Source organism: Pantoea sp. SoEX, from assembly GCF_009829945.1.
GTDB lineage: Bacteria > Pseudomonadota > Gammaproteobacteria > Enterobacterales > Enterobacteriaceae > Pantoea_C.
Map to the genome: position 1 here is coordinate 1 of NZ_SZZT01000006.1, position 47,188 is coordinate 47,188.

At 26.2% G+C, this 47,188-nt stretch carries 37 protein-coding genes, 3 tRNA genes and 2 pseudogenes; 7 read left to right on the forward strand and 35 right to left on the reverse strand.

Translation table 11 applies throughout. The annotated features are described in order from the left end of the window. Positions 1–51: 51 nt before the first annotated feature. The 9 genes and pseudogenes from hemG to FD726_RS03290 form a co-directional block, all read right to left on the reverse strand. Positions 52–582 (reverse strand): menaquinone-dependent protoporphyrinogen IX dehydrogenase, encoded by a 531-nt coding sequence (gene hemG / locus FD726_RS03250; RefSeq protein WP_159990164.1) that lies wholly within the window; start codon positions 580–582, stop codon positions 52–54. A 243-nt stretch (positions 583–825) separates the two neighbouring features. Further along, entirely contained in the window at positions 826–1,557 is a 732-nt protein-coding gene (tatC, locus tag FD726_RS03255) for a twin-arginine translocase subunit TatC (RefSeq protein ID WP_159990165.1), read from the reverse strand. Next, positions 1,547–2,062 carry a hypothetical protein gene (locus tag FD726_RS03260; RefSeq protein ID WP_159990166.1) on the reverse strand — a complete coding sequence of 172 codons (516 nt, stop codon included), beginning with the start codon at positions 2,060–2,062 and terminating at the stop codon, positions 1,547–1,549. Before FD726_RS03260 ends, tatC begins: the two co-directional genes overlap by 11 nt. A 99-nt stretch (positions 2,063–2,161) precedes the next feature. Further along, positions 2,162–2,299 (reverse strand): annotated as a pseudogene (gene tatA, locus FD726_RS03265) (twin-arginine translocase TatA/TatE family subunit); the annotation flags it as partial. 1,505 nt (positions 2,300–3,804) lie between these two features. Then, positions 3,805–6,078, reverse strand: a complete 2,274-nt coding sequence (gene metE, locus FD726_RS03270) for a 5-methyltetrahydropteroyltriglutamate--homocysteine S-methyltransferase (RefSeq protein WP_159990168.1) — start codon at positions 6,076–6,078, stop codon at positions 3,805–3,807. Between the two features lie 324 nt (positions 6,079–6,402). After that, positions 6,403–7,356, reverse strand: a complete 954-nt coding sequence (corA, locus tag FD726_RS03275; protein WP_159990169.1) for a magnesium/cobalt transporter CorA — start codon at positions 7,354–7,356, stop codon at positions 6,403–6,405. A 346-nt stretch (positions 7,357–7,702) separates the two neighbouring features. Continuing rightward, a pseudogene (gene uvrD, locus FD726_RS03280) lies at positions 7,703–9,628 on the reverse strand (DNA helicase II); the annotation flags it as partial. A 114-nt stretch (positions 9,629–9,742) separates the two neighbouring features. Further along, positions 9,743–10,567 carry a diaminopimelate epimerase gene (gene dapF / locus FD726_RS03285; RefSeq protein WP_204162677.1) on the reverse strand — a complete coding sequence of 275 codons (825 nt, stop codon included), beginning with the start codon at positions 10,565–10,567 and terminating at the stop codon, positions 9,743–9,745. A gap of 101 nt (positions 10,568–10,668) precedes the next feature. After that, the gene (locus tag FD726_RS03290; RefSeq protein ID WP_159990172.1) at positions 10,669–11,904 is read right to left on the reverse strand and encodes a class I adenylate cyclase; all 1,236 of its coding nucleotides are present in this window, start codon (positions 11,902–11,904) and stop codon (positions 10,669–10,671) included. Between the two features lie 259 nt (positions 11,905–12,163). On the opposite strand from FD726_RS03290, the gene hemC reads away from it, so the two are divergent. Both hemC and FD726_RS03300 read left to right on the forward strand, forming a co-directional pair. Then, positions 12,164–13,099 carry a hydroxymethylbilane synthase gene (gene hemC, locus FD726_RS03295; protein ID WP_159990173.1) on the forward strand — a complete coding sequence of 312 codons (936 nt, stop codon included), beginning with the start codon at positions 12,164–12,166 and terminating at the stop codon, positions 13,097–13,099. Further along, positions 13,100–13,849 carry a uroporphyrinogen-III synthase gene (locus FD726_RS03300; RefSeq protein WP_159990174.1) on the forward strand — a complete coding sequence of 250 codons (750 nt, stop codon included), beginning with the start codon at positions 13,100–13,102 and terminating at the stop codon, positions 13,847–13,849. A gap of 30 nt (positions 13,850–13,879) precedes the next feature. Here FD726_RS03300 and FD726_RS03305 read toward each other — a convergent pair. The 15 genes from FD726_RS03305 to rpmH all read right to left on the reverse strand — a co-directional run bounded on the left by FD726_RS03305 (position 13,880) and on the right by rpmH (position 27,501). Then, positions 13,880–13,956: transfer RNA gene (locus tag FD726_RS03305), tRNA-Pro, on the reverse strand. Between the two features lie 23 nt (positions 13,957–13,979). Then, a tRNA-His gene (locus tag FD726_RS03310) sits at positions 13,980–14,053 on the reverse strand. A 55-nt stretch (positions 14,054–14,108) separates the two neighbouring features. Beyond that, positions 14,109–14,182, reverse strand: a tRNA-Arg gene (locus FD726_RS03315). 118 nt (positions 14,183–14,300) lie between these two features. Next, a complete protein-coding gene (gene rho, locus FD726_RS03320) occupies positions 14,301–15,560 on the reverse strand; it encodes a transcription termination factor Rho (protein ID WP_159990175.1) in 1,260 nt (419 codons plus the stop codon). A gap of 291 nt (positions 15,561–15,851) precedes the next feature. Next, positions 15,852–16,190: a thioredoxin TrxA gene (gene trxA / locus FD726_RS03325; protein ID WP_159990176.1), complete on the reverse strand. Its 339-nt coding sequence runs from the start codon at positions 16,188–16,190 to the stop codon at positions 15,852–15,854. Positions 16,191–16,789: 599 nt separating this feature from the next. Next, positions 16,790–18,478: an ABC transporter substrate-binding protein gene (locus FD726_RS03330; protein WP_159990177.1), complete on the reverse strand. Its 1,689-nt coding sequence runs from the start codon at positions 18,476–18,478 to the stop codon at positions 16,790–16,792. Positions 18,479–18,829: 351 nt separating this feature from the next. Further along, positions 18,830–19,447: a Fe-Mn family superoxide dismutase gene (locus tag FD726_RS03335; protein WP_159990178.1), complete on the reverse strand. Its 618-nt coding sequence runs from the start codon at positions 19,445–19,447 to the stop codon at positions 18,830–18,832. A gap of 197 nt (positions 19,448–19,644) precedes the next feature. Then, complete coding sequence (fdhD, locus tag FD726_RS03340; RefSeq protein WP_159990202.1) at positions 19,645–20,409, reverse strand: formate dehydrogenase accessory sulfurtransferase FdhD; 765 nt, start codon at positions 20,407–20,409, stop codon at positions 19,645–19,647. Between the two features lie 128 nt (positions 20,410–20,537). Then, positions 20,538–22,601 (reverse strand): glycine--tRNA ligase subunit beta, encoded by a 2,064-nt coding sequence (glyS, locus tag FD726_RS03345; RefSeq protein ID WP_159990179.1) that lies wholly within the window; start codon positions 22,599–22,601, stop codon positions 20,538–20,540. A gap of 11 nt (positions 22,602–22,612) precedes the next feature. Continuing rightward, a complete protein-coding gene (gene glyQ, locus FD726_RS03350) occupies positions 22,613–23,524 on the reverse strand; it encodes a glycine--tRNA ligase subunit alpha (protein ID WP_159990180.1) in 912 nt (303 codons plus the stop codon). A gap of 178 nt (positions 23,525–23,702) precedes the next feature. Further along, a complete protein-coding gene (gene mnmE / locus FD726_RS03355) occupies positions 23,703–25,070 on the reverse strand; it encodes a tRNA uridine-5-carboxymethylaminomethyl(34) synthesis GTPase MnmE (protein WP_159990181.1) in 1,368 nt (455 codons plus the stop codon). 56 nt (positions 25,071–25,126) lie between these two features. Then, entirely contained in the window at positions 25,127–26,755 is a 1,629-nt protein-coding gene (yidC, locus tag FD726_RS03360) for a membrane protein insertase YidC (RefSeq protein WP_159990182.1), read from the reverse strand. A gap of 2 nt (positions 26,756–26,757) precedes the next feature. Beyond that, the gene (gene yidD, locus FD726_RS03365) at positions 26,758–27,015 is read right to left on the reverse strand and encodes a membrane protein insertion efficiency factor YidD (RefSeq protein WP_159990183.1); all 258 of its coding nucleotides are present in this window, start codon (positions 27,013–27,015) and stop codon (positions 26,758–26,760) included. Continuing rightward, positions 26,988–27,338, reverse strand: coding sequence for a ribonuclease P protein component (rnpA, locus tag FD726_RS03370; protein WP_159990184.1), 351 nt, complete (start codon positions 27,336–27,338; stop codon positions 26,988–26,990). Before rnpA ends, yidD begins: the two co-directional genes overlap by 28 nt. A 16-nt stretch (positions 27,339–27,354) precedes the next feature. Further along, positions 27,355–27,501, reverse strand: a complete 147-nt coding sequence (gene rpmH / locus FD726_RS03375) for a 50S ribosomal protein L34 (RefSeq protein WP_159990185.1) — start codon at positions 27,499–27,501, stop codon at positions 27,355–27,357. A 532-nt stretch (positions 27,502–28,033) separates the two neighbouring features. Between rpmH and dnaA the strand changes: the two genes are divergently transcribed. From dnaA to dnaC, 5 genes are all read left to right on the forward strand, one after another. Then, positions 28,034–29,425, forward strand: a complete 1,392-nt coding sequence (dnaA, locus tag FD726_RS03380) for a chromosomal replication initiator protein DnaA (RefSeq protein ID WP_159990186.1) — start codon at positions 28,034–28,036, stop codon at positions 29,423–29,425. A gap of 14 nt (positions 29,426–29,439) precedes the next feature. Then, entirely contained in the window at positions 29,440–30,549 is a 1,110-nt protein-coding gene (dnaN, locus tag FD726_RS03385; protein ID WP_159990187.1) for a DNA polymerase III subunit beta, read from the forward strand. Positions 30,550–30,687: 138 nt separating this feature from the next. Continuing rightward, on the forward strand, positions 30,688–33,096 hold the full coding sequence (gene gyrB / locus FD726_RS03390) for a DNA topoisomerase (ATP-hydrolyzing) subunit B (protein ID WP_159990188.1): 2,409 nt from the start codon (positions 30,688–30,690) through the stop codon (positions 33,094–33,096). A gap of 129 nt (positions 33,097–33,225) precedes the next feature. Beyond that, entirely contained in the window at positions 33,226–33,765 is a 540-nt protein-coding gene (dnaT, locus tag FD726_RS03395; protein ID WP_159990189.1) for a primosomal protein DnaT, read from the forward strand. Positions 33,766–33,768: 3 nt separating this feature from the next. Continuing rightward, positions 33,769–34,509 (forward strand): DNA replication protein DnaC, encoded by a 741-nt coding sequence (gene dnaC, locus FD726_RS03400; protein ID WP_159990190.1) that lies wholly within the window; start codon positions 33,769–33,771, stop codon positions 34,507–34,509. Positions 34,510–34,544: 35 nt separating this feature from the next. Here dnaC and glmS read toward each other — a convergent pair whose 3' ends face one another. The 11 genes from glmS to mnmG form a co-directional block, all read right to left on the reverse strand. Next, positions 34,545–36,374: a glutamine--fructose-6-phosphate transaminase (isomerizing) gene (glmS, locus tag FD726_RS03405; RefSeq protein WP_159990191.1), complete on the reverse strand. Its 1,830-nt coding sequence runs from the start codon at positions 36,372–36,374 to the stop codon at positions 34,545–34,547. A 52-nt stretch (positions 36,375–36,426) separates the two neighbouring features. Beyond that, positions 36,427–37,797: a bifunctional UDP-N-acetylglucosamine diphosphorylase/glucosamine-1-phosphate N-acetyltransferase GlmU gene (glmU, locus tag FD726_RS03410; RefSeq protein WP_159990192.1), complete on the reverse strand. Its 1,371-nt coding sequence runs from the start codon at positions 37,795–37,797 to the stop codon at positions 36,427–36,429. Positions 37,798–37,819: 22 nt separating this feature from the next. Continuing rightward, positions 37,820–38,242: a F0F1 ATP synthase subunit epsilon gene (locus tag FD726_RS03415; RefSeq protein WP_159990193.1), complete on the reverse strand. Its 423-nt coding sequence runs from the start codon at positions 38,240–38,242 to the stop codon at positions 37,820–37,822. Between the two features lie 30 nt (positions 38,243–38,272). After that, positions 38,273–39,670 (reverse strand): F0F1 ATP synthase subunit beta, encoded by a 1,398-nt coding sequence (atpD, locus tag FD726_RS03420; RefSeq protein WP_159990194.1) that lies wholly within the window; start codon positions 39,668–39,670, stop codon positions 38,273–38,275. Positions 39,671–39,697: 27 nt separating this feature from the next. Next, a complete protein-coding gene (gene atpG, locus FD726_RS03425) occupies positions 39,698–40,564 on the reverse strand; it encodes a F0F1 ATP synthase subunit gamma (protein ID WP_159990195.1) in 867 nt (288 codons plus the stop codon). Positions 40,565–40,618: 54 nt separating this feature from the next. Continuing rightward, a complete protein-coding gene (atpA, locus tag FD726_RS03430; protein ID WP_159990196.1) occupies positions 40,619–42,160 on the reverse strand; it encodes a F0F1 ATP synthase subunit alpha in 1,542 nt (513 codons plus the stop codon). Positions 42,161–42,173: 13 nt separating this feature from the next. Continuing rightward, positions 42,174–42,710: a F0F1 ATP synthase subunit delta gene (locus FD726_RS03435; RefSeq protein ID WP_159990197.1), complete on the reverse strand. Its 537-nt coding sequence runs from the start codon at positions 42,708–42,710 to the stop codon at positions 42,174–42,176. Positions 42,711–42,720: 10 nt separating this feature from the next. Next, on the reverse strand, positions 42,721–43,194 hold the full coding sequence (atpF, locus tag FD726_RS03440) for a F0F1 ATP synthase subunit B (RefSeq protein WP_159990198.1): 474 nt from the start codon (positions 43,192–43,194) through the stop codon (positions 42,721–42,723). Positions 43,195–43,336: 142 nt separating this feature from the next. Then, positions 43,337–43,576 (reverse strand): F0F1 ATP synthase subunit C, encoded by a 240-nt coding sequence (gene atpE / locus FD726_RS03445; protein WP_159990199.1) that lies wholly within the window; start codon positions 43,574–43,576, stop codon positions 43,337–43,339. A gap of 39 nt (positions 43,577–43,615) precedes the next feature. Beyond that, positions 43,616–44,440: a F0F1 ATP synthase subunit A gene (atpB, locus tag FD726_RS03450; RefSeq protein ID WP_159990200.1), complete on the reverse strand. Its 825-nt coding sequence runs from the start codon at positions 44,438–44,440 to the stop codon at positions 43,616–43,618. 600 nt (positions 44,441–45,040) lie between these two features. Next, positions 45,041–46,927 (reverse strand): tRNA uridine-5-carboxymethylaminomethyl(34) synthesis enzyme MnmG, encoded by a 1,887-nt coding sequence (mnmG, locus tag FD726_RS03455; RefSeq protein ID WP_159990201.1) that lies wholly within the window; start codon positions 46,925–46,927, stop codon positions 45,041–45,043. Between the last annotated feature and the right edge of the window lie 261 nt (positions 46,928–47,188).

The following is a 47,188-nucleotide window of genomic DNA, read 5'->3' on the forward strand; positions in this document are numbered from 1 at the left end:
TTAATATAATATATATTATCATATTAAATAATATTATATTATAATTTTTAATTATTTTAATTGCTTAAAATGATTAACAAAAAATTTTACTTTTTCCCAGTCAGTGTATTCAATATCACAATTAAGATCTGTTGCTCCCCCTGTTAAAAACATAATAATTTTAATTATATTTTTATTAAACCAATTATAACGTGAATATTGTAGGGCGCCGGCAAAAACAGCGCAACAATCTGGTTTCCACGGAGAATTAATTAAGAATTTTTTAGTATAAGAATTAGTATTAGGTAAATTTTTATCACTTTTACGAGCAGTAAGATTAACAGAAAAAAAACCACTAATTAGTTTTTTCAGAGTACATAAATTATATTTTATAAATTTATTAACTATGGGATTAAAATGACCGTAATAAATTGAAGCTCCAATTAAAATACGATCATATTGTTTCCAATTTAATTTTATTTTTATTGCATCATTTATATTTATAACATCACATAATTGATTCATTCTAATAATATCGGCTATATAAAAAGAAATTTTTTTTGTTTGTCCATTACGACTACAAAAAATAATTAATGTTTTCATTAATTTATAATCCTTATTCATAATTTTTGTTATGAGTGACTATTTTAAAAATCGTAAATTAACTAAAAACAATCAAGTTATGTGTTATAATTCAATATAATATTTATATATTATCTTAATAAGTTATAAATCAAATATCAATAATTGCTAAATATTTCAGAACAATTTTTCATATCATATGATTATTTGACTAAATTTTAGTTTTACTATGCTATTTTTAATAAGTTATATAAAATCAATAATTTATTTTAATCTGTTGTAGTTTTTTAAATAATAATGTGAAAAAAATAAACCTATTTCAAATAAAAGGTATAAGGGAATAGCAAGTATAATTTGAGATAAAACATCTGGTGTTAATAACATACCAATAATAAAGGTACCAACAAAAATATATGCTCGATTGTTTTTGAGTTTTTTAGTGTCAGTGATACCTATCCAACATAATAATATAATTACTACAGGTATTTCAAAAGAAATACCACATACCATGAATAACCATATTATAAAATCAAGATAATTAGTAATATCAGTAGCAATAGTTACTCCTTTTGGTAAAGCATTAATAAAAAATTTAAATGCCATTGGCAAAATAAAAAAATAAGCAAAAAATACTCCTAAATAAAATAACAATGTACCAAAAATTGCTATAGGTATCAATAAATTACGTTCGTTTTTATAAAGAGCTGGAGCAATAAACGCCCATATCTGATAAATAATTATAGGGACTGAAAGAAAAATAGATACAATAATAGTAAGTTTTATTGGAGTAACAAAAGGAGCAGTAACTGCTGTTGCAATCATTTTTGCACCTTCTGGCATTTGATTTATTAATGGTAACGCTACTAAATTGTAAATATTGTTTGAAAAATAGACAAGTATTAAAAAAACAATACAAATAGTAATAACACAATTTAATACACGTTTTCGTAATTCAATTATATGATCTATAAATAACTGTTTATTTTCAACAATCATTATTGTGGTCACTTTTAGAATAATGTAAATTATCACTATATAAATAATCTAACATTTTCTTTTGAGATAATATTTTTTTATTTAAATATAAGTTTTTTTGTTTCATGTCATATATATTTTTTAATAAAATTGTAAATGATTGATTAATTTCTTTTAGCAATATTTCAAATTGATCAATATCATATTCCTTTTTTTTAAATAGCATGTTATTTTTGCAAGTTTTTTCTAATATAATTTTAATATCATCAACTTCTTTTATTATTTTATTTTTATTATCAATAGTTAAATTATTTAAACTAACATAATCTGCAATGTTCATATTTTTTTCTAAAATTTTTGATTTAAATAAATCAAAAATTTCAATTTTTATGATTGATTGAAGATTTTTTAATAATTTAAAAAATTGTATGATTGTTTTAGCTATAACAGGAAATCTTTTAGGACCTAAGAAAATTAATCCAATTATAAATACTAGCATTAATTCTCCAAAACTAAAGTTTAACACAAGCTATACCTTATCATTGTTTTTCACTTCATCATTATTAAATAAATTTCTTGATTTATCTATGACGATATTTTCATCAATATTATTACTTTGTTCTTGATCATCATTTATAGCCTTTTTAAAACCCCTGATAGAAGCACCTAAATCTGAACCAAGATTACGTAATTTATCGGTGCCAAATAATAGCACAACAATCATAGCGATTATTAATAGTTGCCAAACACTTATGCCATCCATGAAATACCTTCCAATATTTTTTAAATATTAAATAATTTAATTAAACATTTTGATATTATCTAATTTAAAAATATCATTTTCATTAAATTATGATATTTTTTAGTTAAGTTTAAGACAATCTCATTTTTAATAATGACATTAAAAAAAGTAACATGAATACACATTATATTTAATTATTAAAAATTAAATAATAGTTTTAATTATTATATTTTATTACTTAATAAAAGTATGAACAATATAAGTAACATATACTTTCTTATGAATTATAAGATAATCGATTTAATTAACAATTTTAAGTTTATTAATTAATATTATTTTTAATATAAATATATCTATAATTACGTTATGATATATAATAAATTAATATTTATTATTATAATACATTAATATAATAGTTAAAATAGTATTTTAGATAAAAAATTATTTTATCTTGTTATATTATTAAATATTAGTAATCTATTAAATAATTTTTTAATTAATTCATTAATGAGATTCATATTTATGATAATTATGTTTTTTAGATAATTCTAGATCAATAGAATATTTAACATTAATCTATAAATTACAAAATTTTTTTGTATCTTTTTTATAATTAAGATAGGTTTTATCTAAACTATTTTATATCATCAATAAATAATATCATCTGATCATATATTTTTGTTGTATAATTCACTATTTGATTAACATTTATATGGTGATACTCATTTTTTTCCGTAAATGATTTAAAGATAGTAGGACTAAAATGATGTGTTATTTCATATATTTATATAATAAATTAGGTAATTTTTTGAATTTACTTAAACTTATATAATTTTATGGCTTTAATATGTTATTAGATAGCATTTTTGATATTAATTTTATTTTTTGAATAGAAGCATTTTTTTATAATGTCCTATAAATTTACTATTATTTTATATAATTTAACGGTTTCTTAAGATATATTAAAATTTAATTTTTATAATCGTTTGATTTAATTATTTAAGCAATCTTTTTTTGTATTTCAATATTAATTTTTTATTACGAAAGATGACTATTTATTCTTTTATACACATAAAATAACAATTCATTAATATTTAAAGCAATTTAATCTATTGTAGAAAATCTTTTTTTAAACATTATCTATTAAATTTTTGTTTTATATATTTTTGTATATAATGATTTTTTAATAGATTTTTTAACTAAAAGATCAGTAAATATATTATATCTTATATTTTTTAAATATAAATTCTGTAATAAACTTAGTTAATAATACTTATATATTTATAAAACATTTATTAAAAATAATTTATCATTTAATAATGATTATCCATTAGAATTTCTAAAGCAGAAATTCTAATGTTTTAATACGATATTACAGATAAAATTATTTATTATTCTATCTATTAATAATAATTTTATGATATTATTAGTATTTCAATATTTTATAATTTATAAAATTTTTTATTTAAAAAAACCAATTTTACTGTAAATAAATCTTCATATTATATGAAATTAATCAAATTAATTTATCCTACGTTTTCATTACGTAAATCAATAGCTGCTTGTACCATATTTTTTAAAGATTGACGTACTTCATCCCAACTACGAGTTTTTAAACCACAATCAGGATTAACCCATAAACGTTCTTTTGGAATATATTTAGCAGCCATTTTTAATAAATTTTTCATAGATGATACGCTAGGTATATTGGGAGAATGTATATCATATACTCCAGGACCAATTTCATTTGGATATTCGAATGATTCAAAGTATTTTAATAGTTCCATATTAGATCGCGAAGTTTCAATTGTAATAACATCTGCATCTAAATTTGCTATAGAGTCCATAATATCATTAAATTCACAATAACACATATGAGTATGTATTTGTGTAGTATCTTTTACAACTGAAGAAGTTATATGAAAAGCTTCAATAGCCCATTTTAAATAATTTTTCCAATTTGATTTATGTAGAGGTAAACCTTCACGTAATGCTGGTTCATCAATTTGAATAATTCCTATTCCAACTTTTTCTAAAGCTTCTACTTCATCTCTTAATGAAAGAGCTATTTGTTTTGCTACTATTTCTCGAGGTATATCTTCTCTTATAAAAGACCAACATAAAATTGTTACTGGACCAGTTATCATTCCTTTTACTGGTTTTTTTGTCAGTGATTGCGCATATTTTGCCCATTCTATTGTAATATCTTTTGGACGAAATACATCTCCTATAATTATTGGTGGTTTAACACAACGAGAACCATAGCTTTGTATCCAACCGTTTTGTGTAAATACAAAACCATCTAAATGTTCGCTAAAATACTCAACCATATCATTTCTTTCTGCTTCACCATGCACTAATACATCTATATTTAATTTTTCTTGTTCAAAAATGGTTTGTTTTATGTTTTTAAAAATGTTCTCTTTATAGTCATCATAATTTAATTTTCCCTGCTTTAATTTTAAGCGTAAATTACGAATATCAGAAGTTTGTGGGAAAGAACCTATTGTAGTTGTTGGCCAACATGGTAAATTAAATCTTTTATGTTGTAATTTAATACGATTCTTATATGTAACATTACGTTTTACGTTTTTTTTGATAAAATTTTTTATACGTTTTTGTACAATTTGATTATTCACTTTTTTTGAAAAAGGATGAGAAATTATAGAATAACTCCAACTTTCTAAAAGTGATTTATCGTTATTATTAAGAGCATCTCTTAATAATGCAAGTTCTTCACATTTTTGTAATGCAAATGCAAACCAATTACTTACCTCTTTTTCTAAACGTTTTTCATAACTTAAATCTATTGGAGTATGTAATAATGAACATGAAGTACCGATCCAAAAATTTTGACGTTCATCTGTTAATATTTTTAAACGATCAAAACAATTACTTAAATTAGTACGCCAAATATTACGTCCATTAATAATACCTAAAGATAAAATCCATGATTGCGGAATTCTATCATTTAACATTTTAATATCGTCTTTTCCATGAACTACATCAATATGAATACCTTTTACTGGTAATTGACTAATTAAATTTATATTTTGGCTAATGCTATCAAAATAAGTTGTAAGTAATAAATGATCTTTCAAACATAACGTATTATAGGCTATTTCAAATGCATCATGCCATTCTTTAGTTAATTCTAAAGATAATATAGGTTCTTCAATTTGTATCCATTTAACTCCTTTTTTAATTATTTTTGATAATATACATTTATAAGTTGATAAAATATTTTCTAATAAAGAAAGTTTATTAAAATTTTTATCTTTAGTTTTTCCTAACCATAAATAGGTGATTGGACCTAATAATACAGGTTTTATTTTATGATTTAATAATAGAGCTTCATCTATTTCGTCTAATAATTGAGTCCATTGGATCTTAAAATTTTGATTTTCTTCAAATTCTGGAACTATGTAATGATAATTAGTATTAAACCATTTTGTCATTTCAGATGCTTTAGAAGAATTTCCATGATTCGAAACTCCACGAGCTATAAAGAACAAAGTATCTAAATCTACAGTACCATCTGAATTTTGGTGACGTTTAGGGATATTTCCTAATAATAAACTAGTAGTTAATACATGGTCATACCAAGCAAAATCACCTACAGGTAATATATCTATTCCAGCTTTTTTTTGTTGCTCCCAATGACGTTTACGTAATTCAGATCCTATTTTTAATAATTCTTTTTGATTTATATTTCCACTCCAATAATTTTCCTGAGCTTTTTTTAATTCTCTATGAACACCAATACGAGGAAAACCAAGTGTATGGTTTAAAATAGCCATTTGAAGTTCTCCAAAATATTTTTAATTAATTTTTTTATAGAAGTAGACTATATTATTTTCAACGAATATTAATCATATTATTGATATAAATAATATGATTAAATTTCATTCTAAAAAATAATTGTTTAAATTCTTAATATTTATTTATTATATTAATTTATGATAAATTATTTTATTTTCAATAACATTTGTTATTGAAAATAAAAATTAAATATTTTATAAATTAATCAAATTGACAATTGTTGTTATATATTATTAACATAACATATAAATATTAAATGATTATTGAATGGATATGTTTATATCAAGAAATAAATTAATAATTTATAACCAGTTTTTATGCTTAAAATAAAGATATGGAGCTACACCTACTATAATCATTAAGCAAATTACTGCTGGATAACCAAAACTCCATTTCAGTTCAGGCATATACTCAAAATTCATTCCATAACTTGAAGCTAGTAGTGTAGGCGGCAAAAACATTACTGATACTACAGAGAATATTTTAATAATTCGGTTTTGTTCAATATTTATTAACCCCATAGCAGCTTGCATTAAAAAATTAACTTTTTGAAATAAAGATTCATTATGAGGTAATAAAGATTCAATATCTCTGAGTACTTCTCTTGCTTGTTCTAATTGATTAGTAGGTAAACGTCCTTTTCTCAACAAAAAATTAAGTGCTCTTTGAGTATCCATAAGACATAATCTAACTTTCCAGCTTACATCTTCCAATTCAGCTAAACAAGATAGTGATGAATTATATTCTTCACCTTGTTGACCTTCCATTACTACACGACTAAGTTTTTCCAATGCACTATAAATGCTTTCCATAGCATCTGCTAATTGCTCAATTTTTGTTTCAAATAAATCTAATAAAAGCTCAAAGGCATTTCCATCAAGTAATGTTTGATTACGAGCTCGCATTCTATATAATCGAAATGCTGGTAATTCTCTTTCACGTAATGTATACAATCTGCCTTCACGAACAATAAAAGCTACTGTAGAATTACCAGCATGATATTCAGCGTCTTCATAAAAAAAGAATGAATGTATGTGCAAACCGTCGTTATCTTCAAAAAAACGAGCTGATGCTTCAATATCTTCTAGCTCTGGACGTGTAGCTAAATGCTGTCCTAATTCGTATTGAACTAATTTACGTTCATTTTCTTCGGGTTCAATGAGATCTATCCAAATAGCTGATGTTAATTGATCATTTTTTTCCTCAAGTTCTAGCTTTATAAGACGACCAGAATCTAACTTAAATGCATATAGCATATCAACCCTACATAAAAAAATTTATTAATTTAATTTATATTTTAACAATAAAATAAAAAATAATTAAGTTTATTATTTTTTATTTTATTTTATACAAAATAATCATTTATTTATTATGTATGATAAACATATATTTCTACATATGCTATAAATCATAGCTATTTTATTATAATTAAGTTAATTATATTAGAAAACACTGATATAAAAAATTCATTTTAATAAGTTATTAAAATGAATAATTGGTAATGAATAATTGGTTTTGAAATATAAACTACAATAAGCATGCGATATATTTTCTATTTTTAATAGAAAATATATTACACATTTACTTGTTTTTATAAGAATATATTTTTTCTATGCAATTAAATGGTAATTCTTTAATAAAACGAGAAGGCTGACAGTTGATTTCCTTTCCATACAATCGACGAGTTGTAGCATAAGTTAAAGTAAGTTTAAACATTGCTCTAGTAATGCCTACGTAAGTTAAACGACGTTCTTCTTCTAATTTAATATTTTCATACATAGACATCCTGCTTGGCAACATACCTTCTTCCATACCAACAATGAATACTTCACTAAATTCTAATCCTTTTGCTGCATGAATTGTCATAAGTTGTACTACATTATTATTTTTCCATGTATCATCAAGTTGATTTTTATCTTCTTCTAATACAGAATAAGATAGAAATTCTTGTAAAGGTGTTAAATTATTATCTTTGCAATTAAACTGTTGTGTAGCATTTACTAGTTCTTTAAGATTCTCAATTCGATCATAAGATTTTCCTATTTCTTGTTCATACATTGACCACAAACCAGAATCTTTAATAACTATATCTGTTTGTATATAAAGTGGTAATCCAATAGTTTTTTTTATTAAGTTAGTAATTAATTTTATAAAATATTCTAACGAAGCAGTAACACGTTTTGTTAATAGTTTTGATTTTATTAAATTATTAGTAGAATTCCATAATGTTAATTTCTCTTTCTGAGCAAATTCACGTATTATACTAACTGTACGTTCTCCTATACCACGTTGTGGAGTATTAATTATACGTTCAAAAGCAATATCATCATTTTTATTGTTTATAATACGCAAATAAGCAATTACATCTTTAATTTCCTTACGTTCAAAAAATTTCATTCCACCGTAAATACGGTATGGAATTTTTTTATATAGAAGTGCATCTTCTAATATACGTGATTGAGCATTACTACGATAAAGAATTGCGCAATCTAAAAATTTATTTCTTTCTTTCTGTAATTTTTTTATACAATTAGTTACGAAATTAGCTTCATCTAATTCATTGATAGCTTTATAAATAGATACAGGTGCACCGTCTGTTCTATTTGTCCATAATTTTTTACCCATACGTATGCTATTATTAGCAATAAGAGTATTAGCAGTTTGTAAAATTTTGTTAGTAGAACGATAATTTTGTTCTAATCTTATAATTTCTGTCTTAGGATAATCGGTTAAAAATTTTTGTATATTTTTGACTTTAGCTCCTCGCCAACCATAAATAGATTGATCATCGTCACCTACTATGATTACCTTACCTTTGTTACCAGCTAATATACGAGTCCACTCATATTGAATGCAATTTGTATCTTGAAACTCATCAACCAATATATTATTAAAACGATTCTGATAGTAGCCAAGAATATCTGGTCTATTAAGCCATAGTTCATAGCTACGTAAAATAATTTCTGCAAAATCAACTAAACCTATACGATCACATGCTTCTTGATATTCTTTATAAATATGCAACCAATTTTTTTCTATAAAGTTATTGCTAACATTTTTTGGTCGTAATCCTTCATCCTTTTTGTTGTTAATGTACCACATAGCTTTATTTGCTGACCATTTTTTTTCGTCAAAATTCATATTTTTTATTAAGGATTTTATAAAACGTAATTGATCTTCATTATCTAAAATTTGAAAGTTTTTCGGTAAATTAGCTTCTATATGGTGTATTCTAAGTATACGATGTGCTAAACTGTGAAAAGTGCCAATCCACATTTTATCTTTACTTAAATTTACGAGTTTATCCACACGATTACGTATTTCTGTAACAGCTTTATTAGTAAAAGTTACAGCTAGAATTGAACTTGGAAGACACTTATCTATTAATAATAGCCAAGCAATACGATGCACTAATATCCTTGTTTTTCCACTACCTGCACCTGCTAATACTAATAAATTACTACGTGGAGCTGAAACAGCTGCACGTTGTTTATCATTTAAACCTTCTAGAATTTTAAGAATTTTCATTATTAATGATATAGTAGTAAATATAATAAAAAAATTAATTATTGTTAAATATAAATGATTGACATAAAAATATGTTATATTATAAATATATACATATAATCATGATAATTATTTCTATATATATATAGAACCATCATAAACGTGTTTAGCAGGACCCTTCATGTAAATTGATTTTCCAGGTCCTTTCCAGGAAACATATAATATTCCTCCCGGTAATTCTACTCGTACTTCTGATGATAATAAACCTTGCATAATACCGCAAGCAACAGAAGCACATGCTCCACTACCACATGCATATGTTTCTCCTATATCTCGTTCATATACACGTAAACGAATATGATTGGAATTGATGATTTCCATAAAATTAACGTTGGTTAATTTAGGAAAATAATAATGTTTTTCTATTATAGGCCCTAATGAACTTACTTGAGCAGTATTTACATTTTCTACTTGAATTATACAATGGGGGTTTCCAATTGATACCATTCCAAAATTTAAATATTTATCTTTAATTTTAATAGAGTAAAATTTCTTAAATTTATTTGTTTTAAATGGGATTGCACTTGGATCGAAATTTGGCTCATTCATATCTACACATATTAAATTATCTTTCATTATCTTTAATAACATGTTTGTAGTTTTTGTACTTACTCTAATGTTATTTTTATTTGTTAATCCTTTTAATTTTACAAAAAGGGCAAAACAACGTGCTCCATTACCACATTGAAATACTTCACTACCATTAGCATTAAAGATTTTATAATGAAAATCGCAATCAGGATTGTTAGATGATTCAACAATTAATAATTGATCAAATCCTATGCCTAAGTGACGATCGGATATTTTACGAATAATTTCTGATGATAAATTAAAATTTTGTCTTATACCATCTATAATCATAAAATCATTACCTAAACCATGCATTTTAGAAAATTCAATTTTCTGTTTCATTTCTATACCATAAACTAATTATTTATCAAATAAAATACCTATTATAAAATAATTTTTGATAAATCTACCATTTATAAAAACTAAAATTTTTATTTTTTTATCTTATTATTAAACTTTATAAAGTGATTATGAATTATTTTTATTGTATTTAATAATTCGTTATGTATTTCATATATAATATTTGATTTTTTATTAATATTATTATCAAGTTGTTTTAATTCTTTTTCATTCCATCCCCAATATTTGACTAGTCTTATTAAAATTTTTCGGCGCCAGTTAATTGAATCATTATTTTTTTTACTAGTAAGTTTCTCAGATACTTTATAATAAAAACAGCAACGAACTAGATAGAGACGTATATTATCTTTTGTAGCTATTAAATAATTTGTTATACGATTTAACATCATACAATATGGATCAAGACCAAAACAAATAATTTCACCCTTATGTAAACATTCTTTAACATCAAGGGATAATAATTTTGTATTTGGGTATTCTATACTATAAGCTTCAATTAATAATGTTTTAAGTAATGATTTATAAGGAGAACTAATACTCTTATGAATATTTAATAAAATTATATGTAAATATTCTTCAATCTTTAAAGAACTAAAATCACCTAAATCAAACCATTCATCTCGAATCAGTATCCCCTTTTTATATAGTAAGATAATATATTCTTCATATTGATATTTTTCATTATATGGTATTATTGGCCACAAAATTCTTTTACCTGCTATACGAAATGAAGTACGATAAAATTCATCTAATAAAAATATATTATTAATGCAATTAAAGTTTTTTTTACTAAAATCATTTATTTTTTTGTATTGTAAAGCATTTTCATCAATTAAAAAAAAATTAATTTTAACTCCTATTAAATTGCACCAATTCTTTAATGCCATACATTTGATTTTTAAATGTTCAACCTCTTGATTATTTAACCAAGACTTATAAAATACCCAAATATCTAAATCTGAATTATTATTTTGACAAATAGAAGAAGTACTTCCCATAGAATAAATACCTGTAATTGGCATTTCATCTTTTGGTATATTTAGTTTTTTGCTATTGCCTATCAAATTAATCAATAATTTATATTGATTTTTATCAGGTACGAATGAACTTATTCCATACGGCACTTTACCTTCAGTATACCCAGGTATTAATGGATGTTGATAATGTAAAAAAATCGGTATTAAGTGATAAATTTTTCGTAAATCAAAATGCATATTAGATAATGCTCGATTTACTCGAAGTTCATAAATAGCATCTAATCTTTTTTTTACAGTTAGTATATTATAAATACTAAAATCGTTTTTCACTTATTTTAAGTGTCTAATTCATGTTCTATAATTTCGTTATATTATTATAATATTTTCATTGCAAACTAACAACAAAACCTATTTATTTACTATATTTTATTTTATAAATAATTTATTTAAATATTCTATGATATGTAACAAATTGTTTTATTTATTAATTTTTTATACAATTTCTTTCACATTTTTACAGCTTATATTGGTCAAACAATATAATTTATAATACAGTAAAATAAAATATAACTAAAAGACAACTAATCACATGTTAAAGAAAGTATTAAAAATTGCAACAAGAAAAAGTCCTTTAGCTATATGCCAAGCTACATATGTTAAAAATCTACTTAATAAGATATATCCAAAGTTAAATATAAAATTAGTTCCTGTAGTTACACAAGGTGATATTATACTTGACAAATTAATTTTTAAAATAGGTGGAAAAGGTATCTTTGTTAAAGAACTGGAACAATTAATACTGCAACATCAAGCTGATTTAGCAGTACACTCAATAAAAGATCTACCTGCAAAACTTCCTGAAGGTTTAGGTTTAGTAACTATTTGTAAAAGGGAAAATCCTTATGATGTAATTGTATCTCATGAATATAGTTCAATAGACGATCTACCAAAAGGAGCAGTAATAGGTACTTCGAGTCTTCGTAGAGGATGTCAAATTATTTCTTATCGTCCAGATTTATTAATTCATTCAATCAGAGGTAATATTGGTACAAGGATAGATAGATTAAGTAGAGGAAAGTATGACGCAATAATTATCGCTGCTGCAGCACTTAATAGACTAGGTTTAAAACATAAAATCAAACACCAAATAATTCCTGCTAATATTTTATTACCAGCAGTTGGACAAGGTGCTATAGGAGTCGAATGTCGTCTAGAAGATAATAATTTAATTCGTCTTCTTAAAGTATTAAATCATGAAGATACTGCAGTATGCGTAAAGGCAGAACGTGTAATGAATAATTATCTTCAAGGAAACTGTGAATTACCTATAGCTAGTTTTGGAGTTTTAGAAGGTGATGATATATGGCTACGTGGTTTGATAGGAACACCTGATGGAAGCCTTATTATAAAAAATGAAATTCGAGGTTCTCGATTAAAATATAAAGAGATGGGAATCATATTAGCAAAAAAGTTGCTTAGTAGTGGTGGACAAAAAATTTTAAATATACTACATGAAAATAATTAAATGAAAATTTTAATAATGCGTCCCGAATCAGATTCTCAAGAACTTGTCTTACGTCTACGATATTTAGGAAAACAAGCCTGGAGCTTGCCTTTAATTGAATTTAAACCAGGAAATGACTTAAATTACCTTCCTTTCTATCTCACTAATGTATTATGTACTGCTGATCTAGTATTTATACTATCAAAACAAGCTGTTCATTTTGCTAATGATATAATGGAAAAATATAATATATCTTGGCCAGTTAATTTAAATTACTATGCAATTGGTTATACAACAGCTTTAGCATTTAAAACAGTTAGTAATTTAAAAATAAAATATCCTAAAACTAAAGAAAATAGTGAAGAATTAATTTCCTTAACTAAGTTAGATAAAATAAAAAATAAAAATGCTATAATATGTGGTGGAAATTCAAGTAGAGGACTTTTGAATAAAACACTATTAGATTTTAATATAAAAGTATTTTATATAGAATGTTATAAATCAATTAAAAAAATATATGATGGAAATATTGAAGGTAAAAGGCTAAGAACATTAGGTATTAATACTTTAGTAATAACTAGCGGTGATATGTTAAAACAAATATTTTATTTATTTTCTGAAAATGATCGTAAAGAATGGTTGCTTAAATGCAAATTAATAGTGGTTAGCGAACGTTTATTCAACATGGCTTATCAGTTAGGTTGGAAAAATATATCTATTACCGAAAAGGCTAACAACGAATCGATTATTAAAATATTATTAAATAGTTAATAAATAAAGAAACATAAAAATAATTTTTATTGGTCGGCGAGAGAGGATTTGAACCTCCGACCCACTGGTCCCAAACCAGTTGCGCTACCAAACTGCGCTACCCGCCGTAGTTTATATTATTACTATTTTGGGTGACTAGTGGGACTCGAACCCACGACTACTGGAATCACAATCCAGGACTCTACCAATCTGAGCTATAGCCACCAAATGCGTTAGTATACCATACTGTATAATTATTTGTATATTTATAATTTAATACTGCGCCCGACAGGATTTGAACCTGATACCTCTGCCTTCGGAAAGCAGCACTCTATCCAACTGAGCTACGGACGCATATAAAATATTAGTTCAAAATATATTATAGATTAATTATAATAATATTAATAATAAACATTTAACATACAATTTATTAATAACATTATTATAATTCACACCTAATTATAATTCATACCTAAGAACGTTTCATCATATCAAAAAAATCATCATTAGTTTTAGTCATAGCTAACTTATTAATCAAAAATTCCATTGCATCTATTTCTCCCATTGGATGCATAATTTTTCGTAAAATCCACATCTTTTGTAATTCTTCTTGTAAAGTTAAAAGTTCTTCTTTTCGTGTTCCAGAACGATTATAATCAATTGCTGGAAAAACTCTTTTTTCAGCAATCTTTCTGGATAGATGTAATTCCATATTACCTGTTCCTTTAAATTCTTCATAAATTACTTCATCCATTTTGGAACCAGTATCAACTAAAGCAGTTGCAATAATAGTTAAACTTCCACCTTCTTCTACATTACGTGCTGCTCCAAAAAATCTTTTCGGGCGGTGTAATGCATTAGCATCTACACCACCAGTTAATACTTTACCAGAAGCAGGTACCACTGTATTATAAGCCCTTGCAAGACGTGTAATAGAATCAAGTAAAATTACTACATCTTTTTTATGTTCTACCAAACGTTTAGCTTTTTCAATAACCATTTCAGCAACTTGAACATGTCTAGATGCTGGTTCATCAAAAGTAGAAGCTATTACTTCTCCTTTTACTAACCTTTGCATTTCAGTTACTTCTTCTGGTCTTTCATCTATAAGAAGAACCATTAGAACACAACATGAATAATTATGTGCTAAACTCTGTGCGATATTCTGTAGTAACATTGTTTTCCCTGCCTTAGGAGGAGCAACTATTAAACCACGTTGACCAAGACCAATAGGGGATGCTAAATCTAATACACGAGTTGTTAAGTCTTCAGTAGATCCGTTACCACGTTCCATTCTTAGACGATGATTAGCGTGTAATGGAGTAAGGTTTTCAAATAAAATTTTATTACGTGCATTTTCAGGTTTATCATAATTTACTTCATTAACTTTTAATAGAGCAAAATAACGTTCTCCTTCTTTAGGAGGACGAATTTTTCCAGAAATAGTATCTCCAGTACGCAGATTAAATCTACGAATTTGACTAGGAGAAACATAAATATCATCTGGACCTGCTAAATAAGAACTGTCTCCTGAACGAAGAAATCCAAATCCATCTTGCAATATTTCTAGCACTCCATTACCAAAAATATCTTCACCACTTTTTGAATGTTGTTTTAAAATTGAAAAAATGATATCTTGTTTACGCATTCGAGCTTGATTATCTAGCCCCATTTTTTCGCCTAATTTAATTAATTCAGTAACAGGCGTATTTTTTAGTTTGGTAAGGTTCATATTGAATGGGTTCTTAAAATCATGAGGAGAGCTTCAATATTACTGGAAATATTATTAGAGATTAATATGATAAATAACCTACTATAACTTATAGCCATTACTTACAAAATAATCCTGGAAATAAAAACCATTGAAAGTATCGATATTGAAAGCAACGATGTCAAAAAAAGAGAAATATTAAAATTTATCAAAATTTTACCATTGTATAATAAATAATTATTATCTAACTATTATTTTTAATATATAAAATTGCATTTTTCATAAAAAGATCCTTGAACATAACATGTTCAATTATTTTGCGAGATTTTTGTCTAAAAATTCTTTCAATTGCGCTTTAGATAAAGAACCCACCTTTGTTGCTAAATTTTTACCATTTTTAAACAAAATTAATGTTGGAATACCCTTAATCCCATATTTTTGTGCTTTTCCAGGATTTTCATCAACATTAAGTTTAGCAACAAGTAATTTATCTTTATATTCTTCTGCAATTTCATCAATAATTGGCGACATTGTTTTACAGGGACCACACCATTCAGCCCAAAAATCAACTAATGCAGTAACATCACTTTTTAATATGTTTTCATCAAAATTATTATCGGTTAGATTAATAATTATATTATTGTTACTCATTTGAAACTCCAATTATAGTCATAATATTTTATAAAAAGAAGAAATATTGCCTAAATTAGATTAGTTAGTGTTTTTTGAAATAATACAGTTACTACACTCAAAATAAAAATCATTAACTACTTACCTTAATCAATAATAATAAAAAAATCAAGGAAAATTTATGTATAATTCATTGAAAATAGATATCATGATATGTTTAATTATATAGTTAGTGAATTTATTATTAAGTAAACATACTTTTTGATTCTTTATTCAAAGATATAAAAATAACATGTCTATTAGGATATAATAAATCAAATAAAAAATCAATAAGTATAATTTTTTTATTTGATTTATGATTAAAATAATGGTTAACATTATTTATTATAAACACATAATATTATATTAAGTAAAATAATAATCCAGTACCACAAATTATCATAAGACATATTATAAATAACATAATACATTTTTATAAAAATGTGGTACAGAATTATTTTAATTTTAAAATTTTTTATATTTAAAAATTTGTTAATTTATTTATAAATTGGTAATTTTTATTAATTTTGTTAAAAATTTCTTTTTATGATTTTTAGAAAATCCAATAATAATTACAATTATTACTCATTAAGATCAATTTTATCAAAATGGTGCTTACCTAGCGGATCTACTAAGTATCCCGTAACTTTTTTATTAACTGGTTCCAGTATTTGCGAATGAGCTATTATAAAAATAGGTAAATTATTATGCATAATCATTTGTGCATGTCTATAAAAATCAATACGTTGTTGTATAGTAACTTTTGGAGAATGAGCTAAATCAATTTTTTCGTTAAAAGGTTTATAACACCAGTGGGAATAATTTAAAGTATTTCCTTTTTCTTTAGAACAGTTAAATAGTTCTTTGAACAAATTATAAGGATTTCCGTTATTACTATTCCAACTCATTATTATAGCTTGATTTTTACCAGAATTTGAATATTTTAAATAATCATCAGATGATTTATTATAATTAACTATTTTAGCTTTTACACCTATTTTTGCCCAATCAGCTTTTATCATTTCTGCCATTTTTTGAATGTCATAAGTATTAGTATTATTTTGACCTTCAGGTATCGTCCATAATTCAATGGAAAAATCATCTTTTATACCAGATTGTTTTAATAAATTTTTAGCTTTTATAGGATCATACTGATAATTTTTAATTGATTTATTATGTCCTAACATAATTGACGGGATAATATTTTCTGAAATTTGACTACTATCTTGATAAATAGAATGTATAATTGCTTCTCTGTTTATTGCTATAGATAAAGCTTTACGTATTTCTAATTTATTAAGAGGTTTCTTTTCAGTATTAAAAGAAATGAAATGAACATTCAATCCTGGTTGTTTTACTATATTGATGTTATTATCTTTTTTGATATTTTCTAAATCAGATAATTTTGGATAAGACATAACATGACATTTGCCATTTTTAATTTTTTCGTAACGAATCGTAGCATCTGGGATAATAGAATATATTAAATAATCAATTTTTGGCTTTTCTCCCCAATAATCAGGATTTACCTTATATTTTATATTCTTATCCTTTTTATATATTATTAATTGAAATGGACCAGTTCCTACTGGATTAGTATCAATTTTTTCAGGAATTCCTTTCTTTAGTAAATTTTCTGAATATTCTTTTGAAAGAATAGATGAAAAATCCATAGCTAAATTAGATATAAAATTTATTTCTGGATAATTTAAATAAAATTTCACTTTATTATTATCTATTTTTTCAATTTTACTTATTAATTTAGACATTCCGGTTTCTTCAAAATATTTATAATGACCGCCAGAAATATTATGATATTTATTTTCTTTATTAAATTGACGATCAAAAGTAAATATTACGTCATCGGCATTAAATTCTCTAGTTGGTTGGAAATATTTAGTAGATTGCCATTTTACTCCTTTGCGCAAGTTAAAAGTATAAACTTTACCATCTGAACTAATATCCCATGATTTAGCTAGTCCTGGTTCTATATCAACAGTACCAGTTTTAAATTCAACAAGTCTATTATAGATGGGAACAGAACTAGCGTCATAAGTTGTATTTGAAGTAAATAATTGCGGATTAAAACCTTCAGGAGAACCTTCAGAGCAGTATATCAAAGTTTTTGCTTGTGTATTATTAGAAGATATTAATATAAAAACTGCACTAATAAACCCCAAAATATTTCTATATTTTATTATATTAAAAAAACAATTAGTAATGCCTTTTATGTCATTTCTATCATTTTTGAAATGCAAATTCGCGAGCATTCATAGATCTCCATCAGAGATGTGTTATTACTTCAAAAGGAAAAACAATAAAATTAAATATAATATTTTTTCCTTCCTTATTATGTATAAAAACAAAATTTATAAGATATTATCAATAACTAAATATAATATGTTTTTTAAGTAATATAACGATTATATAATAAAAATTAAGCTTAAATACAACCGTAGCTACTAAGATTCAAGATTTAAACAAATTATAATGAAATTAAAGATAATGAACTTATATTTGTCAAAAAATATATTTAAAATTTACTATTAATTAAATATTTTTTATATTTTTTTGTTTTTATTCTCACATTTAAGATAGTTTATTAATATAATATTATCTTGCTAAATTTGTAAGTCAAAACGATCTTCTGCTTTTTTCCAGTTAATCACATTCCAGAACGCTTTTATATAATCAATTCTTCTATTTTGATATTTAAGATAATAAGCATGTTCCCATAGATCTAAACCTATTATTGGATAACCAGAAACACCAGCAATTAATTTACCCATTAAAGGATTATCTTGATTTGCAGTTGAAACAATAGACAAATTATTATTATTTTTTATTAGCCATACCCAACCTGATCCAAAACGCGATAAAGCAATTTTTTCAAATTCTTCTTGAAATTTAAAAAAACCATCAAATGTATTTTCAATAGCATATTTTAAACTTCCTTGTAAAACACTATTTAATTTTAAACTTTGCCAAAAAAAAGAATGATTAGCATGACCGCCAGCATTATTTCTTAATGCATCGCGGATATTAATAGGTAATTCGTTTAATTTTGTAATTAAATCTTCAACTGGTAGTTCAGCTAATTTTGTATCTTTTAGTAAGATATTAGCATTATTTATATAAGTTTGGTGATGCTTGGTATGATGAATTTCCATTGTTTTTTCATCAAAATATGGTTCTAAAGCATCGTATGAATATTGTAACTGCGGCAGTGAATAACTCATATTATTAACTCTCCAACAAATAAATAATTATTAAACATATTTTATTATTAAGTAATATATTATTTAATATTTATTAAATTTTTTTAAGAATTGATAATTAACATGAAAAATAAAAAATTGATCTATTTTAGTACTAATTATAAATAGTTACAATATATTCCAATTTCATATTGACATTTTATAATATTAATTATCTTTTATATTAATCTTTGAGGATTAGAATATATAGTATAACATCCAGGTTTTGAAAAACCTACAAGAGTTATATTATATTTCTCTGCCATTTCAACTGCTAATGCAGTAGCTGCAGATAAAGCAAATATTATTTCAATACAACAAATTGCAGATTTTTGAATTATTTCATAACTAGCTCTACTAGATATCAAAATTGCACCTTTTTTATCTTTTATTTTTCCTATATATCCTAATAGTTTATCTAAAGCTACATGACGACCTACATCTTCATATCCACATATTAACTGACCTGTATTTTTTATCCATAATGCAGCATGAGTACAGTTAGTTTTTATTCCAATAGGTTGATATTCTTTGAGCTTTTTGATTGCAATATCAATATGTTTAAGATTGATTTTTTGACTAAATGGCAATGGTTTAATATTATAATTAATAGCTTGATTTAATTGTTCAATACCACATATACCACATCCAGTTCTCCCTAACATTGCTCTTTTCTTTATTTTAAAAGCTTCGAAACAACGAGAAGAAATATCCATTTGAATTTCGATGCCACATATATTAAATATAATATCTATACCCAATATATCATTATAGGAATTAATGATACCTTCTGAAAGAGAAAATCCAATTCCAAATAGATCTAAATTTTGCGGAGTAACCATCATAACTACATAAGATATACCATTATATATCAAAGCAGCAGGATATTCTTCTGCTAAAAAATCGTTTTTTATACTAGAGAAATAATCATTATTTTTCCAAATTTTTTTTTTACTATAGTTTTAATATTAATTGATTGTATTGTATTTTTTCTTATATTTTCTTTCATATTAAAATTCCAGTAAAATAATTGTATAATAAAATGAGAAAAATTATTTATAATCATATTTTATTATTTTAATAAAGATATATCTGCAATTTGTAAAAACAGAGATCTTATTTTTGACAATAATGTCAAACGATTGATATGTATATTTTCATCAAAAGTATTAATTTGTACTTTATCAAAAAATTTGTCTATTATTGAACTTAATGTAGTTAATTCAATTAATGCTTCTGTATATAATCCTTTGGAAAAATATGGTTGTAATTTAATTGTTAAATTTGATATATTATTTAATAACTCTATTTCTTCTTTTTGTTTTAATAAAGATATATTTATGACATGACATACGGTATGATTGGACTTTATTAAAAAATTAGAAACTCTTTTATTGATAACTATTAGTTTATTAGATTCTTTAAGAGATAAAAAATAGGATAAAGCTTGCATGCGTAGGTCAAAATCTGCTGGATATAATGGACGAACTGATAACACTGCTTTAAAAATATTGATATCAAAATCAATATAAAATTTTTCAAGACGCTTAAACATAAAGTTTAAGATATTATTAATAATATCTTTAATAATTAATTTATCTTTATATATACTAACTGCTTCCTGTACTAGATCTTCTAAACTTAAAGGTAATTTTTTCTCAATAATAATTCTTAGTATTCCAGATGCAGCACGACGAAGAGCTAGGGGGTCTCTACTACCTTTAGGGATTTCATTTATACCGAACATTCCTACTAAAGTATCTATTTTATCAGCAATAGATAGCGTACATCCTATCAAACTAGAAGGTATTGTGTCTTTAGAAAAAGATGGTTTATACTGTTCACTTAGTGCAAATGCAATATCTCTATTTTCCCCATTATATATTGCATAATACATGCCCATGATACCTTGCATATCAGGAAATTCACATACTACTCTAGTAATTAAATCACATTTTGATAATAAACTAGCTCGTATAGAATATTCTACGTTAGCACCTATTTTTTGAGCAATCCACTTAGATAAGTGCTGTATTCTTTTAGTTTTATCTCGTAATGAACCTAATTTTTTATGAAATATTACTTTTTCTAATAACTGTAAATTATCTAATAAAACTCTTTTTTTATCATGATCGAAAAAGAATTTAGCATCTTCTAAGCGAGCATTTAATACTTTTTCATTCCCAATAATTATATCGTTATTGTCATTAGATTCTATATTAGTAATAAAAATAAAATTAGACAATAAATTACCCTTAATACCATATATTGGAAAATATTTTTGTACGTTTTCCATTATATGAATCAGTAGTTCATTTGGAATATTTAGAAATTCTTCTTTAAAGCTAGCATGTAAAATAATTGGCCATTCAACTAAAGATGTTACCTCTTGTAATAATTCATCATTCAGGTATATTTTACCACCTAATTTACATGAAGTTAATTCTATACCATTTTTTATTATTTCTTTGCGTTTTTTATAATCTGCAATTACCTTACCTTTTTCTAAAAGAACTTGAGGATATTCATCTGCATTAATCAACTTAATTTTACTATGTCCCATAAAACGATGACCGTAAATTATCCGTTTAGATTTAACTCCGAATAAAATACTGGGAATTAACTTATCTCCAAATAATATTGTAATTGTATGAACTGGACGAATAAATTTTATATTATTTTCACCCCATCTCATTAATTTGGGTATAGATATTTTTTTTATTGCTTTTTCAATAATTTCTGGCAATAATAAATTTGTTTTTTTACCTTTAATTATTTTACGACAAATCAACCATTCACCTTTAGTAGTATACAGGGTTTCTAATTCAGAAATAGGTACTTTGTTAAAATGTATCCATGTATTGGCTTTTTCTGTGATATTTCCCTTAATATCAAATGCTTCTGTTAATTTAGGTCCCCTTTTTTCAATTACTCTATCAACTTGATAGGTATTTAAATGCATTACTTTTAAAGCTAAACGTCTGGGAGAAGCAAACCAAATTACTTTTTTATAAACTAATTGAAAAACTTTAAGTTCTGCGATAATATTTTCATAAAATAATTGTGCTAAACCATAAAGCATCTTTGGTGGAAGTTCCTCTGTACCTATCTCCACTATTAAAGTTTTTCCACTCATTTACAACCTCTTCATTTTTTTAAATTACACATTGGAAAACCTAATGCTTTACGGGAAATATAATACGCTTCTGCAATAGATTTAGTTAGGTTACGAATACGTAAAATATAGCATTGACGTTCAGTTACTGAAATAGCTTTACGAGAATCTAAAATATTAAAACTATGAATTGCTTTCAAAACACACTCATAAGCTGGTATTGGTAAAGGGGTTTGTAAACTTAATAAATATAAAATTTCTTTTTCATATTGCTCAAAGCGAATGAATAAAAAATCAGTATTAGCATATTCAAAGTTATACGCTGATTGTTCTAATTCATTTTTATAAAATATATCTCTATAAGTAGTTATACCATATAAACCGTTATTCCATACTAAATCATATACGTTATCAACACGTTGTATAAACATTGCAATTCTTTCCAAACCATAAGTAATTTCTCCAGTAACAGGTCTGCAATCAATACAACCAATTTGTTGAAAATAAGTAAATTGAGTAATTTCCATACCGTTAAGTAACACTTCCCAACCCAGCCCCCAAGCTCCTAAAGTTGGATTTTCCCAATCATCTTCTACAAAACGTACATCTTGTACTGCAGGATTTATATTCAGTTTTTTTAGTGAATTTAAATATAGTTCTTGAATATTTTTAGGTGCAGGTTTTATGATAACTTGAAATTGAAAATAGTATTGTAAACGGTTTGGATTTTTACCATAACGACCATCATTAGGTCGACGCGCAGGTTGAACATATGCTGCTGCAATTGGTTCAGGTCCCAATGCATTTAAACAAGTTATTGGATGAGAAGTTCCTGCTCCTACTTCTATGTCTAAAGGTTGTATAATTATACATCCTTGCCGTAACCAATATTCTTGTAAGGTTAAAATTAATCCTTGGAATGTTTTTATATCAAATTTTTTCATTATACATTTAAAATTTATTAAATATTAAAAAACAATCATAAAATATTCTTTTATAGAGATAAAATTATTTATATACTGAAATAGGTAATTTTTAGTTAAATTTATTTGATTTATAATAAATAACCAAAGAATTTTTTATTATTACACTCAGTAGGTTAATTTTTGATAAAAGATAATATTATTTTCCTATACAAAAACTAGAAAAAATTTTGTTCAATAAATCTTCAGAAGTAAAAGATCCAGTAATTTTATTTAATTCTCGTTGTACAAATCTCAGATCTTCAGCTATAAGTTCTTCTGTGTAGTAATTCATCAACAATTTATTATTAATTTTTATTAAATGCTTATATGCTACTTCTAAAGCATGAATATGTCTTCGTCTAGCAATAAAATTACCTTCTACTGTGTTTTTTAAACCCATAATTTTCTTTAGATATTGAAATAAATATTCCATTCCAGCATTTGTTAATGCAGATAAATGAATTATTGTAAATCCATTAATTTTAGTAATACCCACAGGTTCTCTAGTAATATCTGCTTTATTCCTAATTATTGTGATAGGCACTTGAATAGATAAATCATATAAAAAATTTAATAACATTTCTACAGATTTTTCTGTTGTTACCTTTATTCCATCAACTACAAATAAAACATGATCTGCTTTTTTAATCTCATTGAAAGCTTTTTTTATACCAATACTTTCAATTTCGTCTAGAGAGTTACGTAACCCTGCTGTATCTAATATACGCAGAGGTATCCCATCAAGATTTACATAATCATGTAATATATCACGAGTTGTGCCAATTATATTTGTGACAATAGCCATTTCTTTTTTTATTAACGAATTAAATAAACTAGATTTACCAACATTAGGATTTCCAGCAATGACTATTGTCATACCTTCATTTAATAAACAACCCTGATTTGAATCTGAAATTAATTGTTTTAAATTATTAATGATATTTTTTATATTACTATAAATTTCTTTTTTAGAAATACTTTTAATGTCTTCGGTAGAAAAATCAATAGATGTCTCTATAGAAATTCTCAGATTAATAATTTTTTCTGTTATTTTATTTACGTGAGATGAAAATACACCTTGCAATGAATTAACTGCTGACATAGCTGCTCGTACCGAACTGGCATTAATTAAATCTGCAATTGCTTCCGCTTGTGTTAAATCAATTTTTCCATTTATAAATGCTCTTTGAGAAAACTCACCTGGATTTGCAATACGTACCTTAGGTAAACTTATTATAGATTTTAATAATAAATCTAAAATTATCGGACCTCCATGACAATGAAGTTCTAAAACATCTTCGCCAGTGAAAGAATGTGGATTAGGAAACCATAAAGCAATTCCTTTATCTAACATTATGCCATTAAAATCATTAAAAGGGAGATAATCAGCGTAACGAGGTCTGGGAATTTTATATAATATTTTTTTAGCAATTTCTGCAGCTTTAATTCCAGAAACACGTAAAACCCCTATACTACCGTATCCAATAGGTGTTGCCTGTGCAACAATCGTATCATTTTGATTCATATCTAATAGTTATTTTAAATAATAAAATTTTTGTTTAATTGTATTGTAAGTAATTATTAATAACCATATTCTTTTAAGCTCCGATAGATTATTTGTTGTTGTATAATTGTTACTAAATTACTAACAATATAATATATAACTAAACCAGATGGGAACCATAAAAAGAAAATACTAAATACAATTGGCATAAAATTCATAAATTTTTGTTGCATTGGATCTGTAATATTTGCCGGTGACATTTTTTGTATGATAAACATAGTAACACCCATAATTATTGGCAGTATATAGTATGGATCTTGCGCTGACAAATCGTGAATCCAAAAAATAAATGGAGCATGTCTTAATTCTACACAACTTGAAAGCATATAGTAAAGAGCTAAAAAAATAGGCATTTGGATAATCAGAGGCAAACATCCACCAAAAGGATTTACTTTTTCTTCTCTATATAATCCCATAATTTCTTGCCCCATTTTTTGATTATCATGTTTAAAACGATCACGTATATTTTGAATCTTCGGTTGTAACATACGCATTTTTGCCATGGATAGGTATTGAGCTTTAGTTAAAGGATACATAATGCCACGTACAATAAAAGTAATAATTATTATAGAAAAACCCCAATTATTTACAAAACTATATATGAATTTTAATAATTTAAAAAGTGGTTTTGAAAGAAACCATAACCAACCGTAGTCTACAGTTAAATCTAGATTAGGAGCTAAAAGGCCCATTTGATCTTGTAGTTCTGGTCCAAGCCAAATAGTATTAGAAATATTTTTTTGAGTATGAGGTGGAATAATTATGGTAGAAGATTGATAACCTATGGTAACTTCGTGGTTATTAATATTGTTTGTATAAATAGTATTAATACCTTCATTATTAAATATTAAAGCTGATGCAAAATACTGTTGGAGCATAGCCACCCAGCCACTTTTGGTTTTGATATTCAAGTTTTCATTTTCTATTATGTTTTCAAATTTATATTTTTTATATCTTATTTTATCTGTAGAATAAGCTGCACCACGAAAATTATGTAAAGTAAAATTATTATTAACAGTACGAGATTTTGGCAATTCAACCGTTTGTTTCAATTGACCAAATGTTGATATTTTTATTGGTTTTTTACTAATATTATTAATGTTATAAAGTATATTTACTGAATAATTTCCTTTTTTAAAAATAAAAATTTTTGTATATTTAATTCCGTTTTTACTTGTATATTCAATTGGTACTTTTAATTCATTTTGTCCTTTTCTCATTTCAAAATAATTTTTTTTTGCAATAAATTTTGGACGTATATTTTTTTCTATATTATCTGGACCATCAACACCATTTATACCAGTTTGCGCTTGATATAAAAATAAAGGATTTGTTTCAAGTAATTTTAATGGTTTATTAGATCCAAGTCCTTCTGCAAAATTTAGCAGTTCAACTTGATGTATATCTCCACCATAATTACTAATATTTAATGAAAACACATCAGTTTTTACCAAAATATTCTGATCTTTGTCTTTGATTGAAATATTTTTGTTAGTATTTCCAGAGATATTACTTTCGTTATTACTACTATTTTTTATTTCTGGATTATTAGCTAATTCAACACTATGATCCATTTGCCAATTTTGCCAAAAAATAATGAACAATAATAAGAAAACAATCAAAAAAAGATTGCGTTGTGAATCCATCTTTAATATTCTCTTCTATGAAAAATTTTTGTTGGTACAGGATCGTGTCCGCCTTTTTGTAAAGGATGACATCTTAGTATACGTTTTAAAATCAAAACACTTCCTGATATTACTCCAAATCTTTGCAGAGCTTTGATAGCATATTGAGAACAGCTCGGATAAAATCTGCAATGTGGATTTAACAATGAACTTATAAAAACTTGATATATACGTACCAATGCAATCAAGATTCTTAAAACGATTGAAAATGACGCTGCCATAATTTCTCCAGTTTTTTCAAGATCGTAAAATTATCTAAATAAACAATTTCTTTTTTAGCAATAACAATAAAATCCATTGATGGTAATTTATGTTGATTTAACCGAAAATATTCCCTAATGAGTCTCTTAACTCTATTACGTTCATGAGCGAGTTTAACATATTTTTTAGCAATAGTAAGCCCAATACGTGGATATTTAAGTTTATTAGCACGACCAAATATATTAATTTGCGAAGAGTAAGCACGTTGAGGTTTTTGAAACACAAAAGAAAATTCTTTAGAATTTAATAAACGTAATGTTTTGGGAAAATAAAATTTATGCATAATAAATTAAATAACATCAAAAATGTTTAGAAATAGTTAAACAAGTTCTTCCTTTAGCTCTCCTATAAGCTAAGATTTTACGACCATTTTTAGTAGACATGCGAGCTCTAAATCCATGAGATCTATTTCGTTTTATTACGGAAGGTTGATAAGTTCTTTTCATAACATCATATTTCCTTAAAAATTAATTAATATCAATAGTATTAATTATTGTGACTTAAATTAATGATTATTTTTAGTAAAAATTAACCTAAAAACAAAAATTTCACTCTACAATTTAAATATCTTTATTTTACAATATGCAATTATAATGTATTTAATTAGATTTTTTATTTGATTAAAAATTAAAAACTAAATATTACTATATAAAATACTACTTTAGAATAATTATCAAGAAAATTATATACTAGAGAAATAAATTTATAAAATAAATAATTGATCATACCGTAAATATTTTTAAGAACTTTAATTTCATTTTAAATGCGTAATTAACTTGTTAGTAAGCGAGATTTTAATATTGTTATGTTTTAATTCAATTCTTATAGAAGTTTAGCTGAATTTTAATTATTCTAGCTAAATTATTGTGTGAAAAATTTATTACTAAATATAGTATTTTTTATTTATGTTAACAAATAATTTTTTAATTTTTAATGTTAGCTTAAATTTTATATACAATTATAAGATTGGAGTGTAAAGTGTCAATTACGCTTTGGCAACAATGCCTTACCAGATTACAAAATCAACTAACTGCTACTGAATTTAGTATGTGGATTCGCCCATTACATGCTAAAATGAGCAAAAATATTCTTGCTTTATATGCTCCAAACAGGTTTATACTTGACTGGGTAAAATATAAATACTATAAAAACATAAATGAACTAATGAAAGAACTTTGCGGTATTGATGCACCGCTATTAAATTTTAAAGTAGGAATTTGTAATTTAGAAAAAAATACTACAGTGAAAATTGGGATACCTATTACATCAATAAAAAAAAATTTTATAAATAAGCAGATTGAAGTTGCATCCTGGAATAATTTTTTAATAAAATCCAATATTTTTTACAATTCAAACTTAAATAAAAAATATACTTTTGATTGTTTTGTAGAAGGTAAGTGCAATAAATTAGCACGTACAGTAGCATATCAAATAACTAGTAATAGTAAAGATATTAAATACAATCCATTATTTATTTATGGTAGTACTGGATTAGGAAAAACTCATTTGCTTCATGCAGTAGGTAATAAAATTGTTGATAGATTATCTAATGTAAAATTAGTTTACATACATTCGGAACTTTTTGTTCAAAATATGGTGAAAGCATTAAAAAATAATGCAATAGAAGATTTTAAATGTTACTATCGTTCAGCTGATACTTTACTTATTGATGATATACAATTTCTTGCCAATAAAGAAAGATCTCAAGAAGAATTTTTTCATACTTTCAATATATTAATAGAAAATAATAAACAAATAATTATTACTTCAGATCGTTATCCAAAAGATCTGCTTGGTATTGAGGATAGACTAAAATCACGTTTTGGATGTGGATTAACTATAGCAGTTAAACCGCCTGAACTAGAAACTCGTATAGAAATATTAATGAAAAAAGCTAATGAAAATAGTGTTATTTTATCTCATGATGTAGCATACTTTATTGCTAAGCATTTAAATTCTAATATACGTGAACTTGAAGGCGCTTTGAATAGAATAATTGCTAATGCTAATTTTATAGGATGTATAATTAATATTGAATTTGTGAACAAGGTATTACAAGATCTACTAGCTTTACATAGAAATGTAGTAACAATTCCTAATATTCAAAAAAAAGTAGCTGAATATTATAAAATAACAATTTTAGACATTATTTCTAAGAATAGATCACGTTCATTTACACATCCACGTCAAATTGCTATGACTATATCTAAGGAATTAACTAATCATAGCTTATCGGAGATAGGTAAAGCTTTTGGTGGACGCGATCATACTACTGTGCTTCACGCATGTCGTAAAATTAAAATATTATGTAAAAACAATTATAATATCGAAAAAGATTTTTATAATCTTATTAGATTATTATCTTCTTAAAAATATCAATTATTATGAAATTACTTATTGAAAGAGAAAAATTAATTAAACCATTACAACAAATTAGTCTTTCACTAAATAGTAGACCTATACAACAAATTCTTGGAAATATATTAATGGAAACAGATGGTCAGTTTCTTACTATAATTGGAACTGATCTAGAAATAGAAATGATAACACGAGTAGAGTTATTAAAATTAGATCAATCTGGATCTATTACAGTACCAGCAAGAAAATTTTTAAATATTTGTCGGAGTATTATATCTGGATCAATTATCAATATTCATGTTGAGAATAACATGATGTTAATAACTGCTAATTCTAGTAGTTTTTCTTTATCAACATTACCACCCATGAATTTTCCTAACATTGATGATTGGAATGTTGAAATTGAATTTGATTTATTGCAAGAAAATCTAAAGAAATTAATAGAATTAACTCAATTTTCAATGGGTTATCAAGATGTACGCCATTATTTAAATGGAATTATGTTGGAAATAGAAAATCAAGAGGTTCGTGCAGTAGCAACAGATGGTCATCGCCTAGCAACTTGTTTCGTAAAAGTTAATAAAGCATTACCTAAATATTCAATAATCATGCCACGTAAGGGTATAATTGAATTAACGCGTTTATTAAACGGAGAAAACATATATTTAAAAATACATATTGGTTCTAATAATATTAGAATTTATACTAAAGAAATTATTTTTACTTCTAGATTAATTGATGGTATGTTTCCTGATTACCGTCAAGTACTGAAAAAAAATTCTAATAAAATATTCCAAGTATTAGAGGTAGATTGCTTGTTACTAAAACAAGCATTATCCCGAGCATCTATACTATCTAATGAAAAATTTCGAAGTATTCGTCTACAATTAAGTCATAATCAATTGACCATAACTGCAAGCAATTCTAATAACGAAGAATCAAAAGAAAAATTAGCAGTTAGTTATAATGGGAACAAATTAGAAATTTGTTTTAATGTTATATATATTTTAGATATATTGAATACGTTAAAGTGCGGAACAATACGTTTATTATTTACAGATTCTATATCTAGCGTACATATTAAAGATACTACCAATCCTTATGTCCATTATGTGGTAATGCCAATGCGAATATAATGTTATATTGTTTAATTTTTGTAAAAATGAAAAAATACTATTTTTAACTGAAATTAAGTATATCTGTCAATTTATAGTAATTTGAAATATTAAAAAATAATCTTAAAATGTAAATTATAGTTAAAATGAGAAATATCTATGTTAAATTCCTATGATTCTTCTAGTATTAAAGTTCTTCGAGGTCTTGATGCTGTGCGTAAACGTCCAGGTATGTATATTGGTAATACAGATGATGGTACCGGTTTACACCATATGGTATTTGAAATTATTGATAATGCAATTGATGAATCTCTAGCTGGCTACTGTAATTTAATTAATATAACTATACATAGTGATGATTCTATTTCCGTTAAAGATAATGGACGTGGGATACCAACTGATATTCACAAAGAAGAAGGCATTTCTGCAGCTGAAGTAATAATGACAGTGTTACATTCTGGTGGTAAGTTCGATAATTGTTCTTATAAAGTATCAGGTGGTCTTCACGGAGTAGGAGTTTCTGTAGTTAATGCTCTATCTGAAAAATTAGAATTAAACATATATAGAGATAATAAGATATATCAACAAATTTATCACTATGGAGTACCAGAATCTTCATTACATATTATTGGTAATACTCAAGACAATGGAACTAGTATACGTTTTTGGCCAAGCAAAAATATATTTACTAATATAACTAAATTTGATTATAACACTTTAGCTAAACGTCTGCGTGAATTATCTTTTTTAAATTCTAAAATATCTATTTGCTTTAGAGATCAAAGAAAAGATAAACGTGATTACTTCCATTATAGTGGAGGTATTAGAGCTTTTATTGAATATTTAAATCAAAACAAAAATCCAATACATCCAACTGTTTGTCATATCACTAATGAGAAAGATAATATTAGTATAGAAGTAGCAATGCAGTGGAATGATGGTTTTCAAGAAAATATTTATTGTTTTACTAACAATATACCACAACAGGATGGGGGAACGCATCTTGCTGGTTTTCGTACAGCTCTAACACGTACATTAAACTCTTATATGGATAAAGAAGGTTACCATAAAAAATCTAAAGTTAATACTACTGGTGATGATGCTCGCGAAGGTTTGATTGCAATCGTTTCAGTAAAAATGATAGATCCAAAATTCTCATCTCAGACTAAAGAAAAACTAGTTTCATCTGAAGTAAAATCCGCAGTTGAACAAAGTATAAATGAACAACTATTAGAGTATTTATTAGAACATCCTAGTGATGCAAAAAAAATCATAAATAAAATCATTGATGCAGCTCGTACTAGAGAAGCTGCACGTCGTGTAAGAGAAATGACTAGACGTAAAGGAGTATTAGAACTAATAGGTTTACCGGGAAAATTAGCCAATTGTCAAGAACATGATCCTGTATTATCGGAAATTTATTTAGTAGAAGGTGATTCTGCTGGTGGTTCAGCAAAACAAGGAAGAAATCGTAAATATCAAGCAATTTTACCTTTAAAAGGAAAAATTCTTAATGTTGAAAAAGCCAATTTTGACAAAATGCTTAATTCAGAAGAAGTAATTACATTGATAACTGCTTTAGGATGTGGTATTGGGAGAGAAGAATATAATCCAGATAAAATTCGATATCACAGAGTAATTATTATGACAGATGCTGATGTTGATGGTTCTCATATTCGTACTTTACTGTTAACCTTTTTTTATCGTCAAATGCCAGAAATTATACAAAGAGGTTATATATATATAGCTCAACCTCCTCTTTATAAAGTACAAAAAGGGAAAAAAGAATATTATATTAAAGACGAAGCTGAAATGTATGAATATCAAATTAAGAATGCACTAAATGGAGCTTTACTGTATACTAAACCTGAATTATCCTCTATAAAAGGAAAAGATTTAGCAAAATTAATTAATAAATTTAATAAAATTAAACAAAAAATAAGCAATATGTCACATGTTGTACCTATTAAATTGTTTAACGCTTTTATTAATAACGATAATATAACTGATTTCAATAATGAATCAGAAGTGTACACATGGCTAAATAATATAATAAAATATTTAAATAAATTCGAAAATAATTATAGTAAATACGATTTAAAATTACATAAAAATGTAGAAAAATCTTGTTTTAACTTAATTTTTAATATTTGTATTTACGGTGTTAATACAGAATATGTTATAAGTGAAGAAATATTTCATAATATAGAATATAAAAAAATTTACGATTTAAATTCTATTTTTCGTAATTTATTAAAAGAACAATTATATGTAAAAAGAGGAGAACGTCATAAATTAGTAGATGATTTTGGACAAGCTATTGATTGGTTAATCAAAGAATCTAACAATAATATGTCAATTCAACGTTACAAAGGTTTAGGGGAAATGAACCCAGATCAATTATGGAAAACAACTATGAATCCCGATACTCGTCGTATGTTACGTGTAACAGTAACAGATGCTATAACTGCTGATAAATTGTTTAGTACTTTAATGGGTGATTCGGTAGAACCTAGACGTTTATTTATTGAAAATAATGCGCTAAAAGTTTCTAATATTGATATTTGACAAAATATTGATCCATGCAATACTATTATCAGGATTAATATGCTATATAAAAAATAAAATTAAATATAACACATTTTTATAATATTATTGCACAATTTTATCAAAAAATCATTAATTTCAGGTTTATTAATGCCAGCAAAAATTTTATCCTCGAGAATTATAAGCTTACACTCGTTTTGTCAAAATCCTATTAGTTCTTTAAAAAAAAGCGATGGAGGTATTTTAGCTATATTAAAGAACTATACTCCAGTAATGTATGCTATTACTCCTGAACGTTTAGCTAAATTATTAGCTCTAGAAGTTGAAAATACATCAAAAAACAATAATCTATTGATAGAAAACAATATTATCAATAATAAAACAAGTAGAAGTATTTATACACCTATCGGAAAATATGCTATGTATGATGGTTGGCAACCAGATTCTGATTTTATAAGACAAGCTGCAATTTGGGGCATACTATTGACTAGTCCGATTACAGATGCTGAATTGTCAGGATTTATATCATATTGGCATGCTGAAGGCAGTTTATTTCATCATATTCAATGGCAACAAAAATTTGCACGCAATTTGCAAATGATCCGTAATAGTAATTTTGATAAATCAAGAGTAAATGTTAATCAAATATCTAATGCAACTCTTAGTATTCCTAAAGGTTTTCGAGGATAATTAATGAAAACGCTTAATAATATTTTAAGTCGAATAAAAAAAATTATACCAGAAGGTACTCAACCAAAATTCAATACAGGTGAAGATCTTTTAGCATGGAATCAAGAAGAAGGACGGTTGAATTCAGCTACCATTGCTCGTGAAAATAAAGCAATGAAAATGCAACGTATTATGTGTAGATCTGGTATTAGAGAGTTACACATTAATTGTTCATTTGATAATTATCAAGTAGAGAACGAAGGCCAAGGTAAAGCTCTTAAATTAGCAAGACAATATTCCATTGAATTTGATAATAGTATTGCTAGTTTTGTTTTTTCTGGCCGTCCTGGAACAGGAAAAAATCATTTAGCAGCAGCAATAGGAAATGAACTAATATTGAGAGGTAAATGTGTCTTAATTGTTACTGTTGCTGATTTAATGTCTAGTATGAAAGCCACTTTTAATGAAACTAGCGATATTACTGAAGATCAGCTAATTAAAAACTTAAGTGATGTTGATTTACTAATAATTGATGAAATAGGGATACAAAGTGAATCGAGATACGAAAAAATGATTATTAACCAGATCGTTGATAGAAGATCCTCATCTAAACGACCAACAGGTATGTTATCAAATCTAGATCATAATAATATGAACTCTCTTTTAGGAGAAAGAGTTATGGATAGAATGAGACTTGGAAAAAGTATTTGGGTTTATTTTGACTGGGAAAGTTATCGCAGTCGTATTAGAGGGGATGAATATTAAATGCAATTAAGAAATTCACTAGTGAAAATGTATAACTACTCAACAGTAACAGATTTTGCTAAATTACGCGGTTGGTCTATGTTTCTACATTTAATAATAGCTACATAATAGGAAAGTAATTGTAATGGAATTGTATAAAAAATAGGAGCCGTTATATTCTCTACATATGGTAGCTGAATTATTTTCATATTATATGTATCTTTAAAATCTGTGTTTTGATCAGTAAATATATATAATAAACCACCTCTAGTTCTTATTTCTTCGATGTTACATTTCAATTTTCTTAAAAGTTCGTTATTTGGTGCTATCACTATTACAGGCATTTTATCATCAATTAATGCTAGTGGGCCATGTTTTAATTCTCCTGCTGCATATGCTTCAGCATGAATATAAGATATTTCTTTTAACTTTAGTGCTCCTTCCATAGCTATTGGATAATGATCACCTCTACCTATAAATAATGCGTGATTTTTATTAAAGAAATCTTTAGCTATTTCTTCTATCATCTTATCTTTAGCTAGAACTTGCTCTATACGATAAGGCAATGTTTGAATTGCTTTAATAATGTTATGCTGTACTTCTAAATTCATACCATTCAAACTACCTAACTTAATTACTAACATTAATAAAACTGTTAACTGTGTACTAAAAGTTTTAGTAGAAGCTACTCCTATTTCAATTCCAGATTTAGTGGTTAAATATAAATCAGATTCACGTACTATTGAAGAATGAAGTACGTTGCATATTGCTAATGATCCTATAAAATTAAATTTTTTTGATAAACGTAACGCTGCTAAAGTATCAGCAGTTTCACCAGATTGTGACAAAGCAACTAGTAAACTATTTTTTCTTACCTGAAATTTGCGATATCGAAATTCAGAAGCAATTTCAACATCACAAGGAATATTAGCTAAAGATTCAAACCAGTAACGTGAAACTAATCCAGAATTATATGATGTACCACAAGCAATAATTTGAATATGTCTAATTTTCTTTAGAAATTTTATATTTACTCCTAATTCTTCAAGATCTATCTCTTTATTTTTACAACGTCCTCTTAATGTATTTTCAATTGCTGTAGGTTGTTCATAGATTTCTTTCTGCATATAGTGATTATAATTACCTTTACTTGTTATATCATAATGTATATGAGATTTAATCTCGTTTCGATTAACAATATTACCCATAACATTAAAAATATTAATTTTATCGCAGCTAATCTCTGCAACATCTCCTTCTTCTAAATGAATAAAACTATTGGCTATAGACAATAAAGCCAGCTGATCAGATGCAACAAAATTTTCACCCACTCCACAACCAATCACTAAAGGATTACCTATTCTTACAGCTACAAGAATTGTTGGATTACGTCTATCCATAACTACTATTCCAAATGATCCATTGATTTGAGGAATTGTTTGTAAAACTATCTCTAATAGAGATCCTCCATGTTGTTTTTGTTTTAAATGTAATAGATGTGCTATTACTTCAGTATCAGTTTCAGAAGAGAAAAAATATCCACATGATATAAGCTCTTTTCTTAGTTGTTCATGATTTTCTATCATTCCATTATGTACGACAATGATGTATTCAGATATATGTGGATGTGCATTAACTTCCGAAGGAATTCCATGAGTTGCCCAACGTGTATGAGCTAATCCAATAAACCCTATTAAATTTTTATTTTGAGTGGCTTCTATTAATTTTTGCACTTTTCCTAAACAACGAAAGCGATTAAAATTTCCAAATTTATCCACTACAGCTAGACCAGCTGAATCATATCCACGGTATTCTAAACGTAATAAACCTTCTAACAAAATTTTTGTTATATTACGTTGCGCAACAGCACCAATAATTCCACACATAATAACATTTTTCTTAAAATTATTATTAAATGATAATATCAAAAAAATAAAGTTATCTTTCTGATGGACGTTTCCAATCTTTTTTATGAATTTGTTTTTTAGGATTTAATACTAAATTTTTATTTTTTACATCTTTTAAAACAGTTGTTCCAGCAGCTATAGTAACATTTTCTGAAATATCCAATGGAGCAACTAATTGACTACAAGCACCAATAAAAACATTATTACCAATAACAGTATTTAATTTATTTTTACCATCATAGTTACAAGTTATTGTACCGGCTCCAATATTTACATTAGCACCTATTATTGCATCTCCAAGATAAGAAAGATGTTTTGCTTTTGAAGATTTGCCTAAAGAAACATTTTTCATTTCAACAAAATTTCCTATACATGAGTTTTTGTCTAATTTAACATTATTACGAAAATGAGAGAATGGACCAACTTTGCATTTTATAGATAAATTTGAGTTACTTATAACTGAATAAGGATAAATATTACAATCATCACCAATAAAACTATTTTTAATAATACAACCAGATCCAATTTTTACTCTATTACCTAGTATTACATGTTCTTCTATAATTACATTAGTATCAATTTCAACATCAATTCCGCATATTAATGTACCTCTCAGATCAAAACGATTTGGATCAAATATTGTAACTCCAGATAGCATTAAAATTTCTGCTTGTATATTTTGATAAATTCTTTCTACATTTGCTAATTGTATGCAATTATTTACGCCTTTTATTTCATATAAATTTACTGGACTAGCAGATTGAATAAAACAATTATCTTGATAAGCTATTTTAACTATATCTGTTAAATAAAACTCTTTTTGAGCATTTTCATTAGTAATATTTTTTAACCAATATCTTAATTTTCTTACATTAGCAATCATTATACCCGTATTAATTTCTGTGATATTTAAATATTGATCATTTATAATATCTTTATGTTCAATAATTTCTGTAATAATCCCATTATTTCTAATTATTCTACCATATCCATTTGGATTATCTGATATTACTGTTAACAACCCAATACCGTCGTTTGGTTGTATACTGAATAGACGTTCTAGAGTTTCTTTAGAAATTAATGGAACATCACCGTATAAAATTAATAATTTTTCATTATCATGAAGATATGGTAGTACCTGTGCGACTGCATGTCCTGTACCCAGTTGTTTATCCTGTAATATCCAGTTTATTGAAGAATCATTTAAATATTGTTTAAGCAATTCTCCTTTAAAACCATATACAATGTAAATTTTATCTTTATTAATCTCTTTGGCTACATCAATTACATACTCGACAATATATTTACCTGCTAGTTTATGCAACACTTTTGGTAAATTTGAACACATTCGTGTTCCTTTACCTGCTGCAAGAATGACTATATTTATTAAATTATTACACATAAAATATGATTTATATCTTTGATTATTTAATTGATTTTTTAGTTAATTCGATTACACGTAATTTTGCTATAGCTTTTGCTAACTTTATAGAAGCTATTAAATAATTAACATCTTTATGTCTGTTTTTTATTTGTTGTTCTGCTTTAAATTTTGCTTCTAATGCACGTTTTTCATCTAAATCGGTTCCTCTAATCGCAATATCAGCTAAAACTATACTTCGGTTTGGCTGTACTTCAAGTATACCACCGGAAAGATAAATAAACTCTGTATCTCCATTTTTCTTAACCAAACCAATCATTCCTGGTTTTAGTATAGTTAACAAAGGAGAATGTCCAGGAAAAATGCCTAATTCTCCTTCAATACCTGATACTTGAATTTTTTGTACTAAACCAGAAAATAACTGTTTTTCTGCACTAACTACATCTAACTGATAGTTTTTAATCATTATATTTTATGCTCTTAAACATTTTCTAAATTATAAATGTTTTGCTTTTTTTATCACTTCCTCAATAGTTCCAACCATATAAAATGCTTGTTCAGGCAAATTATCAAATTCACCTTCTATTATACCTTTAAATCCGCGAATAGTATCTTTTAGAAAAACATATTTTCCTGGATAACCTGTGAAAACCTCCGCTACAAAAAAAGGTTGAGATAAAAAGCGTTCAATTTTACGAGCTCTTGATACCAATAATTTATCTTCTTCAGATAATTCATCCATGCCTAATATTACTATTATATCTTTTAATTCTTGATATCTTTGTAATATACTTTTTACTCCACTAGCTACATAGTAGTGTTCTTGGCCAACAAATAATGGGTCTAATTGACGGCTAGTAGAATCAAGAGGATCAACTGCAGGATAGATACCTAGAGATGCAATTTGACGACTGAGTGTTATAGTAGAATCTAAATGAGAAAAAGTAGCTGCTGGCGCCGGATCTGTTATATCGTCTGCGGGAACATATATTGCTTGAACTGAAGTGATAGAACCAATTTTTGTTGAAGTAATCCTTTCTTGAAATAAACCAATTTCTTCTGCTAAAGTTGGTTGATAACCTACAGCAGAGGGCATACGACCCAATAATGCTGATACTTCTGTACCAGCTAGAATATAACGATATATATTATCAATAAATAATAAAACACTACGTCCTTCATCACGGAATTTTTCTGCTATAGTAAGACCAGTAAGTGCTACTCTTAAACGATTTCCTGGAGGTTCATTCATTTGACCATATACCAAAGATACTTTATCAATAACATTTGATGTAATCATTTCTCGATAAAAATCATTTCCTTCTCTAGTACGTTCACCTACACCAGTAAATACTGAATACCCAGAGTGTTCAGCTGCAATATTACGAATTAATTCCATCATATTTACTGTTTTACCTACTCCTGCTCCTCCAAATAATCCAATTTTACCTCCTTTTATAAAGGGGCATATAAGGTCTATCACTTTAATTCCAGTTTCTAGTAGTTCTTGAGAGTTAGCTTGATCTATATAAGAAGGTGCAGATTGATGAATAGACATGAATTCAGGTACATCACCGTTTTCTTGTTTAAATTGTCCTTTCATATCTATGGGTTCACCTAGAACATTCATAATACGTCCCAAAGTAGCTTTTCCAACTGGAACCTGAATTTTTCTTTTTAGATCAGTAACAATTAAACCTCTCTTTAATCCATCAGATGACCCCATAGCTATAGTACGTACTATACCGCCACCTAAATGTTGTTGTACTTCTAATATTAGATTATTATTACCATTTTGTACGTCAAGAGCATTGTACAGTAATGGAATTTTATCTTGAGGAAACTCAACGTCAATGACAGCTCCAATAATCTGGATAATTTTTCCAGTTACCATTTTAAACCCTCTATATAAATCTGCTTATTAAACTGCAGAAGCTCCTGAAACGATTTCTATAAGTTCTTGGGTAATATTAGCCTGACGACATTTATTATACAATAAATTTAATTCACTTATTAAATTGCAACAATTGTCAGTTGAAGCTTTCATAGCGACCATCCTAGCAGCTTGTTCACTTGCCAAATTTTCCAATACTGCTTGATAAAACCGTGATTCTATATATCTATATAGTAGGTTATCTAATAATGTCTTAGAATCAGGTTCGTATAAATAATCCCATGTAGATTTGATATTGCTTTTATTTTCAATAGGTGATAAAGGTATTATTTGGTTAATACATGGAATCTGAATCATCGTATTATTAAATTTATTACTTACTATGTAAAGTCTATCAATATTTTTTTCATCATAAGCTGATAACATAACTTTGACTAATCCGATTATTTCAGAGAAATCAAAATCATCTCCTATTCCACTAATATGTCCAACAACATTAATTCCTATAATAGAGTCAAAAAAGGAAATTCCTTTAGAACCTAAAATAGATAAATCAGTTCCTATATTTTTTTCTTGAAAAGATTTTATATTTACTAATAGTTTTTTAAATAAATTTATATTTAAACCACTGCATAATCCTCTATCAGTTGAAATAAGCAAATAACCAACTTTTTTTACTTCACGTTCTGTTAGATAATGATGTCTGTATTCTAAATTACCTAACGTAATATGATTTATAACCTGAATTATCATGTCATGGTATGGTCTACTAGCTAATACACGTTGTTGAGATTTACGCATTTTGGATGCAGCAACCATTTCCATTGCTTTTGTTATTTTCTGTGTATTTTTTACAACTTCTATTTTATTACGTATTTGTTTTATGCTAGCCATCGATGTATTTTTAATATCCTAATATTATTATTCACAGTTAAATTTAAAAAGATACTACAATGATTGAGTTGATTTAAATGTGTTAAATAGGTTATTTAATCTTGTACTAATATCTCTATTATATTTGCCATTTATATTAATTTCTTGTAACAAATCAGCATAATTTCTTTCTGCAAAATCTATTAATGATTCTTCAAATCTATTAATATCTTTAACCTCAATATCATCTAAATAATTATTTGTAGCTGCGAATAATAGAAGACTCTGATTAGCAATAGACATTGGTTTATATTGTTTTTGCTTTAAAAGTTCTGTAATTTTTTGTCCGTTTTTTAGCTGTTTCTGAGTAATTTCATCTAAATCAGAAGCAAATTGAGAAAAAGATGCTAATTCACGATATTGAGCTAACGCAGTTCTAATTCCACCAGATAGTTTTTTTATGATTTCGCTTTGTGCAGCATTACCAACACGAGATACTGAAATGCCGGGATTGACAGCAGGTCTTAAACCAGCATTAAACAAACTAGATTCTAAAAAAATCTGACCATCTGTAATAGATATTACATTAGTTGGAACAAATGCTGAAACATCGCCAGACTGTGTTTCAATTATAGGTAAAGCAGTTAAAGATCCTGTACGTCCTTTAACATTTCCTTTTGTAACACGTTCTACATAAGCAGAAGTTACACGAGATGCTCTTTCTAATAATCTAGAATGTAAATAAAATATATCACCAGGAAATGCTTCTCTTCCAGGTGGACGACGTAATAACAATGAAATTTGTCTATAAGCAATAGCTTGTTTAGACAAATCATCATATACAATTAATGCGTCATTACCATTATCACGAAAATATTCAGCCATTGTGCAACCAGAATAAGGTGCTAAATATTGTAAAGTAGCTGATTCAGAAGCAGAAGCTACAACAACTATAGTATTTTTCAATGCCTGGTATTCTTCTAATTTACGAATAACATTAGAGATAGTTGACATTTTTTGTCCAATTGCAACATAAATGCACTTAATACCGGAATTTCTTTGATTTATAATGGTATCTATAGCCATTGCTGTTTTCCCAGTTTGACGGTCACCTATGATTAATTCACGTTGACCGCGTCCAATTGGAATCATTGCATCAACAGATTTATAACCTGTTTGAACTGGCTGATCAATAGGTTGACGATCTATTACTCCAGGGGCAATAACTTCAACAGATGCAAATCCATTATTAGATATTAAACCATTTCCATCAATTGGCATCCCTAGTGCGTTTACTACTCTGCCTAATAATCCTTCTCCTACAGGTACTTCACAAATACGTCCAGTACATCTAACTTTCATGCCTTCAATAAGATCATCAGAAGTTCCCATGACAACAGCGCCAACAGAATCACGTTCTAAATTAAGAGCTATAGCATAACGATTATCTGGTAAGGCTATCATTTCTCCTTGCATCACATTTTCTAATCCGTATACTCTTATGACACCATCCGCAACAGAAACAATAATGCCTTCTTCATAGTACTGTGTTTTAATATTAAATTGAGAAATTCTTTGTTTTATTATTTCACTAATCTCTGTAGAATTTAGTTGCATATGATTAGATTTCCTAAGATTGTAAAATTTTTGCTAAACGAGAGATACGACCACTTATACTATTATCAATAACTAGGTCTCCTAAATAAATAATAATACCTGATATCAAAGAAGTATCAATTTTATGTTTTAATTTCACTTTTCGTAATAAATATTTTTCTAGTACATTTTTAATGTCTTCTAATTGTTTAATACTTAAATCTAAGGCAGAAATTATAATAGCTTCAGCTGTAGTTTCATATGCATCTCGTAATTTACCAAACTCATGTAAAACTGTAGGAAATATATCTAACCGCTTATTTTCAGCCATTAATTGAATCAAATTTTTAGCTTGAGGAATTAATTCATTGCCACATATTTTATTAAATATATTATACATATTTTTAGGAGATAAATTTTGAGGGAAGATTTTTTTAATTTCTGTATCACTAGATATTTGTGCAACTACAGTTAATATATGATGCCAAAGTTCAACATTTTTATTTTCAAGAGAAATATCGAAAATAGCTTTAGCGTAAGGGCGAGCTATTGTGATTAATTCAATAAACATTAATATTTCCTTATTTCAATTCTGAGATTAACTCATCTATAATGTCATTATTGATATTTCTGTCAATAGAACGTTTTATTATCTTTTCAGCACCAATTATAACTAATGTAGCCAACTTTTTACGTAGTTCTTCACAAACAATATCACGCTTAAGATCTATTTCATGCTGTGCTTCTTCTATAATACGAATACGCTCATTATTAGCTTCAGCTTTAGCTTTTTCTAAAATTTGCATACGATTATTATTAACTTGATCAATAATAAACTTAGCTGTCTGTTTTGCTTTTTTTAAATGATCTTCTGCATTTACTAGTGTCAAATTTGCATCTTCTTTTGCTTTTTTAATAAATTTCAGACTTTCATCAATTTCTTTTTGTCTTTTTTCAATTGCATTAATAATAGGAGGCCACACATATTTCATACAGAATAAAACAAACAGAATAAATGATATAGTTTGACCAAGTATAGTTGCATTAATATTCACTTTATCAAACACCTCTATTTTAATTATTAAAACTACACCACTCACGTAGACAATTATGTTAGTTACATTATTTTCTTGAAATTATTTGTAATAACAAACTATAACATTGACAGTTCACATATTTTTTAAAATAAATTGAATTTTAAGTAAGAGCGAACATCAAATATAAAGCTATACCTATGGTAATCATTGGTACTGCATCTACTAAACCCATTACAATAAAAAATTGTGTACGTAAAATAGGAATTAAATCAGGTTGACGTGCAGCTCCTTCCAAAAACTTACCTCCAAGAATACTTATACCAATTGCAGCTCCAACAGACGCTAATCCCATCATAATAGCTGCAGATAAATAAAGAAAATCTACACTTAATTTTCCCATATCAATCCTCAAATTATTAATAATTATAAATTAAAAATTTTAATGTTCTTCAGATGCCATAGATAAGTAGACAATTGTAAGAACCATAAAAATAAAAGCTTGTAATGAAATAATCAAAATATGGAATATAGCCCATGGTACATTAAGTATCCATTGTAGCCACCATGGTAATAGACCATTAATAAGAATAAAAATTAGCTCTCCAGAATACATATTACCAAATAATCTAAGACTTAGAGAAATAGGTTTAGCAAAAAGACTAACACTTTCTAAAATTAAATTTATAGGAATAAATATAGGATTGCGAAAAGGAAACATGGTTAGTTCTCTTGTAAAACCACAGATACCTTTCATTTTTAAGCTGTAATAGATAGTTAAAACAAAAACACCTAATGACATGGATGTAGTAATATTTACATCTGCAGAAGGTACTATACGTAGTGCAGATAATCCTAGAATATGCTTATTAATATAAGGTAATAAATCTATTGGAATTAAATCCATTAAATTCATTAAAAAACACCATACAAAAATTGTCAATGATAAAGGACCAATAAGAGTATTTTTACCACGATATATATCATTAATATTTTTATTAACAAAAACAAAAATTAATTCTATTCCTGATTGTAATTTTCCAGGAACACCAGTTGTAACATTATTTGCTATTTTGTAAAAAACTAATAAAAACAAAAAACCTAGAACTACAGAGAAAAAAATTGAATCTATATTTAATATCCAAAAACTTTTATAAATACTAGAAGTATTAGGATTAACTAACTTTAAATTATGAAGATCTAATTGAAGATTTATAAGATGATGACTTATATATTCCTGTAAATTAGGAATTTTGTTTATTGCCATAGGGCTATTATACCTTATGTTATCATTAATTATTACCAGATTTCATTTTAATTGGTAAAATACTTTAAAACCACTATAAATCAATTATAGCAACATATATTTTATAAAAATTTTTAAACATTTTTGCAACTGATAAAATATAAACAAATCATACATTAATAAAATAGAAAATATCATTTCTCTATGATATTAACAAATTAATTGTTCTATATAATGAAATAAAAAACATTTTCTTAATATTTATATAACAATTGTTATTTATCTTTAAAACATTATAATAAACTAATTTTAATTAAATATCATATAGAAATTTACAATTATAAAGTTATAAAAGTAATATTTTTTCGCAATTCATATATTATGTTACATACTACAATAGTAAAAATATTATCAATAATCCAAATACAACATACACAATAATCATGATTAAATCAATAAGATGTTTAATTAATTAAAATATACATCTTAAATATAAATACGATTATGAAAAACAATTTTACATATTAAATAATAAAAATTCAATGTCTTATGCTTATTTTATTGTGCATATTAACTAGGTTCAATTTAAATATAATTAATTTATTTTATAGTCTATAAAATTTAAATATATTTATTCATCATATATTTTTTTAAATAAATTAATAAAATAGAAATAGCTGATGGAGTAATACCAGATATATTGAGTGCTTCACCAATAGAATCTGGTTTATAATCATTTAATTTAATAATTACTTCATTAGATAATCCTCTTATTTTACAATAATTAATATTTTTAGGCAGAAGCAATTTTAAATTCTTCTGTTGACGATCAATTTCTTGTTTTTGACGTACAATATAACCTTCATATTTTATTTGAATTTCTACTTGTTCAGCTGCTTGCTTATCTATCAGACAAGGACCAAGTTCTTTAATTTTCATTAAATTAAAATAATTAACTTCAGGACGACGCAATAAAGATTCTACAGTTGTTTCTTTTACTAAAGGATTATCAAGTATTGCATTTATTTTTTTAATTAAGGGAGATTGAATATTTATATTAAAAGATCTAAGACGTTTTTTTTCTTTTTCGATTAATTCTAGTTTTTGATTAAAATATTTCCATCTAATATCATTGATTAAACCTAAATCACGTCCTATTTTAGTTAGACGTATATCAGCATTATCTTCTCTTAGTATTAATCTATATTCTGCACGTGAAGTAAACATACGATATGGTTCTTTAGTGCCTAGTTGACAAAGATCATTAACTAATACTCCAATATAAGACTCAGTTCTACTAGGGATCCAACCTTCTAAATCAGATGCCTGACGCGCAGCATTTAAACCAGCTAGTAACCCTTGAGCTGCTGCTTCTTCATAACCAGTAGTCCCATTAATTTGACCAGCGAAAAACAAACCTTTAATATTCTTATTTTCTAAAGTTTGTTTTAAATTTCTTGGATCAAAAAAATCATATTCTATAGCATATCCTGGATGTATTATTTTTGCATAATTCATGCCATTTATAGATCTAATCATTTTGATTTGAATATCTATAGGTAGACTAGTAGAAATACCATTAGGATATATGGTATTACTGGTTAATCCTTCTGGTTCAAGAAATACCTGATGTGAAACACGATCTGTAAAACGCATCACTTTATCTTCAATTGATGGACAGTAACGTGGTCCAGTACTTTTTATTTTTCCATTATACATTGGACTTTTATTGATGTTATTCAGTATGATGTCATGAGTTTTTTCATTTGTATTAGTTATCCAACATGGTAATTGTGTAGGATGTTGTGATACATCACCCATGAAAGAAAAAACAGGCATTACATTGTCACTATATTGTGGATTTAGTAAATTATAATCTATAGTTCTAGCATCAATACGAGGTGGAGTACCAGTTTTTAACCGATTAATATTTGTTGCTAAATCCTTTAATCTCCTTGCTAAAGCAATAGAAGGCAAATCACCTAAACGACCACCATCATAATTTATTGGTCCCATATGTATTTTTCCATTTAGGAAAGTTCCTACGGTTAGTACAATAGTTTTTGTTTTTAATTCTAAACCAGTATGAGTAATAATACCCATGACTTTATTATTTTTTATAATTAAATCATCTACTTCTGATTGAAATAACATCAAATTACTTTGAGATTTTAGCAAATTTATTACTATTTTACTATATAATATACGATCAGCTTGTGCACGAGTAGCTCTAACTGCAGGACCTTTACTAGAATTTAAAATTCTAAATTGAATCCCAGAATGATCTATAGCATGAGCCATTATGCCACCTAAAGCATCTATTTCTTTTACAAGATGACCTTTTCCTATTCCACCAATAGCAGGATTACATGACATTTGCCCAATAGTATTCAAATTATGCGTAATTAATAATGTTTTTTTACCTATTCTAGAAGATGCCATAGCAGCTTCTATACCTGCATGACCACCACCTACTACTATGACATCAAAGTTATTTTGTTGAGACATAAAAGATAAACTCCAATATGATATTATTTTATGAAATAAAATTTATATTCATAGTTTTATAATACTAATAATTAATTATTAGTATTAGACTATTAAATATAAAATATTTAAAATTCCATATCTATAAAAAATATATAATTTATTAATTCATGTTAATAACATTAACCATATGTTATATCTGAAAAATACTTTATATTTATTTAATAATATGATAAGTAAAAAATTAGTTATATAATCATCTAAACAAAAATTATTATTTAT

Excerpts from the sequence above, each read along its gene's own strand:
- hemG (WP_159990164.1), bottom strand. The coding sequence starts at position 582 with ATGAAAACATTAATTATTTTTTGTAGTCGTAATGGACAAACAAAAAAA.
- tatC (WP_159990165.1), bottom strand. The coding sequence starts at position 1,557 with ATGATTGTTGAAAATAAACAGTTATTTATAGATCATATAATTGAATTA.
- metE (WP_159990168.1), bottom strand. The coding sequence starts at position 6,078 with ATGGCTATTTTAAACCATACACTTGGTTTTCCTCGTATTGGTGTTCAT.
- corA (WP_159990169.1), bottom strand. The coding sequence starts at position 7,356 with ATGCTATATGCATTTAAGTTAGATTCTGGTCGTCTTATAAAGCTAGAA.
- hemC (WP_159990173.1), top strand. The coding sequence starts at position 12,164 with ATGTTAAAGAAAGTATTAAAAATTGCAACAAGAAAAAGTCCTTTAGCT.
- FD726_RS03300 (WP_159990174.1), top strand. The coding sequence starts at position 13,100 with ATGAAAATTTTAATAATGCGTCCCGAATCAGATTCTCAAGAACTTGTC.
- rho (WP_159990175.1), bottom strand. The coding sequence starts at position 15,560 with ATGAACCTTACCAAACTAAAAAATACGCCTGTTACTGAATTAATTAAA.
- trxA (WP_159990176.1), bottom strand. The coding sequence starts at position 16,190 with ATGAGTAACAATAATATAATTATTAATCTAACCGATAATAATTTTGAT.
- FD726_RS03330 (WP_159990177.1), bottom strand. The coding sequence starts at position 18,478 with ATGCTCGCGAATTTGCATTTCAAAAATGATAGAAATGACATAAAAGGC.
- FD726_RS03335 (WP_159990178.1), bottom strand. The coding sequence starts at position 19,447 with ATGAGTTATTCACTGCCGCAGTTACAATATTCATACGATGCTTTAGAA.
- glyS (WP_159990179.1), bottom strand. The coding sequence starts at position 22,601 with ATGAGTGGAAAAACTTTAATAGTGGAGATAGGTACAGAGGAACTTCCA.
- glyQ (WP_159990180.1), bottom strand. The coding sequence starts at position 23,524 with ATGAAAAAATTTGATATAAAAACATTCCAAGGATTAATTTTAACCTTA.
- mnmE (WP_159990181.1), bottom strand. The coding sequence starts at position 25,070 with ATGAATCAAAATGATACGATTGTTGCACAGGCAACACCTATTGGATAC.
- yidC (WP_159990182.1), bottom strand. The coding sequence starts at position 26,755 with ATGGATTCACAACGCAATCTTTTTTTGATTGTTTTCTTATTATTGTTC.
- yidD (WP_159990183.1), bottom strand. The coding sequence starts at position 27,015 with ATGGCAGCGTCATTTTCAATCGTTTTAAGAATCTTGATTGCATTGGTA.
- rnpA (WP_159990184.1), bottom strand. The coding sequence starts at position 27,338 with ATGCATAAATTTTATTTTCCCAAAACATTACGTTTATTAAATTCTAAA.
- rpmH (WP_159990185.1), bottom strand. The coding sequence starts at position 27,501 with ATGAAAAGAACTTATCAACCTTCCGTAATAAAACGAAATAGATCTCAT.
- dnaN (WP_159990187.1), top strand. The coding sequence starts at position 29,440 with ATGAAATTACTTATTGAAAGAGAAAAATTAATTAAACCATTACAACAA.
- gyrB (WP_159990188.1), top strand. The coding sequence starts at position 30,688 with ATGTTAAATTCCTATGATTCTTCTAGTATTAAAGTTCTTCGAGGTCTT.
- dnaT (WP_159990189.1), top strand. The coding sequence starts at position 33,226 with ATGCCAGCAAAAATTTTATCCTCGAGAATTATAAGCTTACACTCGTTT.
- dnaC (WP_159990190.1), top strand. The coding sequence starts at position 33,769 with ATGAAAACGCTTAATAATATTTTAAGTCGAATAAAAAAAATTATACCA.
- glmS (WP_159990191.1), bottom strand. The coding sequence starts at position 36,374 with ATGTGTGGAATTATTGGTGCTGTTGCGCAACGTAATATAACAAAAATT.
- glmU (WP_159990192.1), bottom strand. The coding sequence starts at position 37,797 with ATGTGTAATAATTTAATAAATATAGTCATTCTTGCAGCAGGTAAAGGA.
- FD726_RS03415 (WP_159990193.1), bottom strand. The coding sequence starts at position 38,242 with ATGATTAAAAACTATCAGTTAGATGTAGTTAGTGCAGAAAAACAGTTA.
- atpD (WP_159990194.1), bottom strand. The coding sequence starts at position 39,670 with ATGGTAACTGGAAAAATTATCCAGATTATTGGAGCTGTCATTGACGTT.
- atpG (WP_159990195.1), bottom strand. The coding sequence starts at position 40,564 with ATGGCTAGCATAAAACAAATACGTAATAAAATAGAAGTTGTAAAAAAT.
- atpA (WP_159990196.1), bottom strand. The coding sequence starts at position 42,160 with ATGCAACTAAATTCTACAGAGATTAGTGAAATAATAAAACAAAGAATT.
- FD726_RS03435 (WP_159990197.1), bottom strand. The coding sequence starts at position 42,710 with ATGTTTATTGAATTAATCACAATAGCTCGCCCTTACGCTAAAGCTATT.
- atpE (WP_159990199.1), bottom strand. The coding sequence starts at position 43,576 with ATGGGAAAATTAAGTGTAGATTTTCTTTATTTATCTGCAGCTATTATG.
- atpB (WP_159990200.1), bottom strand. The coding sequence starts at position 44,440 with ATGGCAATAAACAAAATTCCTAATTTACAGGAATATATAAGTCATCAT.
- mnmG (WP_159990201.1), bottom strand. The coding sequence starts at position 46,927 with ATGTCTCAACAAAATAACTTTGATGTCATAGTAGTAGGTGGTGGTCAT.